This is a genomic window from Streptosporangium sp. G11, from assembly GCF_051192615.1.
Classification (GTDB): Bacteria; Actinomycetota; Actinomycetes; order Streptosporangiales; family Streptosporangiaceae; genus Streptosporangium.
On the sequence record NZ_JBPJUQ010000012.1, the window covers coordinates 57672 to 115342 of the forward strand.

Annotated in this window: 51 protein-coding genes (2 of these 51 cut by a window edge); 31 read left to right on the forward strand and 20 right to left on the reverse strand. The window is 68.7% G+C overall.

Going from position 1 to position 57671, the window contains the following annotated elements:
• Together ACSDR0_RS14690 and ACSDR0_RS14695 are read left to right on the forward strand one after the other, a co-directional pair.
• Positions 1-267 carry the 3' end of an ABC transporter ATP-binding protein gene (locus tag ACSDR0_RS14690; protein WP_435289343.1) on the forward strand. It extends 582 nt beyond the left edge of the window, so only the last 267 of its 849 coding nucleotides appear in the window; its start codon lies off the left edge, out of view; the stop codon is at positions 265-267.
• Complete coding sequence (locus tag ACSDR0_RS14695) at positions 257-1066, forward strand: ABC transporter ATP-binding protein (RefSeq protein ID WP_435289344.1); 810 nt, start codon at positions 257-259, stop codon at positions 1064-1066. Before ACSDR0_RS14690 ends, ACSDR0_RS14695 begins: the two co-directional genes overlap by 11 nt.
• A gap of 148 nt (positions 1067-1214) precedes the next feature.
• On the opposite strand, the gene ACSDR0_RS14700 is transcribed toward ACSDR0_RS14695, so the two are convergent.
• Complete coding sequence (locus ACSDR0_RS14700; RefSeq protein ID WP_435289345.1) at positions 1215-1775, reverse strand: DUF4352 domain-containing protein; 561 nt, start codon at positions 1773-1775, stop codon at positions 1215-1217.
• A 241-nt stretch (positions 1776-2016) separates the two neighbouring features.
• Between ACSDR0_RS14700 and ACSDR0_RS14705 the strand changes: the two genes are divergently transcribed.
• The 3 genes from ACSDR0_RS14705 to ACSDR0_RS14715 are packed head-to-tail and all read left to right on the forward strand — an operon-like array spanning position 2017 to position 4511.
• Entirely contained in the window at positions 2017-2877 is an 861-nt protein-coding gene (locus ACSDR0_RS14705; RefSeq protein WP_435289346.1) for an ABC transporter substrate-binding protein, read from the forward strand.
• A gap of 3 nt (positions 2878-2880) precedes the next feature.
• The gene (locus ACSDR0_RS14710) at positions 2881-3729 is read left to right on the forward strand and encodes an amino acid ABC transporter permease (protein WP_435289347.1); all 849 of its coding nucleotides are present in this window, start codon (positions 2881-2883) and stop codon (positions 3727-3729) included.
• Between the two features lie 2 nt (positions 3730-3731).
• Complete coding sequence (locus ACSDR0_RS14715; RefSeq protein ID WP_435289462.1) at positions 3732-4511, forward strand: amino acid ABC transporter ATP-binding protein; 780 nt, start codon at positions 3732-3734, stop codon at positions 4509-4511.
• A gap of 630 nt (positions 4512-5141) precedes the next feature.
• Here ACSDR0_RS14715 and ACSDR0_RS14720 read toward each other — a convergent pair.
• On the reverse strand, positions 5142-5486 hold the full coding sequence (locus ACSDR0_RS14720; protein ID WP_435289463.1) for a PaaI family thioesterase: 345 nt from the start codon (positions 5484-5486) through the stop codon (positions 5142-5144).
• A gap of 149 nt (positions 5487-5635) precedes the next feature.
• On the opposite strand from ACSDR0_RS14720, the gene polA reads away from it, so the two are divergent.
• From polA to coaE, 5 genes are all read left to right on the forward strand, one after another.
• Positions 5636-8371 carry a DNA polymerase I gene (gene polA / locus ACSDR0_RS14725; RefSeq protein WP_435289348.1) on the forward strand — a complete coding sequence of 912 codons (2736 nt, stop codon included), beginning with the start codon at positions 5636-5638 and terminating at the stop codon, positions 8369-8371.
• Between the two features lie 170 nt (positions 8372-8541).
• Complete coding sequence (locus ACSDR0_RS14730) at positions 8542-9660, forward strand: polysaccharide deacetylase family protein (RefSeq protein ID WP_435289349.1); 1119 nt, start codon at positions 8542-8544, stop codon at positions 9658-9660.
• Between the two features lie 219 nt (positions 9661-9879).
• Positions 9880-11388 (forward strand): 30S ribosomal protein S1, encoded by a 1509-nt coding sequence (gene rpsA, locus ACSDR0_RS14735; RefSeq protein ID WP_350967247.1) that lies wholly within the window; start codon positions 9880-9882, stop codon positions 11386-11388.
• Between the two features lie 236 nt (positions 11389-11624).
• Positions 11625-12080 (forward strand): GNAT family N-acetyltransferase, encoded by a 456-nt coding sequence (locus ACSDR0_RS14740; protein WP_435289350.1) that lies wholly within the window; start codon positions 11625-11627, stop codon positions 12078-12080.
• 234 nt (positions 12081-12314) lie between these two features.
• The gene (gene coaE / locus ACSDR0_RS14745; protein ID WP_435289351.1) at positions 12315-12914 is read left to right on the forward strand and encodes a dephospho-CoA kinase; all 600 of its coding nucleotides are present in this window, start codon (positions 12315-12317) and stop codon (positions 12912-12914) included.
• A gap of 32 nt (positions 12915-12946) precedes the next feature.
• Here the strand turns inward: coaE and ACSDR0_RS14750 are convergent, their stop codons facing one another.
• Both ACSDR0_RS14750 and ACSDR0_RS14755 read right to left on the reverse strand, forming a co-directional pair.
• Positions 12947-15931, reverse strand: coding sequence for a BTAD domain-containing putative transcriptional regulator (locus tag ACSDR0_RS14750; protein WP_435289352.1), 2985 nt, complete (start codon positions 15929-15931; stop codon positions 12947-12949).
• Positions 15932-16195: 264 nt separating this feature from the next.
• Positions 16196-16681, reverse strand: coding sequence for a hypothetical protein (locus tag ACSDR0_RS14755; RefSeq protein WP_435289353.1), 486 nt, complete (start codon positions 16679-16681; stop codon positions 16196-16198).
• On the opposite strand from ACSDR0_RS14755, the gene ACSDR0_RS14760 reads away from it, so the two are divergent.
• The gene (locus ACSDR0_RS14760; RefSeq protein WP_435289354.1) at positions 16659-21779 is read left to right on the forward strand and encodes a LamG-like jellyroll fold domain-containing protein; all 5121 of its coding nucleotides are present in this window, start codon (positions 16659-16661) and stop codon (positions 21777-21779) included. The two genes, ACSDR0_RS14755 and ACSDR0_RS14760, sit on opposite strands and share 23 nt — an antisense overlap.
• Positions 21780-21878: 99 nt before the next feature.
• On the forward strand, positions 21879-22730 hold the full coding sequence (locus ACSDR0_RS14765) for a hypothetical protein (RefSeq protein WP_435289355.1): 852 nt from the start codon (positions 21879-21881) through the stop codon (positions 22728-22730).
• Positions 22731-22891: 161 nt separating this feature from the next.
• On the opposite strand, the gene ACSDR0_RS14770 is transcribed toward ACSDR0_RS14765, so the two are convergent.
• A complete protein-coding gene (locus ACSDR0_RS14770) occupies positions 22892-23017 on the reverse strand; it encodes a hypothetical protein (RefSeq protein ID WP_435289356.1) in 126 nt (41 codons plus the stop codon).
• A gap of 166 nt (positions 23018-23183) precedes the next feature.
• On the opposite strand from ACSDR0_RS14770, the gene ACSDR0_RS14775 reads away from it, so the two are divergent.
• On the forward strand, positions 23184-24794 hold the full coding sequence (locus tag ACSDR0_RS14775; protein WP_435289357.1) for an IS4 family transposase: 1611 nt from the start codon (positions 23184-23186) through the stop codon (positions 24792-24794).
• Positions 24795-24909: 115 nt separating this feature from the next.
• Here the strand turns inward: ACSDR0_RS14775 and ACSDR0_RS14780 are convergent, their stop codons facing one another.
• The 3 genes from ACSDR0_RS14780 to ACSDR0_RS14790 all read right to left on the reverse strand — a co-directional run bounded on the left by ACSDR0_RS14780 (position 24910) and on the right by ACSDR0_RS14790 (position 26365).
• Positions 24910-25158, reverse strand: a complete 249-nt coding sequence (locus tag ACSDR0_RS14780) for a type II toxin-antitoxin system Phd/YefM family antitoxin (protein WP_435289358.1) — start codon at positions 25156-25158, stop codon at positions 24910-24912.
• A gap of 176 nt (positions 25159-25334) precedes the next feature.
• A complete protein-coding gene (locus tag ACSDR0_RS14785) occupies positions 25335-25556 on the reverse strand; it encodes a DUF397 domain-containing protein (RefSeq protein ID WP_435289359.1) in 222 nt (73 codons plus the stop codon).
• Positions 25538-26365, reverse strand: a complete 828-nt coding sequence (locus ACSDR0_RS14790) for a helix-turn-helix domain-containing protein (protein ID WP_435289360.1) — start codon at positions 26363-26365, stop codon at positions 25538-25540. The genes ACSDR0_RS14785 and ACSDR0_RS14790 overlap by 19 nt, the downstream gene beginning before the upstream one ends.
• A 252-nt stretch (positions 26366-26617) precedes the next feature.
• Here ACSDR0_RS14790 and ACSDR0_RS14795 point away from each other — a divergent pair, with 252 nt between their 5' ends.
• The 4 genes from ACSDR0_RS14795 (at position 26618) to ACSDR0_RS14810 (ending at position 29308) form a co-directional block, all read left to right on the forward strand.
• Positions 26618-27037, forward strand: coding sequence for an ATP-binding protein (locus ACSDR0_RS14795; RefSeq protein WP_435289361.1), 420 nt, complete (start codon positions 26618-26620; stop codon positions 27035-27037).
• Positions 27034-27276, forward strand: coding sequence for a hypothetical protein (locus ACSDR0_RS14800; RefSeq protein ID WP_435289362.1), 243 nt, complete (start codon positions 27034-27036; stop codon positions 27274-27276). Before ACSDR0_RS14795 ends, ACSDR0_RS14800 begins: the two co-directional genes overlap by 4 nt.
• A gap of 187 nt (positions 27277-27463) precedes the next feature.
• Entirely contained in the window at positions 27464-28252 is a 789-nt protein-coding gene (locus tag ACSDR0_RS14805; protein WP_435289363.1) for a class I SAM-dependent methyltransferase, read from the forward strand.
• Positions 28253-28396: 144 nt separating this feature from the next.
• Positions 28397-29308: a GNAT family N-acetyltransferase gene (locus tag ACSDR0_RS14810; RefSeq protein ID WP_435289364.1), complete on the forward strand. Its 912-nt coding sequence runs from the start codon at positions 28397-28399 to the stop codon at positions 29306-29308.
• Positions 29309-29503: 195 nt separating this feature from the next.
• On the opposite strand, the gene ACSDR0_RS14815 is transcribed toward ACSDR0_RS14810, so the two are convergent.
• The 5 genes from ACSDR0_RS14815 to ACSDR0_RS14835 all read right to left on the reverse strand — a co-directional run bounded on the left by ACSDR0_RS14815 (position 29504) and on the right by ACSDR0_RS14835 (position 35200).
• Entirely contained in the window at positions 29504-30046 is a 543-nt protein-coding gene (locus tag ACSDR0_RS14815; protein WP_435289365.1) for a dihydrofolate reductase family protein, read from the reverse strand.
• A gap of 134 nt (positions 30047-30180) precedes the next feature.
• Positions 30181-31239: a sigma-70 family RNA polymerase sigma factor gene (locus ACSDR0_RS14820; RefSeq protein ID WP_435289366.1), complete on the reverse strand. Its 1059-nt coding sequence runs from the start codon at positions 31237-31239 to the stop codon at positions 30181-30183.
• Between the two features lie 262 nt (positions 31240-31501).
• A complete protein-coding gene (locus ACSDR0_RS14825; protein ID WP_435289367.1) occupies positions 31502-32272 on the reverse strand; it encodes a sporulation protein in 771 nt (256 codons plus the stop codon).
• 31 nt (positions 32273-32303) lie between these two features.
• Positions 32304-33554, reverse strand: a complete 1251-nt coding sequence (locus ACSDR0_RS14830; protein WP_435289368.1) for an SPFH domain-containing protein — start codon at positions 33552-33554, stop codon at positions 32304-32306.
• A complete protein-coding gene (locus ACSDR0_RS14835; protein WP_435289369.1) occupies positions 33551-35200 on the reverse strand; it encodes an SPFH domain-containing protein in 1650 nt (549 codons plus the stop codon). The genes ACSDR0_RS14830 and ACSDR0_RS14835 overlap by 4 nt, the downstream gene beginning before the upstream one ends.
• 178 nt (positions 35201-35378) lie before the next feature.
• On the opposite strand from ACSDR0_RS14835, the gene uvrB reads away from it, so the two are divergent.
• Positions 35379-37490: an excinuclease ABC subunit UvrB gene (gene uvrB / locus ACSDR0_RS14840; protein WP_435289370.1), complete on the forward strand. Its 2112-nt coding sequence runs from the start codon at positions 35379-35381 to the stop codon at positions 37488-37490.
• A 42-nt stretch (positions 37491-37532) separates the two neighbouring features.
• Positions 37533-38174 carry a hypothetical protein gene (locus ACSDR0_RS14845; RefSeq protein WP_435289371.1) on the forward strand — a complete coding sequence of 214 codons (642 nt, stop codon included), beginning with the start codon at positions 37533-37535 and terminating at the stop codon, positions 38172-38174.
• Between the two features lie 117 nt (positions 38175-38291).
• Here the strand turns inward: ACSDR0_RS14845 and ACSDR0_RS14850 are convergent, their stop codons facing one another.
• From ACSDR0_RS14850 to ACSDR0_RS14860, 3 genes are all read right to left on the reverse strand, one after another.
• Entirely contained in the window at positions 38292-38906 is a 615-nt protein-coding gene (locus tag ACSDR0_RS14850) for a hypothetical protein (RefSeq protein ID WP_435289372.1), read from the reverse strand.
• Between the two features lie 79 nt (positions 38907-38985).
• On the reverse strand, positions 38986-39579 hold the full coding sequence (locus ACSDR0_RS14855; RefSeq protein ID WP_435289373.1) for a DUF4126 domain-containing protein: 594 nt from the start codon (positions 39577-39579) through the stop codon (positions 38986-38988).
• A 67-nt stretch (positions 39580-39646) separates the two neighbouring features.
• Positions 39647-40339 carry an acyltransferase gene (locus ACSDR0_RS14860; RefSeq protein ID WP_435289374.1) on the reverse strand — a complete coding sequence of 231 codons (693 nt, stop codon included), beginning with the start codon at positions 40337-40339 and terminating at the stop codon, positions 39647-39649.
• Between the two features lie 156 nt (positions 40340-40495).
• Between ACSDR0_RS14860 and ACSDR0_RS14865 the strand changes: the two genes are divergently transcribed.
• The 11 genes from ACSDR0_RS14865 to der all read left to right on the forward strand — a co-directional run bounded on the left by ACSDR0_RS14865 (position 40496) and on the right by der (position 52415).
• Entirely contained in the window at positions 40496-42166 is a 1671-nt protein-coding gene (locus ACSDR0_RS14865) for a CTP synthase (protein ID WP_435289375.1), read from the forward strand.
• On the forward strand, positions 42163-42822 hold the full coding sequence (locus tag ACSDR0_RS14870; protein WP_435289376.1) for an NUDIX domain-containing protein: 660 nt from the start codon (positions 42163-42165) through the stop codon (positions 42820-42822). Before ACSDR0_RS14865 ends, ACSDR0_RS14870 begins: the two co-directional genes overlap by 4 nt.
• Before the next feature lie 12 nt (positions 42823-42834).
• A complete protein-coding gene (locus tag ACSDR0_RS14875) occupies positions 42835-43761 on the forward strand; it encodes a tyrosine recombinase (RefSeq protein ID WP_435289464.1) in 927 nt (308 codons plus the stop codon).
• A 99-nt stretch (positions 43762-43860) separates the two neighbouring features.
• The gene (locus ACSDR0_RS14880) at positions 43861-44808 is read left to right on the forward strand and encodes a ParA family protein (RefSeq protein WP_329093373.1); all 948 of its coding nucleotides are present in this window, start codon (positions 43861-43863) and stop codon (positions 44806-44808) included.
• Positions 44809-44838: 30 nt separating this feature from the next.
• Positions 44839-45672 carry a segregation and condensation protein A gene (locus tag ACSDR0_RS14885; protein WP_435289377.1) on the forward strand — a complete coding sequence of 278 codons (834 nt, stop codon included), beginning with the start codon at positions 44839-44841 and terminating at the stop codon, positions 45670-45672.
• Entirely contained in the window at positions 45665-46294 is a 630-nt protein-coding gene (gene scpB / locus ACSDR0_RS14890) for an SMC-Scp complex subunit ScpB (RefSeq protein ID WP_435289378.1), read from the forward strand. The genes ACSDR0_RS14885 and scpB overlap by 8 nt, the downstream gene beginning before the upstream one ends.
• Before the next feature lie 1232 nt (positions 46295-47526).
• Entirely contained in the window at positions 47527-48378 is an 852-nt protein-coding gene (locus tag ACSDR0_RS14895; protein WP_435289379.1) for a pseudouridine synthase, read from the forward strand.
• Between the two features lie 76 nt (positions 48379-48454).
• The gene (aroH, locus tag ACSDR0_RS14900) at positions 48455-48814 is read left to right on the forward strand and encodes a chorismate mutase (RefSeq protein ID WP_435289380.1); all 360 of its coding nucleotides are present in this window, start codon (positions 48455-48457) and stop codon (positions 48812-48814) included.
• Between the two features lie 7 nt (positions 48815-48821).
• Complete coding sequence (locus tag ACSDR0_RS14905; RefSeq protein ID WP_435289381.1) at positions 48822-49931, forward strand: prephenate dehydrogenase; 1110 nt, start codon at positions 48822-48824, stop codon at positions 49929-49931.
• Positions 49932-50334: 403 nt separating this feature from the next.
• A complete protein-coding gene (gene cmk, locus ACSDR0_RS14910; protein ID WP_435289382.1) occupies positions 50335-50991 on the forward strand; it encodes a (d)CMP kinase in 657 nt (218 codons plus the stop codon).
• On the forward strand, positions 50988-52415 hold the full coding sequence (gene der, locus ACSDR0_RS14915) for a ribosome biogenesis GTPase Der (protein WP_435289383.1): 1428 nt from the start codon (positions 50988-50990) through the stop codon (positions 52413-52415). Before cmk ends, der begins: the two co-directional genes overlap by 4 nt.
• A 240-nt stretch (positions 52416-52655) precedes the next feature.
• Here der and ACSDR0_RS14920 read toward each other — a convergent pair whose 3' ends face one another.
• The 3 genes from ACSDR0_RS14920 to ACSDR0_RS14930 all read right to left on the reverse strand — a co-directional run bounded on the left by ACSDR0_RS14920 (position 52656) and on the right by ACSDR0_RS14930 (position 55621).
• Positions 52656-54206 (reverse strand): MFS transporter, encoded by a 1551-nt coding sequence (locus tag ACSDR0_RS14920; protein WP_435289384.1) that lies wholly within the window; start codon positions 54204-54206, stop codon positions 52656-52658.
• A 2-nt stretch (positions 54207-54208) separates the two neighbouring features.
• Positions 54209-54889 (reverse strand): LppX_LprAFG lipoprotein, encoded by a 681-nt coding sequence (locus ACSDR0_RS14925; RefSeq protein WP_435289385.1) that lies wholly within the window; start codon positions 54887-54889, stop codon positions 54209-54211.
• A gap of 267 nt (positions 54890-55156) precedes the next feature.
• A complete protein-coding gene (locus ACSDR0_RS14930; protein ID WP_435289386.1) occupies positions 55157-55621 on the reverse strand; it encodes a MarR family winged helix-turn-helix transcriptional regulator in 465 nt (154 codons plus the stop codon).
• A gap of 270 nt (positions 55622-55891) precedes the next feature.
• Between ACSDR0_RS14930 and ACSDR0_RS14935 the strand changes: the two genes are divergently transcribed.
• Entirely contained in the window at positions 55892-56848 is a 957-nt protein-coding gene (locus ACSDR0_RS14935) for a cation diffusion facilitator family transporter (protein ID WP_435289387.1), read from the forward strand.
• On the opposite strand, the gene ACSDR0_RS14940 is transcribed toward ACSDR0_RS14935, so the two are convergent.
• Positions 56831-57671, reverse strand: the 3' portion of a protein-coding gene (locus tag ACSDR0_RS14940; RefSeq protein ID WP_435289388.1) for an aminopeptidase P family protein. The gene runs 584 nt beyond the window's last position; the window shows 841 of its 1425 coding nt (coding positions 585-1425); its start codon lies off the right edge, out of view; the stop codon is at positions 56831-56833. The genes ACSDR0_RS14935 and ACSDR0_RS14940 overlap by 18 nt on opposite strands.

The window sequence follows — 57671 nt, forward strand, 5'->3', positions numbered from 1 at the left end:
AACCCGAAGCTGCTGCTGCTGGACGAGCCCGCCGCCGGTATGAACCCGGCGGAGAAGGTGGCGCTGCAGCAGCTGATCCGGGACATCCGCGACGTGGGCCGGACGATTCTGATCATCGAGCACGACATGAGCCTCATCATGGGCATCAGTGACCGCATCGCGGTGCTGGACTTCGGCCAGAAGATCGCCGATGGCCTGCCGGACGAGGTGCGGACCGACCCCCGGGTCGTCGAGGCGTATTTGGGGGCTCCCGCCGATGCTTCTTGAGGTCAAGGACATTCGTGTCCACTACGGAAAGATCGAGGCGCTCAAGGGCATCTCGGTCGAGGTGAACGAGGGCGAGATCGTCACGCTCATCGGGGCGAACGGGGCGGGCAAGACCACGACCCTGAAGACGATCTCGGGCCTGCGCGGCCTGTCGTCGGGGAGCATCACCTTCGACGGCAAGGACATCAGCAAGATGCCCGGCCACAAGCGGGTCCTCGCGGGCCTGGGGCAGGCGCCCGAAGGCCGGGGAGTGTTCCCCGGCATGACGGTGCACGACAACCTGCTCATGGGCGCGTACACCCGCTCGGGTGATTTCAGCGCCGACCTGGCCGAGGTCTACGAGCTGTTCCCCCGCCTGGCGGAGCGCAGGACCCAGATGGGCGGCACGATGTCCGGCGGCGAGCAGCAGATGCTCGCCATCGGCCGCGCGCTGATGGCCAAGCCCAAGGTGCTGCTGCTGGACGAGCCGTCGATGGGCCTGGCGCCGCTGCTGGTGCAGCAGATCTTCGAGATCATCGAGGAGATCAACCGCCGCGGCACCACGGTGCTGCTGGTGGAGCAGAACGCCCAGCAGGCGCTGAAGCTGGCTCACCGCGCCTACGTCCTGGAGACCGGCAAGGTGGTCAAGAGCGCGCCCGCGGACGAGCTGCTCAACGACCCCGCCGTGCAGGCCGCCTACCTGGGCGGCGGCGTGGCGCACGACCTGGAGGCGGAGGCGGCCCAGGCCGCCGCCGCTTCGGAGGCCCCGGCCACCGCTCCGGAGGAGAGCCGGGACGTTCCGCCGGGAGAGCGGGCCTGATCCCGTGCCCCAGCGGCTTTCACGGCATCGTGGCAGGTGACGGGCCCGTCGCGCGCGAGCGCGCGGGCCCGTTCGCGCCGGTACGGGAGCCGGCGCCGAAAGCCCCCGAGGGCGCCCCGGAACGCCCCCGGACGGCGCCGGGCGCGGCTCAGGGCAGCGGTACCTGCATGCCGTCGGTGCTGCCGGTCACCCCGAGGGGCGGGTCGCCGAACAGCCGGATCGCCGAGACCTTCGCCTCCTTGGGGATGTCGTACCAGAGGTCCATCTCGACCCTGACCTGGGCGCCGAGCGGGAGCTCGTCGGGCTGCCGCTTGGTGGCCTGCGCGAACCTGTCGATCGCGTAGGTGGCGCCGTCGGCGGCGACGAGCCTCTGCCGCTTGGCGTCGAAGCGGGCGTTGGTGCGGCCGGGGTTCTCCACGAGGATCCGCACGACCACGTACTGGCCCTTGGCCTGCCACTCGGCGTGGCTGCCGAAGAAGCCGCTCAGGCCCTTCTGCAGGCCGAGCACCTGGAACCGGGTGTCGCCGTCGGTGACCGGCGCGGCCTTGACGGGGTTCTCGCCCGGCCGCACCGGGCGCGGCGGGAGCTCGTAGGTCGGGGTGGGCGTGGCCGGGGGAGGGGCGGAACCCGCCGGGGGCGTCCCGGAGCAGCCGGACAGGACGGCGGCGGCGAGGGCGGCACCGGTGAGCAGAACCAGGGGATCACGCACATCCGGCAACGTAACCGAGGTAGATCCTGAAGTTCAACGACTCCCCCCGATAGCGGTTGACGATCCGGCAAGTGCCGGCGCCGCGATCCGCGCGGGGGCAGGGTATTGAACAGAAAACTCCCGACGCGGTTGTTGTCCGAATTGTGTCGTACTAGTGATCTGCATGATTATGCAGGTGATGAAGCATGACCTGCACTGAGGTATCCATACAAGAAGCGACATTGACCGTAAGGAGGCCTTCGTGGGCCTGAGTTTTGTTTCCCGTCGTGCGATGGCGGTGGGCGCCATGGTCGTCGCCGGTGCGCTCGGCCTTTCGGCCTGCGGTAGTGGCGAGTCCACCTCCGCCAGCCCCAGCGATGGTGCCTCGGCAAGCGCTCCCGCGGCTGCGGGCCCCAAGCTCGTCACCCCCGGCAAGCTGACCACCTGCACCAACCTCCCGTACGAGCCCTTCCAGTTCAAGGAGGGCGACAAGGTCGTCGGCTTCGACGTGGACATCGTCGACCTGGCCGCCAAGAAGCTCGGCCTGACGCAGGAGATCGTCGACATCGACTTCGCCGTCATCAAGAGCGGCGCCGCGATGGCCACGAACAAGTGTGACGTCGCCGCCGCCGGTATGACGATCACCGAGGAGCGCAAGGCCAACATCGACTTCTCCGAGCCCTACTTCGACGCCACGCAGGCTCTGCTGGCCAAGAAGGGGACCGGCATCAAGACCCTCGACGAGGTGAAGGCGAAGGGCCTCAAGCTCGGCGCCCAGGCCTCCACCACGGGCCTCGACTACGTCAAGGGGAAGGGGCTCGACCCGAAGGAGTTCGCCGACTCTCCCAAGGAGCTGCTCGGCCTGCAGTCCGGCCAGGTCGACGTGATCGTCCAGGACCTCCCGGTCGTCCTGACCTGGCTGAAGAAGCCCGAGATCGCCGACAAGTTCGAGCTGCTCGCCAGCCTCGACACCGGTGAGCAGTACGGCGTCGGCCTGAAGAAGGGCTCCGACCCGATCCTGCTCAAGGCGATCAACGACTCGATCGCCGAGGCCAAGGCCGACGGCACCTACGAGCAGATCTTCGTCAAGTGGTTCGGCAAGAAGCCCGGAGAGCTCGGTTAATCGATGACCGACCAGCCAACGACGACAGAGCCCGCTCCCGCCGGGGGCACCCCCGGCGGGAGCGGGCTCAGTCCCCGCAAGAGGCAGCAGATCAGCAGGACCGTCCAGTACGTCGTGCTGGCGGCCGTGGTGGTCTTCCTCGCCCTGCGCATCGAGTGGGGCAAGCTCGGCGAGAACTTCACCAAGCCCGAGGTCGCGGCGGAGATGCTGCCCGACCTGTTCACGGTCGCGCTGAAGAACACGATCATCTACTCGGTCGGCGGCTTCGTCTTCGCCTTCCTGTTCGGCCTGCTCTTCGCGCTGATGCGGATGTCGTCCGTGCGGCCCTACCGGTGGATCGCGGTCGCCTACATCGAGATCTTCCGCGGCCTGCCCGCGCTGCTGATCTTCCTGCTCATCCTGTTCCTGCCGCTGGCCCTTCCGGGCTTCGAGGTGCCGGGCGGCACGTACGGGCAGGGCATCCTGGGCCTGGCGATCGTCGGCTCGGCCTACATGGCCGAGACGCTCCGCGCCGGGCTCCAGGCGGTGCCCAAGGGACAGATGGAGGCGGCGCGCTCGCTGGGCATGTCGTACACGCGGGCCATGGTCAGCATCGTCATCCCGCAGGCTCTGCGCATCGTCATCCCGCCGACGACCAACCAGTTCGTGTCCCTTCTCAAGGACTCCTCGCTGGTGCTGTTCCTCGGCGTCTCCGGTGACTACGTCGAACTCACCAAGTTCGGCAACGACACGGCCTCGACCTTTGCCAACGCCACGCCCATCCTGGTCGTAGGCGTGACGTATCTACTGGTCACCATCCCGCTGGGCTACCTCGCGTCCCGGCTGGAGCGGCAACAGGTGAGGGGACGGTGACAGTGACTCCGACGACTCCGGGCGCTCCGGCGGCCCACGCGGTCGAGATCCGTGACCTGCACAAGTACTTCGGGAAGAACGAGGTCCTCCGGGGCATCGACTTCGCCGTCGACCCCGGCCAGGTGGTCTGCGTCATCGGCCCCTCGGGGTCGGGCAAGTCCACGCTGCTGCGCTGCGTGAACCTGCTGGAGCAGCCCACGTCGGGCAAGGTCGTCGTCAACGGCGTGGAGCTGACCCACCGCGACGTCGACATCGACGCCGCCCGCCGCGGCGTCGGCATGGTCTTCCAGCAGTTCAACCTGTTCCCGCACATGACCGTCCTGCAGAACGTGATGATCTCGCAGCGCCGGGTGCTGAAGCGGGGCAAGGCGGAGGCCGAGCGGATCGCCAGGGAGAACCTGGACAAGGTCGGCATCGGAGAGAAGTGCGACGCCTTCCCCGCACAGCTCTCCGGCGGGCAGCAGCAGCGCGTGGCCATCGCCAGGGCACTGGCGATGAGCCCGGCGCTGATGCTCTTCGACGAGCCCACCTCGGCGCTCGACCCCGAGCTCGTCGGTGACGTGCTCACGGTCATGCGCAAGCTCGCCGAGGAGGGGATGACCATGCTCGTGGTCACCCACGAGATGGCGTTCGCCCGTGACGTGGCCGACCGGGTCGTGTTCATGGACGGCGGCGTCATCGTGGAGGACGGCGCCCCGGAGCAGGTGATCAGCGCTCCGCAGCACGAGCGCACGAAGACCTTCCTGCGCCGCGTGCTCGACCCCACGCACACGGACCTCTGACGCGCACCACCATCTGGGTTCCCGCGGCCCGCGCCCGCCCGGCGCGGGCCGTTGTCGCGCTCCGGGCCCTTGTGCGCCCCCGGGGCGTGCCGGAGTCCTACGGAGCCGTACACAGCCGTACAGGGGCGCCCAAGGTCATCCGGGTTCGTGCGCGAGATGCCACCGGGGCCGTGCGCGCGGGGACGGGGTGCCGGAGCTCACGGGTGGACGGCGTGTCACGGGGCCGGGCGTGGACGGGGCGCCGCGGGTCCGCACGGTGGATGTTGGACGGGGCGCCGGAAGGCCGGACGGGGTATGGGAAGGCGGGACGGGGAGGAGCCGGACGGATCCCGGCCGGCTCGCGAGCCCCTGGGCGTGGCGAGCCCGGCGAGCCCGGGGGAGGCCTTTGGCGCCGTACGGAGCTTCCCCGACCCCGCACGTTTTCTACTCGGCCCCCCCACGGGCGTCGCCGTCACCCACGGTAGCGGACGCGTCGCCCGGGGAAGGCAAAAAGGCGGTCCGAATATGATCGAGGCCGAGATGTGATCGGACGATCAGCGGATGTGATCAGGCGGAATCGGGCGCGGCCATGGGTGGCCGGGTGCCGTCGGATGTGGCCGGGTGTGCCCAGGCGTGGTCAGCCGGGTGTGGTCAGACGTCGCGGAGCATGCACGTGAGGCGCGAGGTGCACACCCGGCGGCCCTGCTCGTCGACGATCTCGATGTCGTAGGTGGCGAGCGTACGGCCGCCGTGGATCCTGGTGGCCACCCCTGTGACCAGCCCGGACGTGGCCGAGCGGTGGTGGGTGGCGTTGATCTCGATGCCCATGGCGATCCGCCCGGGACCCGCGTGGATGGCCGCGCCCGTCGAGCCCAGGGTCTCCGCCAGCACACATGACGCGCCGCCGTGCAGCAGGCCGTAGGGTTGAATGTTGCCCTCGACCGGCATCGTGCCGACGACCCTCTCGGGGGTGGCCTCGGTGATCATGATGCCCATCCGGTCCACCAGCGTGTTCCTGTGCGAGGCGCCGAGCGCCTCCTCGATCCGCCGCCGGGAGGCTTCGTCGGGGTCTGTCACGGTCAAGGGGAAGTCTCCTGTCGTGCGAGGCCAGGTTTTCTGTCGCACCAGGAGACTAGGCTTTCGTTGTGCCGAAGAGCGAAGCGACCCCCACTCGTCCGTGTCTCCTGCTGCTGGATGGGCATTCACTGGCCTATCGGGCGTTCTATGCCCTGCCGGAGGAGAATTTCTCCACCACCACAGGTCAGACGACCAACGCGGTCTACGGTTTCACCTCGATGCTGGTCAACGTGCTCCGCGACGAGCGGCCGACCCACGTGGCGGTCTGCTTCGACCGCTCCGAGCCGACGTTCCGCCACGAGGAATACGCCGACTACAAGGCGAACCGGAGCGCGAGCCCCGACAGTTTCCGCAGTCAGATGAGCCTGATCCACGAGGTGCTCGACGCGTTGCGCGTGCCGCACCTGTCGCTGTCCGGATACGAGGCCGACGACCTGATAGCCACCCTGGCCACCCGCGCCGCGGACCAGGACATGAACGTGCTGATCGTCACCGGTGACCGCGACGCGCTGCAGCTCGTCGACGAGCGGATCACCGTGCTGATGACCCGCGTCGGCATCAGCAACATGACCCGGTTCACCCCCGAGGCGGTGCTGGAGAAGTACGAGCTCACCCCGGCGCAGTATCCCGACTTCGCGGCCATCCGCGGCGACTCCAGCGACAACCTGAAGAACATCCCCGGCGTGGGCGAGAAGACCGCGGCCAAGTGGATCCGCGAGTTCGGCTCGCTGGAGGAGCTGGTCAACCGCGTCGACGAGGTCAAGGGCAAGGTCGGCGACAAGCTCCGCGACCACCTCGACCAGGTGCTGATGAACCGGCGCCTGACCCAGCTGATCCGCGACGTGCCGCTGGAGCGCGAGGTCACGACCCTGGAGATCGGCGCGGCCGACCGCGAGGAGATCAACAAGATCCTCGACACGCTGGAGTTCCGCGGCGAGATCCGCGACCGGCTGTTCAAGACGATCGGCTCTCCCGAGGCCGAGGCGGAGGAGGGCTTCGAGGTCGAGGTCGTCACCCTGGGCCCCGACGAGGTGGCCCCGTGGCTGCGCGCGCTGCCCGAGGGCCGCGTGGGCCTGGCCTTCAAGGGCGCGTACGGCAGCGGCACCGGCCGCGTCGACAGCATCGCCATCGCGGTGGCCGGAGCGGGAGCCGGCGCGGAGGCGGGGCGGGCGGCGCGGGGCGGCCCCGGCGCCGCGTTCATCGACCCGACCACGCTGACCGAGGCCGACGAGGCGGCCCTGCGCGAGTGGCTGGCCGACGTGTCGAGGCCCAAGGCCGTGCACGACGCCAAGGGCCCGATGCTGGCGCTGTGGGCGCAGGGCATGGAGCTGCGCGGCCTCACCTGTGACACCGCGCTGGCCGCCTACCTGGCGATGCCGGGGCAGCGCTCGTTCCCGCTGGAGGACCTCGTACGGGCCTACCTGCGGCGCGAGCTGCGCAGCGAGGCCGACAACGGCGGCCAGGCCAGCCTCTTCGACGACCAGGACGACGACGGCGCCCGCGACCTGGCGCTGCGGGCGCTGGCGGTCGGCGAGCTCGCCGACGCGCTGGAGACGTTCCTGGAGCCGCTGGGCGGTATCCACCTCATGCGCGACGTGGAGCTGCCGCTCGTCACCGTGCTGGCCGAGCTGGAGCGGGTCGGCATCGCCGCCGACAGGGAGCATCTCAGCGGTCTGGAGGCCGAGTTCGGCGCCGCGGTCAAGCAGGCCGTCGAGGCGGCGCACGCGTCCGTGGAGGGCGAGCAGTTCAACCTGGGCTCGCCCAAGCAGCTCCAGGAGATCCTGTTCGTCAGGCTCAACCTGCCCAAGACGAAGAAGACCAAGACGGGCTACACCACCGACGCCTCCGCGCTGGCCTGGCTCGCCGCCCAGACCGAGCACGAGCTGCCGACGATCATGCTGCGCCACCGCGACCAGGCCAAGCTGAAGGTCACGGTCGAGGGCCTGATCAAGGAGATCGCCGACGACGGCCGCATCCACACCACGTTCAACCAGATCATCGCGGTCACCGGGCGGCTCAGCTCGGAGAAGCCCAACCTGCAGAACATCCCGATCCGCACCGCCGAGGGCCGCCGCATCCGGCAGGGCTTCGTGGTCGGCAAGGGCTTCGAGACCCTGCTGACCGCCGACTACAGCCAGATCGAGCTGCGCGTCATGGCCCACCTGTCCGGGGACGAGGCGCTCATCGCGTCCTTCGAGTCCGGGCACGACTTCCACATGGCCACCGCGGCCCGGGTCTTCGACGTCGCGCCGGAGAAGGTCACCGGGGAGATGCGGGCCAAGATCAAGGCGATGAACTACGGCCTCGCCTACGGCCTGTCCGACTTCGGGCTGTCGGAGCAGCTCAGCATCCCGGTCTCCGAGGCACGGGCGCTCAAGGAGGAATACTTCGAGGAGTTCGGCGGCGTCCGCGACTTCCTCAACGCGATCGTCGCTCAGGCCAGGAACGACGGCTACACCGAGACCATCCTCGGCCGCCGCCGCTATCTGCCCGACCTCAACAGCGACAACCGCCAGCGCCGCGAGATCGCCGAGCGGATGGCGCTCAACGCGCCCATCCAGGGGTCCGCGGCCGACATCATCAAGGTCGCCATGCTCAACGTGCAGAGCGCGCTGAAGGAGGCGGCTCTCGGCTCCCGGATGCTGCTGCAGGTCCACGACGAGCTCGTGTTCGAGGTGGCCCCCGGCGAGCTGGAGACCCTGCGGGAGCTGGTCACCGACCGCATGAACGCCGCGTACTCCCTGCGCGTCCCGCTGGCCGTCTCGGTGGGCGTCGGCCGCACCTGGGAGGACGCCGGGCACTGACCCGGGCACTGAGGGCCGCCGGAGGCGCCGGCGGGCCCGTCCGGGACGTGCGCTCCCGGGCGGGCGGAGACCCTCTCCGGAAGGCCGCCACCGGCTGATTGGCCGGGCCTGTCCGAGTCTGTTCTAGGCTGGTGATCCAAGCCGGAAAGCTCGATGGGCACGGGAGTTTTGTGCGGAGACCAATCCCCCTGACGCAGATCATCATGCTGGCCAACGTGGTGGTCGTCGCGGTGGCGGTGGTGGTGCTCATGGTGCTCCCGCCGGCCTCCGCGCCGCCCGGCACGGCCAGGCCGGGCGCGTCGGCGGGCAGCCCGTCCCCGCCGCCGTCCGCGTCCCCCTCGCCGATGCCCGACCTGCCCTCGGCCGAGCTGCCGCCGCCGATCACCGCCTCGGCGGAGTTCGCGCGGCAGGTGAAGGCCAACGAGGCCGGAGCGGTCCCGATCCTGATGTACCACCGGATCACCCGCAAGAGGCTGGCGTCGATCGACCGCACCCCCGCCCAGGTGCGCAAGGAGCTGGAGAGGCTCGCCAGGGACGGCTACGTGCCGGTCACCGCGCGGGAGTTCGCCACCCGGAAGATGGACATCCCGGCGGGCAAGTATCCGGTCGTGCTGACCTTCGACGACGGCCATCCCAGCCACTTCGCCCTCGACGCGGACGGCACCCCGGCCAAGGACACCGCGGTCGGCATCATCTACCAGGTCGCCGCGAAGTATCCCGGCTTCCGGCCCGTCGCCACCTTCTGGGTCAACCGGCACCCGTTCGGCCTGCGCGAGGAGAAGGACCAGGAGCGGGCCGTGCGGTGGCTGGCCTCGCGGGGCTTCGAGGTGGCCAACCACACCTGGAGCCATCCCCACCTGCCAGGCCTGCCCAAGAAGAAGATCGCCGAGCAACTCGCCCGGGTCGAGCGGCTGCTGAAGAGGCTCGGCGTTCCCCCCTCCGAGACCCTGGCGCTGCCGTTCGGCGCGATGCCCCGCAAAAGATCTACCGCGCAGTCGGGAAAGTGGCACGGCGTGTCCTACAGGTTCAAGGGCGTCTTCCTGGCCGGTGCCGAGCCGTCGGTCTCGCCGTTCGTCAAGGATTACGACTGGCGCGCGATCCAGCGGATCCAGAGCAACGGCAGGAAGGGGGAGTGCCGCAAGTGGTGTTCCGAGTACTGGCTCGGATGGCTGAACAAGCACCCCCGCGAGCGCTACACGGCCGACGGCGATCCCGACCGGATCTCCGTCCCGCGCGGGCTTCGAAGTGGTATTGGGGCGGACTGGAAGCAGAAGATCAACGCCTATTAAGCGAGATCGTTATCCTTCCGGCACGTGGGCGCGTAGAGTCGTTGGATTGACCATACCCGTCTGGTCTCATATGCTGATCGCTGCGTTGTGGGCTCGCGCGTGTCTCGGACGGAGTGGGCTCGCGCTCGATCACGCCGATGTCAATTTTCGGCTGACGGTAAGAGGCCTGCTGCGCGTTCGCCACATCGACATCTGTCCGCGTTCGGAGCAACTCCACACATGACGAGCAGCACTGAGGCCACCTCGAGCACCCCGCAGGTAGCGGTCAACGACATCGGCTCCGAGGAAGAGTTCCTCGCAGCGATCGACCTGACCATCAAGTACTTCAACGACGGCGACATCGTCGAGGGCACCGTCGTCAAGGTCGATCGAGACGAAGTTTTGCTCGACATCGGCTACAAGACCGAGGGCGTCATCCCCTCGCGCGAGCTCTCGATCAAGCACGATGTCGACCCGGCGGATGTCGTCGAGGTTGGCGAGCACGTCGAGGCCCTTGTTCTCCAGAAGGAGGACAAGGAAGGCCGCCTGATCCTGTCCAAGAAGCGCGCTCAGTACGAGCGGGCCTGGGGCACGATCGAAAAGATCAAGGACGAGGACGGCATCGTCACCGGCACGGTCATCGAGGTCGTCAAGGGTGGTCTCATCCTCGACATCGGCCTGCGTGGCTTCCTGCCGGCGTCCCTGGTCGAGATGCGGCGCGTCCGCGACCTCCAGCCGTACGTGGGCCGCGAGCTCGAAGCGAAGATCATCGAGCTCGACAAGAACCGCAACAACGTGGTTCTGTCCCGCCGTGCCTGGCTTGAGCAGACCCAGTCCGAGGTTCGCCAGACGTTCCTCAACACCCTTCAGAAGGGTCAGGTCCGCAAGGGCGTCGTCTCCTCGATCGTCAACTTCGGTGCGTTCGTCGACCTCGGCGGCGTCGACGGTCTGGTTCACGTCTCCGAGCTCTCCTGGAAGCACATCGACCACCCCTCCGAGGTCGTCGAGGTCGGCCAGGAGGTCACCGTCGAGGTGCTCGACGTCGACATGGAGCGCGAGCGCGTCTCCCTGTCGCTCAAGGCGACGCAGGAAGACCCCTGGCAGCAGTTCGCCCGCACCCACCAGATCGGTCAGGTCGTTCCGGGTCGCGTCACCAAGCTGGTGCCGTTCGGTGCGTTCGTCCGCGTCGAGGAGGGAATCGAGGGCCTGGTCCACATCTCCGAGCTGGCCGAGCGCCACGTCGAGATCCCCGAGCAGGTTGTCCAGGTCGGCGACGAGATCTTCGTGAAGATCATCGACATCGACCTGGAGCGCCGCCGGATCTCGCTGTCGCTCAAGCAGGCGAACGAGGGTGCGATCGGCGCCGACGTCGAGTTCGACCCCACGCTGTACGGCATGGCGGCGACCTACGACGACTCGGGCAACTACATCTACCCCGAGGGTTTCGACTCCGAGACCGGCGAGTGGCTCGAAGGCTTCGACAAGCAGCGCGAGGAGTGGGAGCGGCAGTACGCCGAGGCTCAGACCCGCTTCGAGGCTCACAAGAAGCAGGTCGAGGAGGCCCGCAAGGCCGAGGCCGAGGCGGGCGAGGCTGCCCCCACGTCCTACTCCGGCGAGACCCCGTCCTCGGGTTCCACCGGTGCCTCTTCCAGCAGCAGCAGTGGCTCCTCCGCTCCGGCGGCGGGCGCTCTGGCCTCCGACGAGGCTCTCGCGGCTCTGCGCGAGAAGCTCGCGGGCGGCCAGAACTGACAACGCGGTAGAAGATCGACGGAAGGGCCCCGCTCCGGCGGGGCCCTTTCCGCGTTCCGGGCCGGGTTCTCCCGCCGCCCGGCCTCGCGCCCCCTCAGGGAATGTCGGCCCCCGTCCCCACCGAGGCCGGCCCGCCTCTTCCCGGCCCTTCCAGCCCCTCTCCGGCACCTGCGGAGGCGTCCGGTGGCGGCCGTCCTGCCTCGCTCGGTCTCTCGCCTGGCCGCTAGGGTGACGCCGTGATCGTGATCGAGGTGGCGGAGCCCGAGGACGCGGGCGAGATCCTGACCGTGCAGCGCGCCGCCTACGTGGGCGAGGCCCAGCTCTACGGCGACCCGTTCATCGCGCCGCTCGTGGAGTCGATCACCCAGGTCCGCAAGGCCGTCGAGACGGCCACCGTGCTCGTCGCCCGCGACGGGGCGAGGATCGTGGGGTCGATCCGCGGCCGGATGTCCGGCACGACCTGCCTGGTCGGCCGCCTGGTGGTCGCCCCCGACCGGCAGGGCGCGGGAGTCGGCGGAGCCCTGCTGGCGGCCCTGCACGACGAGGCGGCCGCGGCCCTGGCCTTCGACCTGTTCACCGGCCACCTGTCGGAGGGCAACCTCCGCCTCTACCGCCGGCACGGCTACCGCGAGACGCGCAGGGAGCGGATGACCGACCATTTGACCCTGGTGCACATGCGCAGGGAGCTGTGAGGCACTCAGAGGCGTCCCCGTACACCGGCCGGTGCTTTGAACGATCCCCGGATGTGAGGGGCGCAGGCATGACCTCGGGGGCGGCCAAGGGTGATTCCTGCCCGCTTGCCGGGATGCGCCGCTGAACGGCGGCCCGCGGCGTTCCTCCCAGCCTTCCCGGCCCGGCGACCGGATGTGAAAGACCCCGTCGCCGACCGCACCGGTCCGCGGTCCGTACGGCGTATGCTGCGGATCATGTTGAAGGTGGGGCTTACCGGTGGCATCGGGTCGGGCAAGAGTGAGGTCTCCCGGCGGCTGGGCGCCCGTGGCGCCGTGGTCATCGACGCCGACAAGATCGCCAGAGAGGTGGTCGAACCGGGAACCCCGGGGCTGGCGCGCGTGACCGGGGTCTTCGGCACGGGTGTCCTGCACGAGGACGGCTCGCTCAACCGGGAGAAACTCGGCTCGATCGTCTTCGCCGACTCCGAGAAGCTGGCCTCGCTCAACGCCATCGTCCACCCGCTCGTCGGCGCGAGGGTCGGTGAGCTGCAGGAGCAGGCGGCTCCCGGCAGCATCGTGATCTACGACGTGCCGCTGCTGGCGGAGAACAAGCTCGCCCCCATGTACGAGGTGGTGATCGTCGTCGACGCCGCCGACGAGGTGCGCATCGCCCGGCTGGTCGAGCTGCGCGGCATGAGCGAGCAGGACGCCAGGGCCAGGATCGCGGCCCAGGCGACCCGCGAGGAGCGGTTGGAGATCGCCGACATCGTCGTCCCCAACGAGGGAACCCTGGAGGAGCTGGAGGCCCGGATGGACGGCATCTGGTCCGACCTAACGGCCCGCGCCACCACCTGAGCGGGGAAGCCGCCCGGGATATCCCGGGGCGATCACGTCGCGCGGGCCGTCGTGTCGCGCGTCCGCTCGGCGACTTCCCCGGCCTCGGGGACTCCCATGGGGGAGAGGATCTCGAAGGCGGTTCTCCACTGGGACATGGCCTCATCGATCCTGCCGAGCGCGTGCAGCGCATGACCGAGGTTGTTGTGGGCCAGACCCAGCAGATACGAGTTCTTGACGGTGAGGGCCATGTCCAGGGCGGCCTGCTGGTTCTCGGCCGCGGCCTGCCCGTCTCCGGTTTCAAGCAGTGTCGTTCCCAGATCCATCAGGATCTCGCATTCGGCGTGCGGCTCTCCCACCTCCCTTATTCGGCTGAGGGCGTCCCTGTGATGTTCGAGGGCTTCGGTGTGCCGTCCTTGTCGTCTGCGTATTTTCCCGATGCTGTTGATGGATTGCGCTTCGAATCGGTGGTTGCCCAGTTTTTTGTTCAGCTGGATAGAGCGCTGTTCGAACTCCAGGGCGGTCGTCAGGTCACCGAGGTTCTCGTGAACGTCACCCAGAATCGCCAGAGTGTAAGCCTCGTCATTGTGGTTTCCTGTCTTGCGGTCGAAGGCCAGGCAGCGTTCGAGACAGTGAAGCGCATCCAGCGAGCGGCCCAACCTGAGATGGGCGATTCCCAGAGTGAACGTCGCCGTCACCTCGCCATGCTCGTCGTCAAGTCGCTGAAACAGTCCGATCGCCTCCAGGCAGCTCTCCATGGCCTGACGGAAGCCGCCGGTCCAGAGCAGGCTGTATCCGATCCGGCTCAGGGCATAACCCTCCCCCTTCAGATCCTTGATCGTCCGGCTGAGGTCCAGGGCCTGCCGCTGATACTCAAGGCACTCGTCCATTTTCCCGGAGAGCATGTTCGCCGCGCCAAGGGCGTTCAGTATCCGCCCCTCTCCGTGCTGGTCACCGACCTCGCGGACAGCCGACAGGGCGGTCTGATGAATGGTCAGCCAGTCGTCGGTTCTGTCTCTTAGATAGAAGAAGTAGTCCAGGGTGTATGCGATCTGCCACGCATAACCCGGCCATCCGTGACCCGCCGCGTAGTCGACAGCGGAAATCAGCGCCGCATATTCGGTGTCCAGCCATGCGGTGGCGGAATCATAGTCGCCGAAGGCGGGAATGCCGTGCGCGGGAGGTTCCGAGACGAGCTTGATCCCGCTGTGGTCAATGTGCACCAGCTTCATGGCGGCTCTGGCCGTGTGCAGATACCAGTCGAACAGCCGGATCAGCGCGCTGTGCCTGGTCTCCTCGGTGTCCTCGGACTCGCCACGCTCGCGGGCGAACAGGCTCACCAGGTCATGGACGACGAAACGCCCGTTGGTGCCGTGCTGGACGAGGTGTGCGCCGAGGAGCGTGTTGAGGGCCGCGTTCACGGCTCCGCTGGACGAGCCGGTCAGGGCGATGACCTCGTCGATGCCGATGTCAGGGCCGGGGTGGATGCCCAGCAGCCTGAAGGTCCGCCGGGCGGGCTCGGGCAGGCCTCCGTAGGACATCGTGAAAGCGGCCCGGACGCCTATGTGCGGGTCCTCCTCGATGTCCAGCGCCGTCAGCCGGTTCTCCCGGAGAAGTTTGGCCGTGAAGTCGGCGATGGGCAGCGTGGGCTGGCCCACCAGATGCGCGGCGGCCAGTCGTAGCGCGAGTGGGAGATATCCGCAGAGATGAGCGAGTTCGAGTACGGCGTCGGCCTCGTCACGGATCCGGTCCTCCCCCAGGACGGCGATGAGCAGTGCCTTCGCCTCGTCAGGTGGGAGCAGGTCGAGAGTGAGGGTGTCGACGTCGTGTGTCGCCGTAAGCCCTCGCAGAGAATCCCGGCTGGTGATGACCACCTTGCACAGTGACGAGCCGGGGAGCAACGGACGTATCTGGTCTGGTCTGGCCGCGTTGTCGAGCACCACGAGCATCTGTCTGTCCGCCAGAAGCGATCGGTACATCGACGCGCGCTCGTCGATCTCGTGGGGAATCTGATCCGTGGCCACTCCGAGCCCTCTCAGGAACTGGTGCAGCGCCTGCGTTCCGGTGACCGGCTGTCCCTGGGAGTAGCCGTGGAGGTTCACGTACAGCTGCCCGTCGGGAAACCGGTCCGCCACACGGTGTCCCCACCGCGTCGCGAGCGCGGTCTTCCCGATTCCGGGAGTACCGGTGATGGCGGTGATCACTATGGCTGACGCGCCGCTCCGATCCGTGGAGAGCAGGAGGTCCAGACGTCGCAGGCTCTCCTCACGACCGGTGAAGCGAGCGATGTCGGCCGGCAGTTGTCTGGGTACGGCCATCGTGGGCGGTGCGGCGGGGGAGGGGGATACCGGAGAAGAGGGGATGGGTTCTGTCGAGGTGGTTTCAGAGGCCGGTCCACCCGCCAGGATCGACCGGTGGATCCTGGTGAGTTCCTCGCCCGGATCCAGTCCGAGTTCATCGCGGAAGTGCTGCCTGGCGATCCTGAATTCCTCCAGTGCCTCTGCAGTGCGGCCGATTTGGTGAAACGCCCGCATCAACTGACCTCGGAAGCCCTCGTGCAGGGGGTGCTCTGCCACCAGCAGGCGCAGTTCGCCGATCAACTCCGCGTGCCGCTTCAGGATGAGATCCGCCTCGATGCGATTGAAGACCGCGGCGATGCGTAATTCTTCGAGCGCGCTTCCTTCCGCGGCCTGAAATTCGGGTTGGGTGCCGTCAAGTGCGGGCCCGCGCCAGAGCGCCAGTGCCGTACCGAAGTGATCGGAGGCCTTCGCGGGATCCCCTTCGATCATGGCGGAGCGCCCCGTCGCCGTCTCGGTGAGAAAGACATCGAGGTCGGAGTCGCCTGGCAGCAGTCGCAGAGAGTAACCGGTAGGGGTGCCCACCAGGGCGTTCGCGTCGTCGAGCAGACGCCGTACGGACCACAGGTGATTGTGGAGCAGTCGCCGGCCGGTCGCCGGAATGGCTCCTCCCCACAGTGCCGTCAGTAATCGGTCGTGCGGGACGATCCGATTCGCCTGTAGCACGAGAAGGGCGAGCAATGTTCGTTGTTTGGGCCCTACGACGTTGACCGAACGCTCGTCGCACCACACGTCGACCGGACCAAGGACGCGAAGCCGTGTTTTGGCTCTCCGTACGGTCATCGCTGAGCGAAGTGGTGCGTGCGCGCCCCGCACATATTTCCAGCCTTGGACTGCTTCATATGTGACTCATCCCCTATTTAATGCGCAGAATCTGACCGTATAGCAAGATCAAGACATTCTATACGACAAGATCAACAGCGTCGGCAGGGATGCTTACCGCGATCATCTTCGGCCGGGCTCTCCCATTCCATCGCCCGGCCGGCCAATCTCCCTTTTCACGATGGAGGCACCGGTGGGGTTTCCCTTACCGAACCGTCCCTTCGCGCCGCCCCGGCGGCGCAGACCGAACAGACGGGTCACGACCACGGTCGTGACCGTCTCGGCCCTGGCCGCCTCGCTCCTGGTGTCGAGCGGCGTCCTGCCCGCACAGGCCGCCGATCCCGAACCCGCCCCCTCGGCGCCGCTCCAGACGCCGTTTCCCCGCCCGAAGGACCCCGACGCCCCGCTGCGCGCGGCGGTCACGGAGGCCAGGAAGCAGAACAGGCCGGTCGAGGCCATCGGAGCCTTCACCGAGACCTCGCGAACCTGGGCCTTTCCCGACGGCAGCCTGAAGACGGAGTCGTACTCGGGCCCCGCGCAGGTCAGGCAGGACAACGGTCTGTGGGCCTGGATCGACACCACGCTGGTGGAGAAGGACGGCGTCCTCAAGCCCAAGGTGGCCAAGGCCGACCTCGCCTTCTCCCTCGGCGGGGACGACGCTCCGTTCGCCGTGATGAAGCGTGACGCGGACCAGAGCCTCAGCCTCTCCTGGGACGGGAAACTGCCCCGCCCGGTGGTGAAGGGCAACGTCGCCACCTACCCGGACGCCGCGGGACCCGCGGCCGACCTGGTCGTCACCGCCCTGCCCACCGGCTTCCGGCACGACGTGGTGCTTCGGGAGCGCCCCAAGGAGGCGCTGGAGATCCGCATTCCGGTGGAGTCTCCGGAGCTGACCCTCACCATGTCCAAGCGGGGCGGCCTGGAACTCACCGACGGCAAGGACAAGGTCGTCGCCCAGGCGCCGAAGCCGGTGATGTGGGACAGCACCGGCGCCGGCGTGCGGGACCCCAAGGCCACCGCGGTTCCGCGCAACGCCCCGATCGCCACCTCCGTCATCGAGGACGGCGGCAAACGGACGCTGGTCCTCAAGCCGGACGCCGGCTGGCTGGCCGACCCCGCCACCACATACCCCGTCGTGGTGGACCCCACCTCCACGCTGACCGTCAAAACCGACACGCTGCTCTCCAGCGGTGCGGACTGCAACATCAACGACCAGCCGGGTGCGACGCTGCTGAAAGTCGGTGCGGCCTATCACGGCTGCAACGGGGTGGACGCGGTCAACTACTGGCGCTCGTACCTGACGTTCGACGTCGCCGGCCTGGCCAACAAGCCCATCATCTCCTCCACCATGCAGCTGTGGCGCACCGAGTCACCCGGCTGCCACCAGCGTGGTGACGGCAGGGTGTACGCCACCCGGGTCAACACCGGCTGGACAGCGGGCAGGATGACCTGGTCCAACAAGCCCGCCAGTCTCGACTTCGTGACCACCCCCTGCCCGACCACGAACGTCCTCACGCCGGGCGTGATGACCTGGCCGATCACCAAGTGGGTGAAGGACTGGGCAGCGGGCCAGCCCAACTACGGCATCGGGCTCCAAGGTCCCACCGAGAGTGTCGATCGCTACAGCGGCTACTCGGCGGTCTTCCACTCCGCGGAGACGACCGGCACCGGCGCCACCCCGCCCAAGCTGATCACCCAGTACATCCTGCCGCCGGAGATCCCCACGGTCACCGCCGAGTCGGTCGACTCGATGGACGGCGACCACGCGATCGTGCGCGAGAGCTCGGCCAAGGTCGGCTACAAGTCCACCTCCGTCGACGGAAGGAACATCGACTACTACGTCTCCGTGGTCGAGTCCACCGCGCCGCTTCCCTCCTGGACGACCGGCGGCGGAGAGGTCGGGAAGTGGAGCTTCACCGACGGCACTGGAGGCATCGACTCCACCGGTAAGGGCAACATCCTGACCTTCGTCGACGGACGCTACTCGTGGATCGACGGCAAGGACGGCAAGGCGCTCTTTCTCAACGGCACCACCGGGACTCCCTCCCACGCCTCGACCGCGGGTCCGGTGCTGCGGACGGACAAGAGCTTCTCCGCGGCAGGCTGGGTCAGATTGGATGTCGGGACCAGCGCGATCCCGCTGATCAGCCAGAACGGAACCGTCAACAGCGCCTTCAGCGTCGGCTATGAACCCACCACCCGCAAGTGGAACATGCAGATGTACCACGACAACACCGCCACCAGCCCGGTGACGGAGATCAAGTCCTCCACGACGGCGTCGATCGGCACCTGGACCCACCTGGCCGGTGTCTATGACGCCACAGCCAAGAAGATCCGCCTGTACGTCAACGGCGTTCAGGCCGCGGAGGCCGACCACACCGTCACCCCGTGGCAGGCCGACCGATCCTTCGAGCTCGGCGACGGCAGGCGCGGCGGCTTCAGCTACTCCTCGGTCAAGGCCGCCTACGACGAGATCCGCGCCTACGACCGCGCCCTGAGCCCCACCGAGATCCAGTGGATGCTCAACCTCACCCCGCCCACCAACGCCAACCTGCCCTCCGGTCAGGCCGCGTCCATCACCTACGACGTCAGCAACGTCGACAGCTTCAAGTTCTCCGTCAGGGCCTGCATCAACGGGGCCACCCCCATCACCTGCAGCGAGAGCCCGTACTACCGCATCACCACCGACGCGCCGTACGTCCCCACGGACGCCGAGACCGGCATGGCCGACCCGACCCGCCCGATCCTGTCGGGCATGGTCAACCGCCCCTCGGGCGGACCGATCACCGCCAAGTACTTCCTGTACGACAACGCGGGCACGCCGATCGGATCGAGCCCCTTGGGCGCGAGGTCGGTCAACGGCGGTCAGCGCGCGTCCTTCCAGGTGCCGGAGAACACCGTCCAGGCCGGTCGCACCTACAAGTGGCAGATGCAGGCCTGCGTCGTCGGCGGCGGCACATCACCCGACCCGGACCCCAACCCGACCCCGACGCCCACTCCCACTCCGACGGTCACCCCGACTCCGACCCCGAGTGTGACTCCGACGCCCACTCCGACGGGAGACACGACCCCTCCCACGGTGGTGGGGACCGCCCCGGTCAACGGCGCGACGGGGGTCGAATCTTACGTCGACGTGGTGGCGACGTTCAGCGAGCGGGTGACGGGCGCCCAGATCGAGGTCATTGGCTACAACCCCGAGTTCACCATGCCGGCAAATGGTACGGCGGAGATGGACGCCACCGGCAAAATACTGACCTTCGAGCCCTACATCCTGCAGCAAGAGATGCGATACGTAGCCAAGGTGACCGGCGCCAAGGACCTCGCCGGCAACACCATGGCTCCTTACCAGTGGACGTTCTACACCCCCGGCGGCCAAGCCCCCGCGGCCTCGAAGCCGAACGCCGCACCTCCGGCTCGGGAGGGCGCGGCACCGACCGCGCAGGATGAGGGCGTGGAGGAACTCTGTACGGCCAAGACCGCCTTCGTCAGCTTCACCACCCCGGGCACCCCGACGAACCCACCCGCCGAAACCGTGAATCACCTAACTCTGCTCAAGGACAACTTCGTCATCAAGACCGCCAAGGTCGACCCGACGGCCTGTGACGGTGGTCCTTGTGTACTCGCGGATTCCTCCACCATCCAATTGGGGGGTGCGGGAGCGGACAAGGTTGCAACTGTGCTGGGCATCAAGCTCAGCGAGTTGCCCGACGGCGCCGGCGTGTCCGAGGGAATCCTTAAACTCGGAACGCCTACCTGCCCTTCGGGGGTGTGTCCGGCAGACACAATGATCACTGCGGTGCCACTGAAGAGCGAGGTGACCGGAGAAACCAAGGGATCGGACCTGGAAGGTGACATCGATGACAGCACTGCTGCCTATACCTTCCCGATCGCCGCACCGCAGGCCGACATTGCCGGTAGTGAGTACCAGTGGCTGATGCTCACCTCCGGTAGCGACGAGGCCATCGCCTTCGGCGGCCCAGGAGTTACCGAACAGCCGTCGATCGTCCTCACCTACATGCCCGCAGGCCCTCCAGGAAATGTTCTCAATCTTGTCGCCTTGGCCGGTGACGGCGGTGCGATCGTGAGCTGGGGGTTGCCGGAGACCAACGGGAGTGTCGCGCTCCTGGATGGTTACGACATCGAGGTGTCCGATGCCGGCAGTGTCCGCACTCTCAAGGCCACCGATCCGTTCACCCCGATCGCCGGTCTCACCAACGGCACTATCTACACAATCAAGGTCCGAGCGCGTACTGCCTTCGGTGTCAGTGGATGGGAGTCCGCAACCGTTACTCCCAAGGCAGTGCCGCCCCCGCCTCCGCCCTCGTCCTCTCAGGGGTGTGATCCCTACCTCGATACGCGTTCTCAAGCCACGGTTGCTCGGTCGGTGTCGTCCACGCAGGACTACACGGACAGGGTCAGGAGTTACTACGAGGCGCAGGACGCGGTCCTGGAAGATCAAGCGGCAACGGTCTGGCAGGCGCCCGGAGTGGCTCCGGACAGTCCTATCACCGCCCAGATATCTCTTCTCAACCTTTCACTGATCGGCCAGAGGAACAATCTGACCGCCATGGGTCTGGCTCGCACCGACTCCAGCGTCACTCTTGACGACGTGGTCGTGCAAGAGGCGGGGGGCGGCACGGTGCGTGTGACCGCCAAGGTCACACGGGACTGGGAAGAGGCGCCCACGACGCCGGAGGAAGGGACGGCCGCCGCAAGGACGGCCGACGGCATTCCAGGCCAGGTCGAGCCAGGAGAATCCACTATCTCGATTTTCGTTTTCGATCGTTGCGGCGGTCTGACCATCATCGAGGCCCCGATGCCCGCCGAGCAGGACTCCACTGACTTCGGTGACCCTGGGGCTGTGGGGTGCGCGGGGGAGTCTTCGGAGGCCCGGGCGTCGGCCGCCACCCAGTGTGGGGCCGCCGGTGGAGTCGCTCCCGGTGGTGGCCAGAAATGTGCCATTGGGCAGTACAGCCTCTACTGCGAGGTCAACCAGAAACTGGGGAAGAAAAACTGGTGGGTGCTGTCCTCCGTGTATTCGAGCTGGCTCGACCCTGAGCAGTATGGGACGACCGATCGGCTGCAGAGGTGGGAGCTATCGAAATTCAACAACTTCATGTACGCATATCCGCAGAACAAGAAGTACTGGAACACGGATTTTGCCAAGGCATTCAAGAAGGCCTTACGGTATGAAAGCAAGGATCCAAAGAAGGATCTGGGTGGAATGGAGATGAAGGCGATTGCCTGCTTCCGCCACAACCTTTCGCAGGCGCAGGCGAACCTGGAAGGCGGCCTCAGTCTCGATCCAGCAAGCAACGGGGTGAAGGGAAGCATATCCTTCAGTGGCAGCAAGGTGGAAAAGTGTCACGAACAGGTTGCGCTGAACGAGGATCCGAACAATCCTACAACTGCCAAGGACCAAACAGGTCAGGTGGTGGTCAAATGTGAGGAGCCGTTCTCGGGTACCTGTAAAATTGACCGCTACGGTCACTACATGAGAAACTTTCTCAAGGCCTACTTCACGGTGAAGACGACAGACCCGCAGACGGGAAAAACTGGTTCGCTGAAATACTCGGTCAGATCAGAGCATGCCTACACGTGTGACCTGGAGGCGAAGCTGATCTCCCGTCTGGTGGGGACGGAGGTCCAGCTTCATCCCATCGCCTGTAAGGGGGAGGCGGTTGAGCTGTATGGTTCGCTAGACTAGCGGTCGGCCGCTCGGGATGATTGGAGAGTGGGGAGAGAGTTACGCTCTCCCCACTCTCTCACTGTTTGCCTAAAGATTCTTTTCGAAAAGGAGGTGTGAATGGTTGTGAAGATTTTTCTGCACGCCCGCTTCGTTGTCATCGGAGTAGCGGTTATCGTCATCCTCCTTCCTTTTTCCGGGCGCCTGTTCGGGCCATGGAAGGAATACTCCAACAACGACAGGGCCCGTCTGGTCGTCGTTAACGCGTTCGCTGTCAGCCACCCGGGCCATTACGTTGCCTTCGAGGATCTCAGGGGCGAGGATGTGAATGTCCGGCCTGATGGGGGCTCTGTGTCGGTTGTCCTCAGCCCGCGATCCCCCTATATGAACGGAACGGTTCAGGGCCACGGGTACAGGACGGGTGTGGAGCTTCTTCCGTCGGGAGAGGTGGATCTTCCCCGCCTTGTGGACACAGGTGCCACCAGAGCGCTCGACGCACTCGGTGAGGAGGCCGAGACCGATGTGGAGTCAGCCGCGGCCACGCTCAGCGGCATAGAGGGGCCGGTGGTGGTGACAGCTCTTGTGTGGTTGGCGCGCCCGCTGAGCGAGGATGCCGCACGAAAGTCGTGGCGCAATGGATTCGACACCGTTTTTCTGGGTCCGCTGGATGCCGAGACCTCTCCCGTCTCGTGGTCACCCTCCGCGTGCGCCTGGAGAGGCATCGGCGACTGCGATGCAGAGATGATGCGGTCCCCCGTACGGCAGTTCCAGCGCTGGGTCTCCTTGCTCGAAGAGAACGACGCGCCTTCCCTGAGGCAACTGAACCTCGACCTGCAAGAGGTGCGGACCCGTGCCCAGGAGGGGCTTGTGCACGGATACCTCGTGACAGGGCGCTCGGAGGAGCTGACGAAACTGTCGAAGGACCACAACATTCGGCAGATGCAGATCGTTGATGTTGTCTTTGACTCCTGAGCCCCAACGGGCGGGTCGTGTGGCGGGAAGGCGGGAATTCACCGGGCGTCGCCGTATGGATCGCCGTTGCCGACGACAGCGGCCGTCAACCTTGAGACGCTCCTGCGGATGAGAAGACCCTCAAGATGATTTGGGCTGACCTGATCGACGCTGCGATCCCGTTAGATGTCGTCGGGCAGCAGCCGAAAGCACTCGTGGCCGGTGAGCGGTCGGATCGCACGGAAGTGTTCACGATCCAGCGTGAAGACGGCGTCGGTCCGGAACTCGGCCGCCAGAGCCGCGTTCATTGAGCTTCCCCCAAGGCCGGGTAGTTAGCGTTTCTGCAGGTCACGCAAGCCCGTTGAGGGGTCCCTGACACGGAGCAACGGAGCTCGTTGATACAGGCAGTCGACCAAGACAGCTTGCATCCGAGGAGCTCCGTTGCCGTCTCATCGTGTCCCGCCGAGTCCCGTGATGGCCATCACCCGTACCGTCACTGTGGCCGCCGGGAGGTTCGCTGCCGGGCAGCTCGGTGGCCTGACTCCGTTTCTGCCCTTCGAGTTGGTGGATGCCGTTCTGGAGGAGACCCGGGCGGTCCAGCAGCGGCTGAGAGACCTGCCGTCCCGGGTCGGGGTGTACTTCCTGGTGGCGATGTGTCTCTTCCCGGAGGTCGGATACCGGCTGGTGTGGGACAAGCTGACCGCCGGCATCGGCGGCTGTCTGCCGGGCCCCAGCGCGAAGGGATTGCGTGATCTACGTCGCCGCGTGGGCTGCGCTCCGGTGAAGGCGCTGTTCGAAGTGGTGGCAGGCGTACTGGCTCCACCGCGGACGCCGGGCGTGCGCTTCGGCCCGTACCGCACGGTCTCCTTCGACGGCTGCAGCTCGATCAAGACCCCGGACAGTGAGCGTAACCGCGGCTGGCTGAGGCGATGCCCGCACGGCGGCTATCCGCAGGTCGAGTTGATGACGCTGGTCGAGACCGGCACCCGCTCCGTGATCGGCGCGGTGTTCGGCCCCACCCGGGAGAGCGAAACCTCCTATGCCACCCGCCTGTTGTCCCATCTCGGTCCCGAGATGCTGCTGCTGTGGGACCGGGGCTTCGACAGCAACGACTTCCTCGCCGCCGTGCACGCCACCGGCGCCCGCGTCATGGGCCGCATCCGACAGCGCCGTCGCCCGCCGGTCCTCAAGACCCTCATGGATTCCTCCTACCTCTCGGTCGTCGGCGGAGTCGCCGTGCGCATCATCGAGGCCGACGTACGAGTCACCTGCGCCGACGGCAGCACCTTCAATGGCTCCTACCGTCTGGTGACCACCCTGCTGGACGCCCAGCGCTACCCCGCCGACCGTCTCGTGCACCTCTACCACGAACGCTGGGAACACGAGAGCGCCTACTACGCGCTGCGTCACACCATTCTGCGCGGCCGGGTCCTGCGCTCGTGCGACCCGGTCGGCGTCGAGCAGGAGATGTGGGCCCTGCTGCTGTGCTACCAGCTCCTGCGCCGCGCCATCACCGAGGCAGCGGAGTTCCAGCCGGGCACCGATCCTGATCGTTGCAGCTTCACGATCGCTCTCCACACCGCCCGTGACCTGCTGGTACGCGCCGAAGAAGTCTTCGAGCAGGGCCTCGGGGCGATCGGCCGGCGGGTGCTGTTGGAGCTGGCCCCGCCGCGTCGGCCCCGCATCAGTACCCGGAAGGTGAAGTCACCCATCTCACGCTACGCGGAAAGGAAAATGGACGGCCGCCCCGACCAGAGCCTGACCGTGACCTCCGTGGCGGTCTCTGTCCTGCCACCCCCGCCTCCTCGTCCCGCACTGCCGGCTGCCACGGTCCCCGACTACGCCGGCCCCGGCCAGACCAGCAACCGCACGAACCGCGTCCTTGCAGCCCTGCAGGCGCAACCCGAGCGGCAATGGCGGGCCAGAGAGATCGCCGAGCTTCTCGGCGACGTCACCCTGGTCGCCACCCATCGACAACTCGCCCGCTGGACCGAGAGAGGGCTGATCAAAAGGGTCCGCACCGGCCGCTACGCAGCAGTAACTCCGCCAGAGACCACCACCTTGCGTGAACTGCAGAAACGCTAACTACCCGGCCTTGGGGGAAGCTCACATCGCGTCGGTCAGGCCGATGTTCATCGTCCGGTAGCGAGTCATGAGCGCTCCGGCAGAGCGGAGGTGTCAGCGATGGCCACGGGCACGTTCACCGGCCGAAATCCTCGGCCAGGAGCGTGTCGGTCTGTGCTGACAGATCGGCGGGTCCGTCGAACAGGGGGAGGCCGTCGTGGCCCATGGGGTCGATGGGAAACGGGAGCGGCGGATCGGCCTGGTGGGCGGGCACCAGGGTGGCGATATGGCGGCCGTTCTTGATGATCGCGACCGTCTCTCCGCGCTCCGCTGCGGCGAGGACGCGGGCGAGCCGCTGGTTGAACTCGCGAGCTGTGGCTTCCATGTGCCCATGGTGCTGGTCATGACTACATCCGGCTGAGTCTTCGGATGTAGTGAGTACCGCTGCTGGGAAACTGTGCGCACGCCCGACCGCCGAAACAGTCGGGTGTGCGGTTCTCAGCCAAGAGCGGGGCTCTGGCCGGGTGTTCCGGACCGAACTGTCGAGAGCGGTCTCACTGGTTAGCCGAAGTGGTCCGACTTCACCGCGCTGAGGAAGGTGTGCCACTCGCCCGGAGTGAAAACGAGGGCCGGGCCTGTGGGGTTCTTGCTGTCGCGGATGGCGATGGCTCCGGGGAGGTTTCCGGCGACCTCGACGCAGTTTCCGCCGCTGTCGCCGCTGAGGGAGCTTTTCTTCCAGGCGGCCTTGGAGAGGTCAGGGCCGGTCAGATCTGTTGCTTCCATTGGTCCCTCGCTTCTTTGATCATTTCTAGCGACTGCCCGGGACGGTGCGCCTCTGCGCGGATCCTGTCATATCTATCCCAGATGAACGCCGCCAAATCGTGTTCCGCTGACACTTCGCCTGCTCCGGACGACTCTATGGAGACGGTGGTCGGGGCGTCCGGTAGTTCGGCAAGCACGAACCCGGACATCAGGCCCGCTGTGCAGGGGGTGTCGTGGGGAACGAGTTGCACCTTCACGTTCTGCCAGCTGGCAACCGTCGCGAGGTGGTCGAGCTGCTCGTACATGACCTCCGGGCCCCCGATGGGGCGGCGAAGCACCCATTCGTCGATGAGGGCCCACAGTACGAGTGGGTTGTCCTTTGTGAGGATCAGTTGCCGCCGCATGCGAGCGCTGACCTGTTCCTCGATCTCCCGCTCCGAAGTGGCCAGACCACCACGGAAGACGGCTCGCGCGTAGTTCTCCGTCTGGAGTAGACCGGATACCAGCAGTGGGTCCCAGCTTCGCAGCACGCGGGCCCGGGGCTCGATCTCGTCGGACCATCTGAGAAACCAGCTTGGCCCGGAGGGGGCGGTGATGTTCCGGCAGAGATGGGTGAAGAGGTCATCCGTCTTGAAGAATCTGTCGCAGTCGGCCGCCAACTTGGTGCTGGGCCTCCGGTTACCGGTCTCGATGTGCCCGATGAACGACGACGAAACGCCCAGGTGATTACCCAGCCGGGCCTGCGACAGACCTGCCTCTCTGCGGGCCCGCCCCAGCTCGCGGCCGAAGCGCTGAGCCGGTGTCAGGCGTGGGTCGAGGTCGTTTCCCATGTTCACCTCTCAAGCGTCGCGATGACGTCGGCCGTCGAATGAACGACAAACGCCTACAGCTCGTGTGGCTTTTCGTCGCTGATTTGTCGACCGATCTGTTCTGCAACGGCAGCATAACTGTGCGCACTCTATAGGCCAAGACTTTATCCAGGCGATGCGAGAGAACTAAACGGACAATTCGCCTGGTTAATGGAGCCATTGGGGCAGACGAATTTTCGACGTCTGCGACCTCACAGGAATGGCGGTGATCCGATGGGTGCCGAGACGGTTCCCGCGCTTGGTCTGCTGGGCCGGGTGGATCTGCCCGGAGTGGCCGAGTCGGTTTCTTCGGCCCGACGATACGTCCGGGGCGTGCTGGAGAACTCCGGCCATAGGGATACGTACGACGCCGAGCTTCTGGTCAGCGAGCTGGTCTCGAACGCGATCAGGCATTCGGAGTCGGGACGTGTCGGCGGTCGGGTGACGGTCGTGGTGGCGAACCTCGGCGACGTCACCCGGATAGCGGTGATCGACGAAGGGTCCTCCACCTGCATGCCTCACCTCCCGGCCGAGCCTGATGAGGACGCCGAGGGCGGCCGTGGGCTCTGGCTGGTCCGCGAGGTGGCCCTGTCGTGGGGCTGGTACGAGGGTACGGCGGGGCGCGTTGTCTGGTTCCAGCTGGCACGGCGATGACCGGCACACCGGGCGACGCGAAACCCGGGACGATAGCCATCCTCATCGCCCGGTACGGCAGGCACTGGCTCATCTCCGAGGCAATGGGGGGCGGCTACTACGCCGTACGCCGCCACAGCCTGACCGAGGAGGTTCTCGACAGGAGAAATCTGTCCAACGTGATGTGCGCGGGCACCCTCGGTGAAATGGCGCGCCGCCTGGCGGCCGAAAGGGAGCGCGAGAATCGACCATTGGCATAATAATCCAAAGGGGCGGCTAACTCGCTGAACTGATCGTAGGATGCGGTCGCGTTTCCTCGCGCGAGCGTACGAATCCACGAATCATCGCCCTTGCCCGTTCGATCGTCCGACACGGTCGCGAGCCTCGCCGCTCGCCCGGCGATTTAATTCGTTTGCCCGCAAGCCCACGCCGAAGACATGATCGAGCATGGCGATGACACCGGAACTGCTTGCCTACTACGGGCAGGGCAGGGAAGACGGCAGGCTCCGCGAGGGGCGGGGGCGGCTGGAGCTGTGGCGGACGCAGGACGTGCTGCGCAGGGCGCTGCCTCCGGCTCCGGCCGGGGTGCTGGACGTGGGCGGCGGCACCGGGGTGCACGCGGAGTGGCTGGCCGCCGACGGATACCGGGTCGAGCTCATTGACCTCATGCCCTCGCACGTGGAGCGGGCGGCGCGGCTGGCCGGGATCACCGCGAGGCAGGGTGACGCCCGGCAGTTGCCCGTTCCGGACGAGAGCGTGGACGCCGTGCTGCTCCTCGGCCCGCTCTACCACCTCGCCGACCGCGCCGACCGGGTCCGCGCGCTGGCGGAGGGGGTACGGGTGGTGCGGCCCGGCGGCCTGGTGGCCGCCGCGACCATCAACCGCTACGCGGCCGTGCACGATATGGTCTACCACGGTTTGTACCTGCAGGAAGAGCCGCGGGAGGCGGCGCACTCGGCCCTGGTGGACGGGGTCCTGTTCGGCCCGGGCGACGGGTTCACCGCCTACCTGCACGACCCTGACGACGTCCCGGCCGAGTTCGCCGACGCGGAGCTCCCGGACGTCACCCGCTACGGTGTGCAGGGAGCCTTCTGGCTGTACGGCGACGTCGACGACTGGCTCGACGACCCCGAGCGCCGCGCTCTCATGCTCGACGCCCAGCGTCGCCTGGAGTCGGTCCCCTCCCTGCTGGGCGTCAGCGGTCACATGCTCACCCTTGCCCGCAAGGCGTTTTGATCCCGCTCGTTCTGCGACCCTGAGCCTTCGCGGGCGACCCGCTTGCCCTGCGATCCTGAGCCTTCGTGGATGACCCGGTCGCCTCAGAGGCCTCGGGATCTCGAAGATGGAGACGGAGTTACCTTGTCGATTCACATTGTCCCGTTGGCCGATCCTCAGCCGAGCGCGTCCAGTCGCCGCCTGGTGTGGCTGGCCTCCGACGGCGACGGGGTCCCGCTGGGGTCGGCTTTTCTGCGCCTGTTCGAGCGTGAGGGCCAGGATCACCTGGCCGAGCTGGAGCTGAACGTGCATCCGGCGGAGCGGCGCAGGGGCGTCGGCTCCGAGCTGCTGGCGCGGGCGGTGGCGGGTGCCGAGGAGGAGAGGCGGCGCTGCGTGCTGGCCCAGGCCGGGGCCGGTACGCCGGGTGACCGGTTCCTGGCGGCCAGGAGGTTCAGGAAGGTGCTCACCCTGACGTACGCCAGGCTAGCGCTGGCCCACGCCGCCGTGGACAGGGCAGCCCCGACCGACGCCGCTATGGACACCGTCACCGTGGACGCCGCCGCCGTGGACACGGTCACAGACGGCCCGCCCGCCGGTTATCGGCTGCGTTCCTGGGACGGGACTGTGCCGGACGAGCTGGCCGACACCTTCACCGCCTCCCGCCGGGCCATGGACGACATGCCGATGGACGACACCGACTATGGGGTCGTGGTCTGGGACGTCGAGCGGGTCAGGGCGGCGGCCAAGGCCATCGCGGACCGTGGCGAGTCGCTCCACACGGTCGTCGCCGTCGACGAGTCCGACGGCTCGATCGCCGGGTTCACCGAGCTGGTCGTCCCCGGTGACGGCAAGGGCGACGGCCAGCACTACGGCACGGGAGTCCTGCCGGAACACCGCGGCCACGGCCTGGCCAGGTGGATGAAGGCCGAGGCCATCCGGCAGGCCCGCGAACGCTACCCGGACCTGGGCGGCCTACTGGCGGACACGGCCGACGGCAACACCCACATGCGGGCCGTCAACGACTCGCTCGGCTACCGGCCCACTCACAGGACGTTCCAGTACCAGTTGGACCTGTGAGGTTCCCGGTGGCGGCTGCAGAACGCTCAACTGCCGCCGCCGCCGGTGACGACCCGGTCCGAGGTGGCAGGACGCCAAGCAGGTGACCGCAGAGCGTCCCGCCGCCACCGGGAACGGTCCGGCCGGTGCCGCCCCGGCATGGTGGCGGTTCAGCTCGAACAGGTAACCGCAGAGCGTCCCGCCGCCGGGGACGGCTTATCGGATGACGCGGAACCAGATGCTCGTCGCGTGCGGCATCTCGGTCAGGCTGATGCGTTCCAGCCTGACGTTGGTCCCGCCCGGGTGGTCGAACAGCCGGACGCCGTCGCCCAGCATGACGGGCGCGACGAACACGAGGATCTCGTCGAGCACACCCGCCTCAAGGCACTGCCGGGCGGTGTCGGCGCCGAGGATGTTGACGTACTTGTCGCCTGCGGCGGCCTTGGCCGCGGCGACGCCGCTGTCGAGGTCGCCGACGAAGGTGACGCCCGGCACCGGGGTGTCCGGGGCGTGGTGGGTGAGCACGAACTGCGGGCCGCTCCATCCTCCGCCGAACGCTTCGCCCTCGCCGTCCGTGCCCCGGTGGGGGTCGTCGCCGCGGAAGGTGCGGTTGCCGACGAGGAGCGCGCCGATCTCGTCGACGAGCTTGTCGACCGTTGGGTTGGGGCCGAGGTGCTCGGTCAGCCAGGACATGTCGCCGCCCGGACCGGCGATGAAGCCGTCCAGTGACATGGTGACCGAGTACAGCGTCTTGCCCATGAGCTACCTCCGTGGGGGTCGGTTATGGCTGACCCGTTCTGAGACGGCGGACCGCGCGAGAACTCATCGGTCTTCGGGGGACGGCCGGGATCGGTTGTGTTGACCCGTCCTGGGACAACAGGCCGCGAGAGAACTCATCGGCGCACCGGCGGAAGCATCGCAGGCAGGGCGAACGCCGCGAACAGGCTCGGATCGTGGAAGGCGACGGCCTCCACGATCCGGTCGTCCTCGATCCGCAGCACGGAGATCCCGAAGGCGTTGTAGGCGGGCTCGCCGAGGCGCCGTACGTAGGTCGCCACGGCCGGTTGCCGGTTGGCCCGGGTGGGCACCATCCGGAACCGGCCCACGTAGTCGGGCGAGCCGGTGTCCCAGCTCTCCGCGAGTGCCGCCACGACCGCGTCGCGCCCCCGCAACCACATGGGCCACGGCGGCATCTCCGTCCGTACGTCCTCGGCCAGCAGGTCGGCGACCGCGGTGAGGTCGGCGCGTTCCATCGCGTCCATGTACCGCCGCAGCACCGTCAGCTCCCGCGCGGTGGGCTCCGCCGACGGCGCCCAGTCCAGGCGGCGCTCCGGCAGGTGCTCCCTCAGCGTCGTCCGGGCCCGCTGCAACGCGCTGTTCACCGACGCCACGCTGCCCTCCAGCAGCGCCGCGGTCTGCTTGGCGGGCCAGCCGAGCACGTCGCGCAGGATCAGCGCCGCCCGCTGCCGGGGCGGCAGATGCTGGATCGCGGCCAGGAACGCCAGCTCGATCGTCTCCCTGGTGACGGCCATCGAGTCAGGTTCGCTCTCGCTGGGCGCGACCGGCTCCCACAGCCGGTCCGGGAACGGCTGCAGCCACGCGATGTCGGTACGGGGCGGCAGCGCGGCACTCGGATCCGACGGATTCGACGGCCCCGCCAGGTGGCGTGGGAGCACCCGGTGCGCCCGGCCGTCGAGGACGTCGAGGCACGCGTTCGTCGCGATCCGGTACAGCCAGGTCCGCAACGTCGAGCGCCCCTCGAAACCGCCGAGGCTCTTCCACGCGCGCAGGAACGTCTCCTGCGTCAGATCCTCCGCCTCGTCGAACGAGCCCAGCATCCGGTAGCAGTGCACGCGCAGCTCACCCCGGTGACGCTCGACGAGCACCGCGAACGCGGACTCGTCACCCGCCCGCGCGGCGGCCACCACCGTGTCACCGTCACCCGCGCCCACCCACAGCCCCCGTCCGTACCGCGGCCACCGGCCGCTCTTTGCCGGGAACCCTACGACAGACATGAAGGAGTCGCGGCTCGGCGGGTGGGGGCGATCCGGCGTTCGGCCTTCGCGGGCACACGCGTACGGCACGATCCGGTACGCGGGTGGTGGCCTGGACGCGCCCCCGGTGCTCCTCACGCGCCATACGAACGGCGAAAGCCATACGAACGGCGAACGGGTGTGCCCCGACAGTTCAGGGCACACCCGTACGGGAGAAAGGCTAGAACCAGCCGCGCTTCTGGGCCATGGCCTGCAGGCCGCCGCGCAGCGACTGCTCCACCTGGCCGGGGTGGTCGTTGTAGTGGACGGTGAAGCGGCTGAAGGTGTCGTGGCTGGAGCCGAAGCTGCCGCGCTTGTCGGCCTCCAGGATGATGTCCATGGCCTGGGGGCCGGCGATGAAGGTGAGCTCCAGCTCGTTGAAGTGACGGCGGTACTCGTGGCCCGCGTAGTACTCGATCTCCTGGAAGAACGGCATCCGCGAGCCGTGCAGGGTGCCCCGCTCCAGGTCGGCCTTCTTGAAGCGGAAGCCGAGGTTGTCCAGCGCGCCGAGGACGTGGTCCTGGGCGGGCAGCGGGTTGACGAACAGCGCGTCGAGGTCGCCCTTGTCGAGCGCGCCCGCGAGGGCCAGCTCGGTGGAGACGCCGAGCTGCATGCCGCGCAGCGGCTGGCCGCCGATGGCGCTGATCGGGGTCTCCCAGGGGACCTGGATCTCGAAGGGGGCCGACTGCGGGGCGCCCGCGGCGAGGTGGAAGGGGCCGGTGATCTGCTGGCGCAGGAAGCTGTACGTCGACTTGTACTCGTTGTCACCGCTCTCGACCTCGACCACGGCGGTGAAGTCGATGAAGATGCCCTCCACCTTGTAGTCGGAGCCGCCGCCGCGGAAGTTGACCTGCCCGCGCAGGACCTCGCCGGGCCGCACCTGCGAGTTCTGCAGCACGGTGTCGACCTCGACACCGGCGCCGAACGCGGCCATCAACTTACGGAACACCATCTGGACTCCCAGGGGTTGGAGATTTTTCTCATCAGGGGGTTTGGTTCTGCGGTTTGACCTGGCCGTTGCCGCCGTTCAGCTGGGGCAGGATCTGGGCCAGAAGCAGGGTGGACAGGGCGGAGGTGTCGCCGGAGGCGCCGGAGGTGCGGACGACGACGGGCCGCGGGGCGCTCTCGGCGAGCCTGGCGCCCACGTCGAGCCTGCGGCGGGCCAGCTCGTACTGGAGCACCGCGCGGTTGTCGCGGTAGGAGTCGGCCAGCCTGCGCAGCCCCTTCGCCTCGTTCTCGGCGGAGGTGAGCTCGGCCCGGCCCTTCGCCTCGATCTCCCAGCGCACCCGCTGCGCCTCGGTCTCGTGCTCCTCCAGCATGCGGGCGACGTCCTTACGGGCGGTGTTGGCGGCGGCTCTCACCTCGACGATACGCGCGTCACGTGTCTTTTTGGAACGTTCGATCTCCATCAGCAAGGTGTCGATTCTGCGCTTGCGGGTGAGTTCCCATTCGCGCTCGAAGGCCGACAGTTCCTTGGCGACCTTCTCGCGGGTGGCCAGGTGCTGCTGGTACTGGTCGGGCAGCTGCACGTCGGGGATGTTGGCGCCGGTGATGCGCACGCCGTACCGGCCGAGCTGGCGGGTGAGGAGCTCCTGCATGTCGCCGACGTCGGATCCGCGCAGGTCGTAGGCGCGCTCGGTGTTCACCAGGCGGCTGCGCTGGCGGATGGCGTCCTGTACGGCGCTGCTGAGCACCAGGTCGAAGTTACCGGCGCCGATCGTACGGACGAAGGCCACCGGGTCGACGATGCGGAACTTCAGGAAGAACTCGATCGACTTGAGCGGGACGTTCTCCGCCGTCGGGCAGGCCACGATCGGCGCGGAGTAGGGGATCTCGGTGGAGGTGTCGACCACCGCGTCCACCCGGTCCCACGGCAGCCACAGGTAGTGGCGCCCCGGGGGCAGCGTGCCGACGATGGCGCCCCACCGGCTGCGCACGCCCGTGGTGCCCTCCTCGATCTCGATGATCGCCCGGCGCCACAGCCACACCAGCGCCGCGATGAGGAAGAACACCGCTCCGACCGCGGCCAGCAGGGAGAGCGCCCCGTCGGCGAACACCGCCGTACCGGCCAGGTAGAGGGCGAGGAAGAGCAGGGCCACCCAGGCGAAGCCGCGGCGGTCCTTGGGGATCACCACCGGGACCAGCTGGCCCGACTCGCCGCCGCGCAGCAGCTGGCGGATCTCCGACCAGGAGGCCAGGGATTCCTTGATCTTGGAGAACTCTCTGCCGCTCATCGGGCCTCTTCCTGCGCTTCCTGTACAGCCTGGCCCGCGACCGGGGCGGGGACGGGGACGACGGTGTCGGCGGGCGTGTTGAGCAGGGCGCTGATCTCCGCCCCGCGCTGCTCGACGCGACCGCCGATCTCGCTCATCCGTGCCCTGATCGCGGCCATGTCCGCCTGGGAGAACAGCTGGGCCTCGGGGTTGCCGACCAGCTGCCGCGCCAGGGCGAGCAGGTCGATGTCGACGGCGTCGCCGACCTGCACCAGGCGCGGCAGGTGCGAGGCGACGGACTCCAGCTTGTCGAGCAGGTCCTGCTGGAAGCGGTAGTCGAGGATCTCCGGCGCCTCGGCGGCGCTCAGCGAGCGGATGTCCAGTGCCTGGGCCTCCAGCAGCGCCGCGTTGGCCTTGGCGGTGGACTCCGCCTCCACCAGCCGCTGGCCGCCCTGGGCCTTGGCCTGGTGGGAGGCGCGCTCCAGCGCGGTGTCGATCCTGGCCTGGTGCCCGGCGATCTCGGCGTGGATGGCCGACAGCTGCTCCTGCAGCCCGGCCAGCTCCTTGATCAGATCGCCCTCGTTCTGCTCCTTGCGCAGCTGGAGCTCGTACTCGTAGGTGTACGCCTCCTTGGCGACCCTGATCATCTCGGGGGCGGCCAGGTCCATCCGGTACTCCTGGCTGGACGGCTCGGCGTGCGTGATGTTGACGTCGGTGAGCCGTACGGCGGGCAGGAACTGCTGGTTGAGGTTGTCCAGCATGCCCATGGTGCTCTCGCCGACCAGGTCGTAGATCTCCTCGGCGCGCTGGGCGTAGATGAGGGAGCGGGTGACCTCGCTGATGGCGTTCTGCAGCTTGGCCTGGAAGCCGCTGACCGAGCCGAGCACGAAGATGAACTCGGCGGGGTCCTCGATCCGGAACTGCAGGAACAGGTCGACGCTGGCCTTGACGCCCTGCTGGGTGGGGGCCTCGCGGATGGGCGCGTTGAAGGGATACTCGCGGGTGGTGTTGACGATGTAGCTGACCCGCTTCCACGGGTTGAACAGCGTCACCCGGCCCGGCTCGGCGATCTGTACGAGCTTGCCGAACTTCGTGATCAGGGCCTTGCAGCCCTCGGGCACCATGACCACGCTCCTGCGCCACCACAGGAACGCCGCGGCCAGCACCAGCACGGCCCAGTAGTGGGGGCCGAACAGCACCCGGGCACCCTCGGGCAGTCCGGTGGCGACGAGCCCGACCAGGCCGAGCCCGGCCAGCACGACCAGCGGGACGACCACCCTGGCGGTGGTGCCCTTGGGGATGACCACGGGGGAGATGACGTGGACCGGCTCGCCGCTCGGGCCGTTGCCACTGAAGCTCCGGTTGACGATCTCCCCGGCCTCGTTGAGCGGGGCGCTGCGGGCCTCGATGACCGTCCCCAGGGACGAGCCCTGGTCGCGGGCGGCCATGAAGTCGGAGGGGTTGAGCGCGAAGCCCTTGTCAGCCGCGGATCCGCCGGAGCCGGTGTTCCCGGCCACCTGCCCCACGAACTGCTCGGCGTACTGTCCCGCGGCCTGGCCGGCGTACTGCCCCACGGCCTGTCCGACCACCTGGCGCACGTCGCCGCCCTGCCCTATGGCCTGCGCTGCGGCCCTCGCGTACTGCGCGGCTTCTCTTGGCCGGGACATCACACCTCCGGGATAGTGACATATCGAAAGGCCGATATATCACGCTTTGTGATCATTGGCACGCGAGACAGTAAAGGGGATCCCGCTTGCGGATCGCTTGCCACGCGGTTGACGCCGGCCCACCCGTGCGCGGACCTCTGAAGAAGGATTGTCGGTCACGCCACCTACAGTGGGACAGGTGAGGCCGGTAACAGATTTGCAGCGCAAGGTGGCGCCCTTCGACGTCGTCACCGACATGACCCCCTCGGGCGACCAGCCCGCCGCGATCGCCGAGCTCGAACGGCGCCTCAAGGCCGGAGACAGGGACAACGTCCTGCTGGGCGCTACGGGCACGGGCAAGACCGCCACGGTCGCCTGGCTGATCGAGCGCCTCCAGCGGCCGACCCTGGTCATTCAGCCCAACAAGACGCTCGCCGCCCAGTTCGCCAACGAGCTGCGCGAGATGATGCCCAACAACGCGGTCGAATACTTCGTCTCCTACTACGACTACTACCAGCCGGAGGCCTACGTCCCGCAGAGCGACACCTACATCGAGAAGGACTCCTCGATCAACGAGGAGGTCGAGCGGCTGCGCCACTCGGCGACCAACTCGCTGCTGACCCGCCGCGACACGATCGTGGTGGCCTCCGTGTCGTGCATCTACGGCCTGGGCACCCCGCAGGAATACGTCGACCGCATGGTCAGGCTCAAGGTCGGCCAGGAGATCGAGCGCGACGTCCTGCTGCGCCGCCTCGTCGACATGCAGTACACCCGCAACGACATGGCCTTCACCCGGGGCACCTTCCGGGTGCGCGGCGACACCATCGAGATCATCCCCAAGTACGAAGAGCTCGCCGTGCGGATCGAGATGTTCGGCGACGAGATCGAGAAGCTCTCGACCATGCACCCGCTGACCGGCGAGGTGATCACCGAGGACGAGGAGCTCTACATCTTCCCCGCCTCCCACTACGTCGCGGGCGCCGAGCGGATGGAGAACGCCGTCCGGGGCATCGAGGCCGAGCTGGCCGAGACCCTGGAGACCATGGAGCGCCAGGGCAAGCTCCTGGAGGCCCAGCGGCTGCGCATGCGCACCACGTACGACCTGGAGATGATGCGCCAGATCGGCACCTGCTCCGGCATCGAGAACTACTCGCGCCACATGGACGGGCGCACCCCGGGCAGCGCGCCCAACACCCTGCTCGACTACTTCCCCGAAGACTTCATGCTGGTCCTGGACGAGTCCCACCAGACCGTCCCGCAGATCGGCGCGATGTACGAGGGAGACGCCTCCCGCAAGCGCACGCTCGTCGACCACGGCTTCCGCCTGCCGTCCGCGATGGACAACCGCCCGCTGAAGTGGGAGGAGTTCCTGGAGCGGATCGGCCAAACGGTCTACCTGTCGGCCACCCCGGGCTCCTACGAGCTGGGCCGCTCCAAGGGCGACGTGGTCGAGCAGGTCATCCGGCCGACCGGCCTGATCGACCCCGAGGTGATCGTCAAGCCGACCAAGTCGCAGATCGACGACCTGGTCCACGAGATCCGCACCCGTACGGAGAAGGACGAGCGGGTCCTGGTCACCACGCTGACCAAGAAGATGTCCGAAGACCTCACCGACTACCTGCTGGAGCTCGGCATCCGGGTCCGCTACCTGCACAGCGAGGTCGACACCCTGCGCCGCATCGAGCTCCTCCGCGAGCTGCGGATGGGCGAGTTCGACGTGCTGGTCGGCATCAACCTGCTCCGCGAGGGCCTCGACCTGCCCGAGGTGTCGCTGGTGGCCATCCTCGACGCCGACAAGGAGGGCTTCCTGCGCTCGGAGACCTCCCTGATCCAGACCATCGGCCGCGCGGCCAGAAACGTCTCCGGCCAGGTGCACATGTACGCCGACCGGATCACCCCCTCCATGGAGCGGGCGATCGACGAGACCAACCGCCGCCGGGCCAAGCAGATCGCCTACAACGAGGCCAAGGGCATCGACCCTCAGCCGCTCCGCAAGAAGATCGCCGACATCCTCGACTCGCTCAACCGCGAGGACGCCGACACCGCCCAGCTCCTCGGCGGCAGCGGCCGCCAGCAGTCGCGCGGCAAGGCCCCGGTGCCCGGCTTCGCGATCAAGCAGGCGGGCCAGCACGCCAGGGCGATCGCCGGAGAGATGCCCAGGGCCCAGCTGGAGGCGCTGATGGAGTCGCTCACCGAGCAGATGCACCAGGCCGCCACCGACCTCCAGTTCGAGGTCGCCGCCCGGCTCCGCGACGAGATCAAGGAGCTCAAGCGGGAGGTGCGCGACATGCGCGAGGCCGGGGTCTCCTGATCTCGCTTTTTCCCCGGCCGCCCCGGCCGGTACGGTCGTCTGATGCGACGGTGCGCCGGGTGCGGCTGCTGGGAGTACGGCGGGGCGCCCGGCTGCGCCCGGTGCGCGGCGCTGGTCGACCGGATCGTCGAGGACGGCTGGCGGGGGTTTCTGCGAGAGCGGTTCGGCGGGGTCGGATTGCCCGCCGGGTTCGGTGCGCCTGGGCTGTCCGCCGGGGAGGAGTCGGCGATCGCCGAGATGGTCGCCGACGAGCCCGACCGGCACGACTGGCGGGTCGTCGACGGCGCCCTCGACCGGCTGGCCTGCCCCGGCTGTGCGGCCCGCCTCGGCAGAGGCCCCCTGGGCTGCCCGCCCTGCGACCTCGCCGACGGCTTCCGCTACTCGGCCGTCGAGACCGACCGCCCGGGCGTCCCGCCCGGCAACGAGCACGCGATCAGGGTCGGCGTCTCGGTGATCCGCGCCGGGCACCGGCAGTCGCCACGGGCCCTGCTCGGCTGGCGCCTCGGCCTTCCGGCCCTGCTCGACGGCTTCCTCCCCACCACCGCCCAGGCCCAGGCCATGCGGGCCCGCGTCAACGCCGGAGCCACCTACGACGAGCTCGCCGGGTTGTGGGGCTCACCGAACCCCTCCGGCGTGGACGCGGGCCCAGGTTTTGGCCGTGGGAAGGATGTCAAGGACCGATGAACTCGCCGAGGTCGAGGTCGATGTCGACCTCGAAGCCGACATCTGTCTTCAACCGCCCCCGATGAATGCCCGTCGGGACGTGCGCCGCTCACGGCGAGAGGCGCCGTGAGCGGCCGGTCAGCGGGATTCGTCGGGGTGGGTGCGGTTGATCATCGTGCGGTTGTAGAGCTCGTCGATCTGGTCCAGGGGGTCGGGGGCACGGCGGCGCGCCTCGATCTCCAGGTCGGTGCGGCCCTGGATCTCGTCGATGCTCCCGGCCGAGTGCGCCATCTGGTCGTCGCGCAGGTCGGCCCTGATCCTGGCGCAGGACGTGGTCAGCTTGGCGTGGTGCTCGCGCAGGCGGCCCAGCGCCGTGTGGTCGACGTAGGGCGAGACCCGGCGCTCCTGGGCGTAGTGGGCGAGCTGGGCGTCGAGCTGCTCGGCGTGCACCGAGATCTCCGCCACGAGGTGGGGCAGGTCGCCCAGGCCCCAGCCGTCGCGCAGCGCGTGGTCGACGGCCTGGCGGGTCAGGGAGACCTCGCGCCGCAGGTCGAGGCGCATCCGCTCGGTCTCCGCGGCGTCGCCGGTGCCCATCGCCGCCACGTGGGTGGCGACCCTGGTGGAGACGGCCCTGGCCTTCTTCGTGGCCTTCTTGCCGACCTTGACCAGCAGGTAGATCCCGACTCCTCCCAGGAGAAGGAAGAACATCAGGATCACCATCAGGACGATGAGGAAATCGCCGATCGGAGCCACCTCCCGTCAGGGTCCGGACTGAGTGTTTCGAGCATAGCCCGCGCCGCGGCCTCCGCGCGGGCGTCGAGCGGGTGCGGCCTCATCGCAGGCTCGGGGCGGCCGTTCGCCGCCGTCGCCGTATCCTGCGGGTCGCCCACCAGGCGAACAGCGCCAGCCCCGCCACCACCACGATGACCAGGGCCGGCAGGAAGATCGCCACCAGGCTGATGCCCAGTGATCCGGCGTCCTCGACCGTGCTGACCACGGGCGCGCCCACCCCGGCCGTGGTGGCGTTCACCACGGGTCTGGTGGTCGCCTTCATGGTGTGCACGGCCAGGGCGATCGCGATCCCCAGCACCCAGCTGAGCCAGGGGTTGTGGCTCATCCAGGTCGAGCCGTCCAGCCGGGCCGCCGCCTCGGTGGCGCTGAAGACCACGCCGCCGGAGGCCGGACGGACGACGGTCTGGATCATGTCGTTGACGCTGTCGACCACCGGGACCTTGTCGAGCACGAACTCCGCCAGGAGCAACACGCCGATGATCCCGAGCACCCAGCCGTTGGACAGCCAGGCGAACTCCTGCGGCAGCCGTACCTGGTCGGTGAAGTTGGCGAGCAGGCCGACCACCAGCAGCGGGATGTAGGCGTTGAGCCCGGCCGCGGTGGAGAGTCCAAGGCCCGTCAGTGCCGCGAGCATCGCACCTCCGTAGTGTCTCTCTCCCCCTTCAACGGTTCCCGGCCGTGGATCGATCCCGATCCGTCCCCTATCGCGATATCACTCCGGTCTCGGTGTCGATGACGTTCGCGGTCTCCACGACTTCCATGTGGGGCGGCAGCCATCCCTGGCCGGGTACGTAGTGGCGCACCACCTTGGCGGGGATGCCCGCGATCACGCTGTGGTCGGGGAACTCCCCGCGTACCACCGCCCCGCCCGCCACCACGCACTGCCTGCCGATCCGGGTGCCCGGCAGGATGATCGCGCCGGTGCCCAGCCACGATCCCGACCCGATGGACACCGGGTTGTTGCGCGGCCACTGGCGCCCGATCGGTGCCTCGGGGTCGTCGTAGACGTGGTTCTGGTCGGTGATGTAGACGTACGGGCCGGTGAAGACGTCGTCGCCGATGTCGATCGACTGGTGGCCCACGATGTGGCTGCCCCGGCCGATGGAGCAGCTCCCGCCGATTCGTACGATCGAGTCCGGCCCCAGGTCGACCCCGGGACCCATGCCCGCGGAGATGGAGACCCGCTCGCCGATCAGGGTGTGGTCGCCGACCTCGATCCAGGCCTCGCCGAAGACGGCTCCGAGCGGGAACGACAGGCAGGCACCCTTGCCGAGGCGCCGGAAGCGGTATCCGGCGGGGCTGACGGGGGTGACGGCGCCGGCCGTGCGGACCGCCGCCCAGAGTCGGTGGACCAGGCTGCCCAAGGCACGCCGTACCACACCACGAAGTGACATAACGGATCAAATTACCGCTTGGTTGGGTTTGGGGGGAACGTGGGTGGGGGGTTGTTCGGGCACTTCGCCGGTACCGTTTGATATTCTGAGAGCCCGTGGACCTGTAGGCCATTCATAAGGGTGCGCCGACGATCTGTAACGACCACGGGAGCCTTCTTGCGCAGCGCCGCACACACCAAGCATCTGTTCGTCACCGGCGGCGTCGCCTCCAGTCTTGGGAAGGGACTGACGGCCTCCAGCCTCGGGCGCCTTCTCAAGCTGCGCGGCCTGCGGGTCACCATGCAGAAACTCGACCCCTACCTCAACGTCGACCCCGGCACCATGAACCCGTTCCAGCACGGTGAGGTGTTCGTCACAGACGACGGTGCCGAGACCGACCTCGACGTCGGCCACTACGAGCGGTTCCTCGACACCGAGCTGCACGGCTCGGCCAACGTGACCACCGGCCAGGTTTACTCCAACGTCATCGCCAAGGAGCGCCGCGGCGAGTATCTCGGTGACACCGTGCAGGTCATCCCGCACATCACCAACGAGATCAAGGACCGCATCCGGTCGATGGCGGGTCCCGACGTGGACGTGGTCATCACCGAGGTCGGCGGCACCGTGGGCGACATCGAGTCGCTGCCCTTCCTGGAGGCCGTCCGCCAGGTCCGCCACGAGGTCGGCCGCGATAACGTGTTCTTCCTCCACGTCTCGCTGCTGCCGTACATCGGGCCGAGCGGCGAGCTGAAGACCAAGCCGACCCAGCACTCGGTCGCCGCGTTGCGCAGCATCGGCATCCAGCCCGACGCGATCGTCCTGCGCTCCGACCGCCCGGTCACGAACGCGATCAAGCGCAAGATCAGCCTGATGTGCGACGTGGACGAGGACGCGGTCGTCTCCGCCATCGACGCCGCCAGCATCTACGACATCCCCAAGGTCCTGCACTCCGAGGGCCTGGACGCCTACGTGGTACGCCGTCTGGGCCTGCCCTTCAGGGACGTCGACTGGAAGGAGTGGGAGCAGCTCCTGCGCCGGGTGCACCGCCCGGCCAACGAGGTCACGATCGCGCTCGTCGGCAAGTACATCGACCTGCCCGACGCCTACCTGTCGGTCACCGAGGCGCTGCGCGCGGGCGGCTTCGCCAACGACGCCCGCGTCAACATCCGCTGGGTCAAGAGCGACGACTGCGAGACCCCCGAGGGCGCGGCCCGCGAGCTCGACGGCGTCGACGGCGTCCTGGTCCCCGGCGGCTTCGGCGTACGCGGGATCGAGGGCAAGGTCGGCGCGATCCGGCACGTCAGGGAGAACAAGATCCCGCTGCTCGGCATCTGCCTGGGCATGCAGTGCATGGTCATCGACGCCGCCCGCAACCTCGCGGACATCGAGGACGCCGGAAGCACCGAGTTCGACGCGGAGACCACCCACCCGGTCATCTCCACCATGGCCGACCAGGAGGACGTCGTCTCCGGCGAGCGCGACATGGGCGGCACCATGAGGCTGGGCCTCTACCCGGCCAGGCTCGCCGAGGGATCGCTCGCCCGCCAGCTGTACGGCATGGCGAAGGTGGACGAGCGCCACCGCCACCGCTACGAGGTCAACAACTCCTACCGCGAGCAGCTGGAGAAGGTCGGCATGGTCTTCTCCGGCCTCTCGCCCGACGGCCGCCTCGTGGAGTACGCCGAGCTGCCCGCCGACGTCCACCCCTTCTTCATCGGCACCCAGGCGCACCCGGAGTTCCGTTCCCGGCCGACCCGGGCGCACCCGCTGTTCAAGGGCCTGATCGGCGCCGCCCTGACGTACGCCGACATCCGCGGCACCGTCGCGAAGGCCGGGCGGGGCAAGTGAGCGGCGAGGGGGAGGTCCAGGAGGTTCAGGGGGTCCAGGACGCCCTGGAGGTCGTGGACGTTCCCGAGGAGTGGAAGGTCGTCTCCTCCACCGAGCACTTCCGCGGCCGCGTCATCACCGCGGTCACCGACGCGGTCGTCATGCCGGACGGCGAGATCGTCAACCGCGACTACGTGATCCACCTGGGCTCCGTGGCCGTCGTGGCTCTCGACGACAGGGGGCGGGTCCTGCTGATCCGCCAGTACCGTCACCCCGTACGGCGGCTGCTGTGGGAGCTGCCCGCGGGGCTGCGCGACGTCGAGGGCGAGACCCTGCAGGCCGGGGCGGCCCGCGAGCTCGCCGAGGAGGCGGGCTACCGGGCGGGCACCTGGCACACCCTGGTCGACGCCTTCACCTCGCCCGGGATGAGCGACGAGCGCACCCGCATCTTCCTCGCCAGGGACGTCAGCCCCATCCCCGAGGGGGAGCTGGCCTTCGTCCACCGGCACGAGGAGGCCGACATGCCGGTGGCCTGGATTCCCCTGTCCGACGCGGTTCGGCGTGCCATGGCGGGAATGATCCACAATTCCCAAGCCGTGGCCGGTATTCTCGCCGCATACGCCGCTTCGGCGGATGGATTCGCCTCACTGCGGCCCGCCGACGCACCGGAGGCATGACAGGAGGACACCCTGAGCGAGACGGAGGCCGTCCTCTCCAGATACCTCGCCCATCTGGCCGTGGAGCGGGGCCTGGCCGCCAACACCCTGGCCTCCTACCGCCGTGACCTCCTGCGGTACGTGGAGCATCTCAAGCAGCGCGGCCGCGTCACCTTCGGCGAGGTCGCCGAGGACGACGTCAGCGCGTTCGTGACGGCGCTCGGGGAAGGCGACGGGGAGCACCAGGCCCTCGTCGCCGCCTCGGCGGCGCGGGCCGTCTCCGCGGTGCGTGGCCTGCACCGCTTCGCGTTGAGCCAGGGCGTCTGCCGGCACGACCCGGCCCACGAGGTGCGCCCGCCGCGCCAGCTCAGGCGGCTTCCCAAGGCGATCAGCGTTCGCGACGTGGAGCGCCTGATCGCCGCCTCGGGACCCGACGGAGCCCCGCTCACGCTGCGTAACCGGGCGCTGCTCGAACTGCTGTACGGCACCGGCGCGCGCATCTCCGAGGCCGTGGGGCTCGCCGTCGACGACGTCGACCTGGGGGCCGAGGCCCAGCGGGTGCGCCTGCGCGGCAAGGGCGGGCGCACCCGCCTGGTGCCCCTGGGCGGCTTCGCGGGGGAGGCGCTGCGCGCCTATCTCACCCGTGCGCGGCCCTGCATCGCCTCACACGGCCGGGGCACCTCGGGACTCTTCCTCAACGCCAGGGGCGGGCGGCTCACCCGCCAGGGCGCCTGGGAGGTCCTCCAGGGCGCCGCCGAGCGCGGCGGGCTCGCAGGAGTGTCGCCACATATGTTGCGACATTCGTTCGCAACCCACCTCCTTGACGGGGGTGTGGACGTTAGGGTGGTTCAGGAACTACTCGGCCACGCCTCGGTGACCACCACCCAGGTGTACACACAGGTCACGGTCGACAAGCTCCGCGAGGTCTATGCCGCCGCGCATCCGCGCACGCGGGATTGACCTTGCTTATGTCCGGGCGTGCCGCCTTGCCGCATACGTGTTGACGCCATAGTGTCCGTCCGGACGGTCCGGTTAGAGGCCGTCAGGGAGGTTCGACTGGTGACTGTGACCACCGACGGTTCTATCCGGGGAACGACCCCAGCAAACCCCGAGAATCCCTGGGGCGACACCAAGACCGCCGGGACCCCTCGCAGTGGGGGAGTCCTCGGCCCGACCGGGCGTCCCCGCCCGGTCTTCCCCGACCCGCCCCCCCGCACGGTGCACGGACCGGCGAGGGTCGTCGCCATGGTCAACCAGAAGGGCGGCGTCGGCAAGACGACCACCACCATCAACCTGGGCGCCGCGCTGGCGGAGGCCGGGCTCAAGGTGCTGCTGGTCGACTTCGACCCGCAGGGTGCCCTCTCGGTCGGCCTCGGGATCAACCCTCTCCAGCTGGACCTGACGGTCTACAACCTCCTCATGGAGCGGCAGATCACCGCCAGGGACGTGCTGCTGGAGACCGGCGTCGAGGGCATGGACCTGCTGCCCAGCAACATCGACCTGTCGGCCGCGGAGGTCCAGCTCGTCACGGAGGTCGCCCGCGAGCAGGTGCTCGGCCGGGTGATCAAACCCCTCCTGCCCGAGTACGACGTGTGCCTGATCGACTGTCAGCCCTCCCTGGGACTGCTCACGATCAACGCGCTGGCCTGCGCGCACGGCGTCATGGTGCCGCTGGAGTGCGAGTTCTTCGCGCTGCGCGGTGTCGCGCTGCTCATGGACACCATCATCAAGGTCCAGGAGCGCATCAACGACGAGCTGGTCATCGAGGGCCTGCTCGCCACCATGTACGACGCGCGCACCCTGCACGGCCGGGAGGTGCTGGCCCGGGTCGTCGAGGCGTTCGACGAGAAGGTCTACCACACGGTGATCAACCGGACGGTTCGCTTCCCCGACGCCACCGTGGCCGGTGAGCCCATCACCAGCTTCGACTCGTCCTCGCTCGGCGCCAGCGCGTACCGCGAGCTCGCCAGGGAAGTCCTGGCCAGGTGGGCCGCGCTGGAGCGGTGATCCCACCTCGGGGTGCGGGACAATGGAGGGATGACCGAGCAGCCGAAGACCGACGATGACACCTTCAAGGTGCATCTGGAGGTCTTCGAGGGCCCGTTCGATCTCCTGCTCGGTCTGATCTCCAAACACAAGCTGGACATCACCGAGGTCTCGCTCAGCCAGGTCACCGACGAGTTCATCTCCTACATCCGGGCCAGGGGCCCGGAGTGGGACCTGGACCAGACGAGCCACTTCCTGCTCGTCGCGGCGACCCTGCTCGATCTCAAGGCCGCCAGGCTGCTGCCCTCGGGCGAGGTCGACGACGAGGAGGATCTGGCCCTCCTGGAGGCCCGTGACCTGCTGTTCGCCCGCCTCCTGCAGTACCGGGCCTACAAGGAGGTCGTCAAGGTCTTCTCCAGCCGGATGGCCGAGGAGGCGCTGCGCTTCCCCCGTACCGTGCCGATGGAGGCCGAGTTCGCGAGCCTGCTGCCCGCGCTGATCCTCGGGATCGGCCCCGACCGCCTCGCGGAGATCGCCCGGCGGGCCTTCGCCCCCAAGGTGCCTCCGTCGGTCTCGGTGGCCCACATCTACCAACCGCTCGCCAATGTCCGCGAGCAGGCGGTTATCCTTGTCGAGCGGCTGCGGCGGTTGCGCCGGGCGACTTTCCGGGCCCTCACCTCCGACTGCGCCGGCACCTTCGAGGTCGTCGCGCGTTTCCTGGCCGTCCTGGAGCTCTACCGGGAGGCGGCCGTCTCCTTCGATCAGGTGGAGCCTCTCGGGGAGTTGCACGTGACCTGGACCGGTAGTGACGACGGTGACGTCGCCGTGGCCGACGACTACGACGAGACCCTGAACAGCCCGAAGAGAGAGCCCGCCGATGACTGACCTGGCACCCGAGCCCGGTCCGCGTACCGAGCCTGATCCGCGTGCCGAGGCCGGCTCCCGTGTCGAGGTCGGCCCGCGTGCCGAGCCGGAACTGCGCGCCGGGCTGGAGGCCATCCTGCTGGTGGTGGACGAGCCCGTCGCCGAGGTGACCCTCGCCCAGGTTCTGGAACGGCCCGTCCAGGAGGTCGGGCGGGCGATCCGTGAGCTCTCGGCGGAATACACCGGTGCCGGGCGGGGTTTTGACCTCAGAGAGGTCGCGGGCGGCTGGCGGTTCTACACGCGGGCCGAGTGCGCGCCGCTCGTGGAGCGGTTCGTCCGCGACGGTCAGCAGACGCGCCTGACCCAGGCCGCGCTGGAGACCCTGGCCGTGGTCGCCTACCGGCAGCCGGTGAGCCGGGCACGGGTGGCGGCCATCCGCGGTGTCAACAGCGACGGTGTCATGCGCACGCTGATGACGAGGGGGCTGGTCGAGGAGGCCGGCACCGAACCGGAGAGCCAAGCAGTGCTCTACCGGACAAGTTCGTATTTTCTCGAGCGGATGGGGCTGCGGGAGCTCGACGAGCTCCCCGAGCTGGCACCCTTCCTGCCCGACGACATGGAATCCCTAGAGGAGCAAAAGTAGTGAACAACAGGCGCAGTACCCCGTCCGGTGATGGACGCGGTCAAGGCCGTGGCGGAGCCCCGCGCGGTGGCAATCCCCGTGGGGGCTCGCAGTCCGGTGGATTCCGGGGCGGCTCCTCCCGAGGTGGCTCCTCCTCCGGTGGGCCCCGTGGTGGTTCCCAGGGCGGTTTCCGCTCCGACGGTCCGCGCCGTGACGACCGCGGCGCTCCCTCGTCCGGTGGGCCCCGTGGCGGTTCCCAGGGCGGTTTCCGCTCCGACGGCCCGCGTCGTGATGATCGTGGTGGTTCGTCCTACGGTGGTTCTCGTGACGGTTCGCGGGGCCAGTACGGCGCCGGTCGGCCCTCGGGCGGCTCGCAGGGGGGTTCGCAGGGCGGTTACCGTTCCGACGGCCCGCGTCGTGATGATCGCGGTGGTTCCTCGTCCGGTGGTTACCGCTCTGACGGTCCGCGTCGTGACGACCGTGGCGGTTCCTCCTACGGTGGTTCGTCCTACGGCGGTTCCCGTGACGGTTCGCGGAGCCAGTACGGCGCCGGTCGGCCCTCGGGCGGTTCGCAGGGCGGTTTCCGCTCCGACGGCCCGCGTCGTGACGACCGCGGTGGTTCGTCGTCCGGTGGTTACCGTTCCGACGCTCCGCGTCGTGACGATCGCGGTGGTTCGTCGTCCGGTGGTTACCGTTCCGACGCTCCGCGTCGTGACGACCGTGGCGGTTCCTCCTACGGTGGTTCGTCCTACGGCGGTTCCCAGGGTGGTTACCGTTCTGACGGTCCGCGTCGTGATGATCGTGGTGGTTCGTCCTACGGTGGTTCTCGTGACGGTTCGCGGAGCCAGTACGGCGCCGGCCGGCCCTCGGGCGGCTCGCAGGGGGGTTCGCAGGGCGGTTACCGTTCCGACGGCCCGCGTCGTGACGATCGCGGTGGTTCGTCGTCCGGTGGTTACCGTTCCGACGCTCCGCGTCGTGACGATCGCGGTGGTTCGTCGTCCGGTGGTTACCGTTCCGACGCTCCGCGTCGTGACGACCGCGGTGGCTTCCGCGCCGACCGCGACACCTCGCGCGGCAGGCCCGGCTCCGACCGTGGTCGCGGCGACGCGCCCGCCGGTGGCTCCCGTGGCCGTTTCGGCAAAACCGGCCGCAAGGACGACGTCCAGACCATCGGCGGCGACCGCGCCGGGGCGTACGGCGAGCGCCGCGCCCCCGCGGCCCGGCCCGCCGATCGATCCGCCGGCCGGGCTCCCGTGGCCAAGGCGCCGCTCAGGCCGGGCACGATCGCGAACGACCGGTTCAAGACCGCTCGCCAGCCCAAGCGCGACTCCGACTTCTACGACCGCGACTACGTCGACGAGCGCGACACCACCGAGGTTCCCGACGGCATCCGGCTGCAGAAGGTCCTCGCTCAGGCGGGCGTCGCCAGCCGCCGGGCCTGCGAGGACATGATCGGCGAGGGCCGGGTGACGGTCGACGGCCAGGTGGTCCGCCGCTTCGGTGCCCGGGTCGACCCCGCCAAGCAGGTCATCCACGTCGACGGCAAGCGCCTGCCGACCATGCCCGACCTGGTCTACCTCGCGATCAACAAGCCGATCGGCGTCGTCAGCACCATGTCCGACCCGGACGGCCGCCCCTCGCTGGCCGACTTCGTGGCCGACCGCACCGAGCGGCTGTTCCACGTGGGCCGCCTCGACACCGAGACCGAGGGCCTGATCCTGCTCACCAACGACGGGGAGCTGGCCAACAGGCTCACCCATCCGAGCTACGGCGTCCAGAAGAAGTACTGGGCGAAGGTTCCCGGCCGGATCGAGCGCGACCTCGGCCGCCGCCTGAAGAAGGGCGTCGAGCTGGAGGACGGTCTCGCCAAGGCCGACTCCTTCACCCTGGTCCAGGAGCACGGCCAGCAGGCCCTGGTCGAGGTCGTGCTCCACGAGGGCCGCAAGCACATCGTCCGCCGCATGCTGGAGGAGGTCGGGCACCCGGTCATCGACCTGGCCCGCATCGAGTTCGGCCCGGTCAAGCTCGGCCGCCTCAAGCCCGGCACCGTCCGGGCGCTGACACTCACGGAAGTCGGGGAGCTCTACGCCGCCGTCGGGTTGTAGCCTTCCCTGACACGCTTGTTAGGACGCGCCGGATCATCCTCAGGGTGGTCCGGCGCGCTGGATTGGAGGAGCGGCGATGATACGGGCGATTCGAGGTGCGATCCAGGTCGGGGCCAACGACCGGGACGAGATCCTGTCCGGGGTCACCGAGCTGGTCACCGAGGTGATGGGGCGCAACAGGCTCACCACGGACGACGTGATCAGTGTGATCTTCACGGCCACCCCCGATCTCACCGCCGAGTTTCCGGCCCTGGCCGCGCGCAAGCTCGGTTTCCACGACGTTCCGCTGATCTGCGCCTCCGAGATCGACGTTCCCGGCGCGCTGCCCCGCGTGGTGCGGCTGATGGCCCACGTCGACGTCGAACGCTCCCGTCAGGACATCCAGCACGTCTACCTGCGTGGCGCGGTCGCCCTTCGCGTGGACATCGCCCAGTGATCCCCTTATGCGGCACCATCTCGGAGGAGCGCGCGTGAGCGGTCTCGAAAGCGTCCTGGTCGTCGGTACGGGCCTGATCGGCACCTCGATCGCCCTGGCGCTGCGCGAGCAGGGCGTGGCCGTCCACCTGGCCGACCGTGACGCGGGCTCCCTGCGGCTGGCGCGGGAGCTGGGCGCCGGCGTCGAGTGGGCCGAGGGCGTGACCGTGGACATCGCGATCATCGCGGTCCCGCCGCAGGCGGTCGCGGGGCGGCTCGCCGCCCTCCAGGGGGTCGGCGCGGCCCGTTTCTACACCGACGTGGCCAGCGTCAAGGCGCTCCCGCTCCGGGAGGCCGCGAGCATCGGCTGCGACCTGACGACCTATGTCGCCGGGCACCCGCTCGCCGGACGCGAGCGCTCCGGGCCCGCCGCGGCGCGAGCCGACCTGTTCCTCGGGCGCCCGTGGGCGCTGTGCCCGACCGAGGAGACCTCACCCGACGCGGTGGAGGCCCTGTACGGGCTCGTCAAGCTCTGCGGCGGCGAGGCGGTCAGGATCGGCGCCGAGGAGCACGACAGGGCCGTAGCGGTCGTCTCGCACGCCCCCCACGTGACCGCCTCCGCGGTGGCCGCCCGCCTCGCGGAGGCGTCGGCCACCGCGCTCGGCCTGGCCGGGCCCGGGGTGCGCGACGTCACCCGCATCGCGGCGAGCGACCCGAGGCTCTGGACCGGGATCCTGTCGGGCAACGCGCTGCCGGTGGCCGAGGTGCTGGAGGCGGTGGCGGCCGACCTGGTCGCCGCGGCGGCCTCGCTGCGCACCTCGGCCGCCTCCGCCGACCCCGACGCCATGGCCCGCGTCACCGAGCTTCTGCACCGGGGTGTCGCGGGTACGGGCAGGATTCCCGGCAAGCACGGGGGTCCCGCGCGCACCTACGCGGTCGTCCAGGTCATCGTCGGCGACCGTCCCGGTGAGCTGGCCCGGCTGTTCCAGGTGGCCAAGGAGGCGGGCGTCAACATCGAGGACGTCAGGCTTGAGCACGCCCCAGGCCTGCCGCTGGGCGCCGCCGAGCTCTGGGTGCAGCCGGAGGCGGTGACGACGCTGGCCGAGGCCCTGCGCGCGGACGGCTGGCATCTGCCGTGACTCCTACGCGGGGCCTCACCTTCGCGTGATCCCGCCCGCACGTGATCTCGCCTTCGCATGATCTCGCTTTCGTGTGATCTCGCCTGCACGTGATCTCGCTTTCGCGTGACCTCGCCTCCGCGTGGTCACGCTTCAGCGCGACCCTGACCGTACGTGGCCTTGCTTCCGCAGGGCTTCACCTCCATGTGACCTCGCTTCTGCCTGATCACGCGGGCGCGGTGCCTCCACGATGACCCCTTGGCGGGTCGGCGGGGTCCGGCCGCCCACCCGTACCCTCATGGCGATCTCCCGTGAGGCCCGTTCGGGCCGGGGGGCGTCCGTCTTCTCGCTCGATGCGTGGTTCCTTCCCGGCTCCCGGTAGCCTCGTACGGACAACTGAAGCGGGCTGCAAGGGAGAGGCGTCGTGACCGGACTGGTCGTCGCCATGGACGGTCCTTCGGGATCGGGTAAGTCGAGCGCGTCACGAGGGGTGGCGCGGGCCTTGGGGCTGCGTTATCTCGATACCGGCGCGATGTACAGGGCGATCACCTGGTGGATGCTCCAGCGGGGGGTGGACCTCACCGACCCCGAGGCGATCGCCGCCAGGGCTCTCGACCCGGTTCTCACGCTGGGCACCGACCCGGACGTCGAGGTGGTGGCGGTCGACGGCGTTGACGCCGTCGCACCCATCCGCACCGCCGAGGTCACCGCGGCCGTCTCGGCGGTCAGCGCGGTGCCCGAGGTGCGGCATCGCCTGGTGGCCGAGCAGCGGGAGATCATAGGTTCGGGCGGCATCGTCGTCGAGGGCCGTGACATCGGCACGGTGGTGGCGCCCGGTGCCGCGGTCAAGATCTACCTGACCGCGAGCGCGGACGCCAGGGCGCTGCGCCGCACGGCGGAACTCACCGGCACCACGGTGGCTGTCCAGCGGGCCGCGATGGCCCGCCGTGACACCTTCGACTCGACCAGGAAGGCAGACCCGCTGGCGAAGGCGGCCGACGCCGTCGAGCTGGACACCACGGCGCTGAACCTCGAAGAGGTCATCGCCGAAATACTGCGTGTGATTAAGGAAAAGGCGTGACCGGGGTATACGAAGACGAAAACGGCTGGATCGACGCGGAGCTCGCCGATTCAGGGACCGATGACAGCTCGCGGCAGGAAGCGGGGCCCGATACGGCCCCGCAGCCGGTCGTGGCCGTGGTGGGCCGCCCCAACGTGGGCAAGTCCACCCTGGTCAACCGGATCATCGGCCGCCGGGAGGCGGTCGTGGAGGACGTGCCCGGGGTGACCCGCGACCGGGTCACGTACGACGCCACCTGGCGGGGGCGCCGGTTCACGGTGGTCGACACCGGAGGCTGGGACCCCGAGGCGACCGGCATGGCGCTGAAGATCGCCGAGCAGGCCCAGATCGCGGCCGAGCTGGCCGACGTGATCCTGTTCGTGGTCGACGCCGTCGTGGGTGTGACCGACGCGGACGAGATCGTCGGTCATGTGCTGCGCGGGTCCGGCAAGCCGGTCATCCTCGCCGCCAACAAGGTCGACAACCAGCAGATGGAGCTGGAGGCCGCCGGGCTGTGGGCCCTCGGCCTGGGCGAGCCGCAGCCGGTCTCGGCCCTGCACGGCCGCTCCAGCGGCGACCTGCTGGACGTGATCCTCGACAAGCTGCCGGAGACGCCCGAGCAGCGCTTCGGCCCCGAGCGCGGGCCGCGCAGGGTCGCCCTGGTCGGCAAGCCCAACGTGGGCAAGTCCTCGCTGCTGAACAAGCTGGCGGGCTCCGAGCGCGTGCTCGTCGACCCGATGGCGGGCACCACCCGCGACCCGGTGGACGAGCTGGTCGAGCTCGGCGGCAAGACCTGGCGCTTCGTCGACACCGCCGGAATCAGGCGGCGCGACCGAGAGCTCAAGGGCGCCGACTTCTACGCGAGCATGCGCACCCGGGGGGCCCTGGAGCGCTCGGAGATCGCGGTGGTGCTCATCGACGCCAGCGACGTGCTGACCGAGCAGGACCTGCGGATCATCTCCCTGGTGATCGAGTCCGGCCGGTGCATGGTCGTGGCGTTCAACAAGTGGGACCTGCTCGACGAGGACCGCCGCTACTACCTGGAGAAGGAGATCGACCGCCAGCTCGTCCGCGTGCCGTGGGCGCTGCGGGTCAACATCTCCGCGAAGAACGGCTGGCACGTCGACCGGCTCGTCCCCGCGATCGAGAAGGCGCTCGACTCCTGGTCGACCCGGGTGCCCACCGCCCGGCTCAACGCCTTCCTGGGCGACCTGGTCGCGGCCACCCCGCCCCCGGTCCGCAGCGGCAAGCAGCCCAAGATCCTCTTCGCCACACAGGCGTCGACGGAGCCGCCGAAGTTCGTGCTGTTCACCTCGGGCTTCCTGGAGGAGACCTACCGCCGCTTCATCGAGCGCCGGATCCGCGAGGAGTTCGGCTTCGCCGGGTCACCCATCGAGGTCACCATGAAGATCCGCGAGAAGCGCCAGGGACAGAAGAAGAAGTAAGAACCTCACCACGAACGGCCCGGCTCCTCCGCCGGGCCGTTCGTCGTCTTCGCGTGTCCCCGCGTGTTCCCGTGGGTGTTCGCGGGTGGCAGGGCGTGGTTTTTCGCCCGGTTCCCGGGAGCGGCCCGTGCCCGCGTCAGGCCATGATCCGGCGGCATGGAACCGGACCCGGCGGCATGGGACCGGACCCGACGGCATCGGACCGAGATCCGACGTCGCCGGACCGAGGTCCGACGGGCGTCAGGCCGCGTCCGAGAACCGGGACCCGCGAGGCAGCAGCAGCGCGACCAGCACGCCCACCCCGCACAGGACGGCCGTGATCAGGAAGATCTCGCTGTACTCGGTGTGCAGGGCCGCCTTCACCCTGCTCTCGTACTCGGCGAGCCGCTCGGTGTACACGACGGGGTCCACGCCGAAGGGCAGCGGCGTGTCCAGGTCGGCGGTGAGCGACTGGAAACGGTGGAAGCCCCACGCCGACAGCCCGGCGACGCCGAGCAGCATGCCCATCATCCGGGCCACGACCACCGCCGCCGAGGCCACCCCGTGCTGGACGGCGGGCATGGTCCGCAGCACCGCGGAGGAGACCGGAGCGATCACCAGGCCGAGGCCCAGGCCGGCGACGATCAGGTCGGCGTCCATGCGGTATCCGGCCGAGGCGAGATCCAGGGGCCACTGGCCGATGCGCGCGTATCCGGCCGTGGCCACCGCGAGCCCGATCACCGTCACCGCCCGCTCACCGTAGCGGCGGGCCATGAGACCGCCCACCAGCGCGGCCACGGAGAGCGCGATGAGAAAGCGCGACAGCACCAGGGCGCCGTCCAGGGTGTCCAGTTCCAGCAGCGTCTGCGCCGACAGTTGCACGTCGACCAGGGTGACCAGCAGAGCGGCACCGGTCAGGAAGCTCACCCCGAGCGTGGCGAGGAACGGGCCGCGCGGTACCCCCGTCATGTCGATCAGCCGGGTTTTGGAGCGCCACTCCCACGCGACGAACGCCACGCCGGACCCGACCCCGGCGACGATCATGGGCATGCCCCACGGGGGAAGGACCGACCCGCTCGGGTCGGGGTTGTAGAGACCGGCCACGAGCAGGCCGAGTGTGAGCGCCAGCAGCAGCCCGCCGATCACGTCGACGCGCTTTTCCGCCCCGCGGGCCCGCTCGCGCGAGGGCGGCGGCACCGACCGTTGCACGGCGACCGCAGCCAGGGCCACCAGCGGGATGTTCAGCCAGAAGATCGACCGCCAGCCGCCGAGCTGTACGCCGCCGATCTGGAGGCCGACCGGGACCAGGGCGGCCAGGGCCGCGCCGTACAGGGGGCCCAGCACGCTGCCGAGCTCCTGGGCCGACCCCACCGCGCCCAGTGCCACCGGACGCTCGTCCTCGTCCCACAGGTCCCCGATCAGGGCCATCGTGATGGGCAGCAGCGCGCCGCCCGCGACTCCCTGCAGGGTCCGCCCCGCGACCAGCCAGGGCACCGTCTCGCCCAGCGCGGTGACGACCGAGCCCACGGCGAAGCCCGCCAGGCACAGGTGGATGAGCGGGCGCCTGCCGTACCGGTCGGAGAGCTGGCCGAGCAGCGGCATGGCCGCGATGTAGCCGAGCAGGAACCCGGTGACGATCGGGGTGGCCCGTTCCAGATGGTTGAGGGGAACGTCGACGTCCCTGGCGATGTCGACGAGGACGGTGACCACGACGTACGCGTCCAGCGCGGCCAGCAGCACCGCGGTGCCGCCGACGCCGAGGGCGGTCCGCCGCCGGGCCCTGAGAGCCTCCCCCGAGGCGGTGCGGGTCATCGTCACTTCGCCGGAGCGGTGACCTGGACCGGCACGTCGTAGTCGCTGAAGGCCACGATCACCTTGCCTCCGGTCAGTGGCAGGTCCGCCTTGAGCAGCCGGTTGGTGGCTTTGTCGATCCAGAGTACGGCGTCGACGCTCTGGGTGAGACCGGGCACCATCGTGGCGAGCACCTGCTGGGAGAGCGTCGCCGAGACCCGGTAGGCGTCGACGCCGTCGAGCTTCTCCGCCGCCTGGGTCTTCGGGTCCAGCGCGTTGGTCAGCAGCTGTACGACGCCCTTCTCCGGGTTGAGGATGGCGGACGGGTCGTAGATCGCCGCCAGCTGGCTCCGCGACATCTGCTGGAAGCCGCCCGTCACGCCCTTGAAGTGGACGGTCTCCCCGATCAGCACGAAATTGATCTCCTGGAGGCTGCCCATCACGTCTATCTGGAGGGTGCCGTCCGCGTCGCCGGTCCGGTTGAGACGACCGGAGGCCTTTTTGACCGGTACGGGCGGGGTGCCCTCGGTTTCCATCGAGAAGGCGGCGGACTTCACGGCGCGCGTGGCGTCCGCGGCCTTCTTGACCAGCTCGGCCCCGCTGGGGAGGGCCGTCGTGCCGTCAGAGGCACTACCGCCGCTGCACGCGGTGACCAGGGATAACGCGGCGATCACCGCGATGATGAGGATCCGGCGAGCAGACATGGGCGGATCGTAACGACACTCCGGTCTACTAAGGGAGAACGACCGGTATCGGTTTCGCGTCAGCGGGTGCCTCCGGGGGCTTCCCCCGCTGGTTTCGCGTCGGCGAATGCCCCTTTTCGAGAGCTCCACTCGCTGGTCTCGCGTCGGCGGACGCTCTTCTTGAGAGCTCCGCCCACGGGTTTCACGTCGGCGGACGCTCTTTTGAGAGCTTCACTCGCTGGGTTCACGTCGGCGGACGCTCCTGAGGGCTCATCCGTCGGCGCCGCGTCAGCGGATGCTCTTGAGGTGCTCCACCACCGGTGCGTACGCCGCTTCCAGCTCGATCAGCTGGTCGTCGGTGAGCAGGTCGATGAAATGCCGGCGCACTCCGGCCACGTGGTGTGGCGCGACCTTCTGGATGGTGGCCCAGCCGTGCTCGGTGAGGACGGCGAAGGTGCCGCGCCGGTCGTCGGCGCAGGTCTCCCTGGCGACCAGGCCGGCGGTCTCCATCCGGGAGATCTGGTGTGACAGGCGGCTGCGGGACTGGATCGTGGCCTCCGCCAGATCGCTCATCCGCATGCGGTGACCGGGGATCTCCGACAGGTTCACCAGGATCTCGTAGTCGTTGACCGAGAGCCCGAAGGGCTGCAGCTCACGGTCGAGGCGATGGTCGAGGAGCTTGTGGACGGCGAGATGGGCGCGCCATGCCCGTTGCTCGATGGAGGAAAGCCAGCGGGGCTCCTGGTCGTTCACCGGCCGCTCACCACTTTCGTTCACCGCGCGTGTGGCCGCGACTCCGACGGGTCCGTCCCCCAGCCGACCACTCCGCTCGCCGGGCGGGGCTTGCTTCAGGGTCATAGATCAGAACCTACCTCAGAAGGCGCCGATCGCTCGTGGTAGGCGACGGGGTGACGTGGCGGAACCCGTACGTTTCCCCGCCCGCCGGCCTCACCCCGGTGACCAGGCGGGATCGGCCGCGCCACCGCTGGGAGGCATGGGGCGGAAGGCACGTAAAGTAACGACATGGCTGAGAATGGGGCACCCTCCGACAAGGGTGGGCCGGAAAGCCTCGCCACGGTGATCGTGGCGGGTCTGGCCAACCTCGCGATCGCCGTGGCCAAGCTGATCGCCGGGTTGATCAGCGGCTCGTCGGCGATGCTGTCCGAGGCCGCCCACTCCGCCGCGGACACCGTCACCGAGGTGCTGCTGTTCGTCGCGGTCCGCAGGAGCGGGCACCCCGCCGACGTGCGGCACCCGTTCGGCCACGGCAAGGCGGGGTTCTTCTGGGCGCTGATGGCGGCCTTCGCCACCCTCATCGGCGGAGCGGGATTCTCCATCACCCACGGGGTGCACGAGATCCTCACGGGTGAGAGGCTCACCGGCCTGACGATCCCGTACGTGGTCCTCGGGGTCTCGTTCGTGATCGAGGGGATCTCGTTCCTCAAGGCCCTCTCGCAGGTGCGAGGGCAGGCCCGCCGTTTCGAGGTGAGCCCGCGGCGCTACGTCGCCAAGACCTCCGACACGGCTCTGAAGGCCGTGCTCTTCGAGGACGCGGCGGCCCTGGCCGGGCTGCTGATCGCCGCGGCCGGGCTGCTGGCCTCCCAGCTGACCGGCTCGTCCGTCTGGGACGGGGCCGCCTCCGTGGTGATCGGCCTGCTGCTCCTGTGGGTCGCGATCCACCTCATCCGCGCCAACGTCTCCCTGCTGATCGGCCAGTCCGCGCCCGGGGGGCTGGCGGAGCGGATCAGGAAGGAGATCGCCGCCATGCCCGAGGTCGAGAACGTCGTGGAGCTCCTGACCATGATGCTGGGCCCCGGCGAGATACTGGTCGCCGCGCGCGTCGACTTCGTGGACGACACCACAGGGGCGAGGCTGGAGGAGGCCGCCGACCGGGTGGAACGCACGCTCAAGGAACGGTTCCCCCCGGTGGCGCAGGTCTTCCTCGACCCCACCCCCGGACGCTCATCCCGCCAGGCCTGAGTCTCCCATCCACCTCTCCACCTCGTCGGGGTGGCGGGGCAGCCCGGCCGACATGAGGCGGGCGCCGTCGGCGGTGACGACGAGGTCGTCCTCGATGCGCACCCCGATGCCGCGCAGCTCAGGCGGCAGCGTCAGGTCGTCCGGCTGCAGGTAGAGGCCGGGCTCGACGGTCAGCACCTGGCCTTCCTCCAGCACGCCGTCGAGGTAGGCCTCCGAGCGGGCCCTGGCGCAGTCGTGCACGTCCATGCCGAGCATGTGGCCGCTGCTGCACAGGGTGTAGCGGCGGTACAGGCCGCTGTCGGGCTCCATCGCCTCGTCCGCGCCGATCTTCAGCACGCCCCAGTCGTGCAGTCCCTCCGCGATGACCCGCATGGCCGCGCGGTGGAAGTCGCGGAAGCTCACACCGGGCCGCAGGGTGGCGATCGCCGCCTCCTGGGCCTCGTACACCAGCTCGTAGACCTGGCGCTGGACCGGGCTGAAGCGGCCGGACAGCGGGAGGGTCCTGGTGACGTCGGCGGTGTAGAGATGGTCGGTCTCCACGCCCGCGTCGAGGAGCAGCAGCTCGCTCCCGTCCAGCCGCCCGTCGTTGCGGATCCAGTGCAGCACGCACGCGTTGGCCCCGGAGGCCACGATGCTGTCGTAGCCGACCGAGTTGCCCTCCAGGCGGGCGCGGAGGCCGAAGACCCCCTCCAGGTAGCGCTCGCCGCGCCGGTGCCCCAGGGCGGCGGGCAGGGCCCGCGCCACGTCCTCGAACCCGCGCGTGGTCGCGTCGACCGAGAACTGCAACTCGGCGATCTCCCACTCGTCCTTGATCAGCCGCATC

What these genes read in the sequence shown, in the direction of transcription:
- ACSDR0_RS14835 (WP_435289369.1), bottom strand. Translation starts at nt 35,200, where the DNA reads ATGTCCCGGCCAAGAGAAGCCGCGCAGTACGCGAGGGCCGCAGCGCAG.
- ACSDR0_RS14780 (WP_435289358.1), bottom strand. Translation starts at nt 25,158, where the DNA reads ATGGAAGCCACAGCTCGCGAGTTCAACCAGCGGCTCGCCCGCGTCCTC.
- ACSDR0_RS14790 (WP_435289360.1), bottom strand. Translation starts at nt 26,365, where the DNA reads ATGGGAAACGACCTCGACCCACGCCTGACACCGGCTCAGCGCTTCGGC.
- ACSDR0_RS14830 (WP_435289368.1), bottom strand. Translation starts at nt 33,554, where the DNA reads ATGAGCGGCAGAGAGTTCTCCAAGATCAAGGAATCCCTGGCCTCCTGG.
- ACSDR0_RS14855 (WP_435289373.1), bottom strand. Translation starts at nt 39,579, where the DNA reads ATGCTCGCGGCACTGACGGGCCTTGGACTCTCCACCGCGGCCGGGCTC.
- ACSDR0_RS14815 (WP_435289365.1), bottom strand. Translation starts at nt 30,046, where the DNA reads ATGGGCAAGACGCTGTACTCGGTCACCATGTCACTGGACGGCTTCATC.
- ACSDR0_RS14920 (WP_435289384.1), bottom strand. Translation starts at nt 54,206, where the DNA reads ATGACCCGCACCGCCTCGGGGGAGGCTCTCAGGGCCCGGCGGCGGACC.
- ACSDR0_RS14795 (WP_435289361.1), top strand. Translation starts at nt 26,618, where the DNA reads ATGGGTGCCGAGACGGTTCCCGCGCTTGGTCTGCTGGGCCGGGTGGAT.
- ACSDR0_RS14800 (WP_435289362.1), top strand. Translation starts at nt 27,034, where the DNA reads ATGACCGGCACACCGGGCGACGCGAAACCCGGGACGATAGCCATCCTC.
- ACSDR0_RS14925 (WP_435289385.1), bottom strand. Translation starts at nt 54,889, where the DNA reads ATGTCTGCTCGCCGGATCCTCATCATCGCGGTGATCGCCGCGTTATCC.
- rpsA (WP_350967247.1), top strand. Translation starts at nt 9,880, where the DNA reads ATGACGAGCAGCACTGAGGCCACCTCGAGCACCCCGCAGGTAGCGGTC.
- ACSDR0_RS14805 (WP_435289363.1), top strand. Translation starts at nt 27,464, where the DNA reads ATGGCGATGACACCGGAACTGCTTGCCTACTACGGGCAGGGCAGGGAA.
- ACSDR0_RS14765 (WP_435289355.1), top strand. Translation starts at nt 21,879, where the DNA reads ATGGTTGTGAAGATTTTTCTGCACGCCCGCTTCGTTGTCATCGGAGTA.
- ACSDR0_RS14845 (WP_435289371.1), top strand. Translation starts at nt 37,533, where the DNA reads ATGCGACGGTGCGCCGGGTGCGGCTGCTGGGAGTACGGCGGGGCGCCC.
- ACSDR0_RS14770 (WP_435289356.1), bottom strand. Translation starts at nt 23,017, where the DNA reads ATGAACGCGGCTCTGGCGGCCGAGTTCCGGACCGACGCCGTCTTCACG.
- coaE (WP_435289351.1), top strand. Translation starts at nt 12,315, where the DNA reads ATGTTGAAGGTGGGGCTTACCGGTGGCATCGGGTCGGGCAAGAGTGAG.
- ACSDR0_RS14825 (WP_435289367.1), bottom strand. Translation starts at nt 32,272, where the DNA reads ATGGTGTTCCGTAAGTTGATGGCCGCGTTCGGCGCCGGTGTCGAGGTC.
- ACSDR0_RS14720 (WP_435289463.1), bottom strand. Translation starts at nt 5,486, where the DNA reads ATGGGCATCATGATCACCGAGGCCACCCCCGAGAGGGTCGTCGGCACG.
- ACSDR0_RS14905 (WP_435289381.1), top strand. Translation starts at nt 48,822, where the DNA reads ATGCGGCACCATCTCGGAGGAGCGCGCGTGAGCGGTCTCGAAAGCGTC.
- ACSDR0_RS14860 (WP_435289374.1), bottom strand. Translation starts at nt 40,339, where the DNA reads ATGTCACTTCGTGGTGTGGTACGGCGTGCCTTGGGCAGCCTGGTCCAC.
- ACSDR0_RS14710 (WP_435289347.1), top strand. Translation starts at nt 2,881, where the DNA reads ATGACCGACCAGCCAACGACGACAGAGCCCGCTCCCGCCGGGGGCACC.
- scpB (WP_435289378.1), top strand. Translation starts at nt 45,665, where the DNA reads ATGACTGACCTGGCACCCGAGCCCGGTCCGCGTACCGAGCCTGATCCG.
- ACSDR0_RS14885 (WP_435289377.1), top strand. Translation starts at nt 44,839, where the DNA reads ATGACCGAGCAGCCGAAGACCGACGATGACACCTTCAAGGTGCATCTG.
- ACSDR0_RS14935 (WP_435289387.1), top strand. Translation starts at nt 55,892, where the DNA reads ATGGCTGAGAATGGGGCACCCTCCGACAAGGGTGGGCCGGAAAGCCTC.
- aroH (WP_435289380.1), top strand. Translation starts at nt 48,455, where the DNA reads ATGATACGGGCGATTCGAGGTGCGATCCAGGTCGGGGCCAACGACCGG.
- ACSDR0_RS14785 (WP_435289359.1), bottom strand. Translation starts at nt 25,556, where the DNA reads ATGGAAGCAACAGATCTGACCGGCCCTGACCTCTCCAAGGCCGCCTGG.
- ACSDR0_RS14695 (WP_435289344.1), top strand. Translation starts at nt 257, where the DNA reads ATGCTTCTTGAGGTCAAGGACATTCGTGTCCACTACGGAAAGATCGAG.
- ACSDR0_RS14775 (WP_435289357.1), top strand. Translation starts at nt 23,184, where the DNA reads ATGGCCATCACCCGTACCGTCACTGTGGCCGCCGGGAGGTTCGCTGCC.